This is a genomic window from Pararhodobacter sp. CCB-MM2, from assembly GCF_001691415.1.
GTDB lineage: Bacteria > Pseudomonadota > Alphaproteobacteria > Rhodobacterales > Rhodobacteraceae > Pararhodobacter.
The window spans coordinates 1-55274 of record NZ_LRRR01000017.1; the positions used below are offsets into that span (position 1 = coordinate 1).

The 55274-nt window shown below is 66.4% G+C and carries 53 protein-coding genes and 2 tRNA genes; 31 read left to right on the forward strand and 24 right to left on the reverse strand.

Features of this window, described 5'->3' with window-relative positions:
• Positions 1-300 precede the first annotated feature (300 nt).
• Both BCY78_RS15545 and BCY78_RS15550 read right to left on the reverse strand, forming a co-directional pair.
• A tRNA-Asn gene (locus BCY78_RS15545) sits at positions 301-375 on the reverse strand.
• A gap of 93 nt (positions 376-468) precedes the next feature.
• Positions 469-1380, reverse strand: coding sequence for an MBL fold metallo-hydrolase (locus BCY78_RS15550; RefSeq protein WP_369808704.1), 912 nt, complete (start codon positions 1378-1380; stop codon positions 469-471).
• 44 nt (positions 1381-1424) lie between these two features.
• On the opposite strand from BCY78_RS15550, the gene BCY78_RS15555 reads away from it, so the two are divergent.
• Entirely contained in the window at positions 1425-2756 is a 1332-nt protein-coding gene (locus BCY78_RS15555; RefSeq protein ID WP_068303787.1) for an ATP-binding protein, read from the forward strand.
• A gap of 115 nt (positions 2757-2871) precedes the next feature.
• Here the strand turns inward: BCY78_RS15555 and BCY78_RS15560 are convergent, their stop codons facing one another.
• Both BCY78_RS15560 and dksA read right to left on the reverse strand, forming a co-directional pair.
• Entirely contained in the window at positions 2872-4053 is a 1182-nt protein-coding gene (locus BCY78_RS15560) for an FAD-dependent monooxygenase (RefSeq protein WP_068303789.1), read from the reverse strand.
• Positions 4054-4074: 21 nt separating this feature from the next.
• Positions 4075-4497: an RNA polymerase-binding protein DksA gene (dksA, locus tag BCY78_RS15565; RefSeq protein WP_068303791.1), complete on the reverse strand. Its 423-nt coding sequence runs from the start codon at positions 4495-4497 to the stop codon at positions 4075-4077.
• Positions 4498-4788: 291 nt separating this feature from the next.
• On the opposite strand from dksA, the gene BCY78_RS15570 reads away from it, so the two are divergent.
• Positions 4789-5634, forward strand: coding sequence for a MoxR family ATPase (locus BCY78_RS15570; protein ID WP_068303793.1), 846 nt, complete (start codon positions 4789-4791; stop codon positions 5632-5634).
• Between the two features lie 176 nt (positions 5635-5810).
• On the opposite strand, the gene BCY78_RS15575 is transcribed toward BCY78_RS15570, so the two are convergent.
• The gene (locus BCY78_RS15575; RefSeq protein WP_068303795.1) at positions 5811-6380 is read right to left on the reverse strand and encodes a YdeI family protein; all 570 of its coding nucleotides are present in this window, start codon (positions 6378-6380) and stop codon (positions 5811-5813) included.
• Between the two features lie 154 nt (positions 6381-6534).
• Positions 6535-8055, reverse strand: a complete 1521-nt coding sequence (locus tag BCY78_RS15580) for a replicative DNA helicase (protein WP_083195078.1) — start codon at positions 8053-8055, stop codon at positions 6535-6537.
• Between the two features lie 334 nt (positions 8056-8389).
• Between BCY78_RS15580 and BCY78_RS15585 the strand changes: the two genes are divergently transcribed.
• Positions 8390-9706 carry a hypothetical protein gene (locus BCY78_RS15585; protein WP_068303797.1) on the forward strand — a complete coding sequence of 439 codons (1317 nt, stop codon included), beginning with the start codon at positions 8390-8392 and terminating at the stop codon, positions 9704-9706.
• Positions 9707-9951: 245 nt separating this feature from the next.
• Here BCY78_RS15585 and BCY78_RS15590 read toward each other — a convergent pair whose 3' ends face one another.
• Positions 9952-10626: an orotate phosphoribosyltransferase gene (locus BCY78_RS15590; RefSeq protein ID WP_068303799.1), complete on the reverse strand. Its 675-nt coding sequence runs from the start codon at positions 10624-10626 to the stop codon at positions 9952-9954.
• 133 nt (positions 10627-10759) lie between these two features.
• On the opposite strand from BCY78_RS15590, the gene BCY78_RS15595 reads away from it, so the two are divergent.
• The 3 genes from BCY78_RS15595 to BCY78_RS15605 all read left to right on the forward strand — a co-directional run bounded on the left by BCY78_RS15595 (position 10760) and on the right by BCY78_RS15605 (position 13080).
• Positions 10760-11542: a hypothetical protein gene (locus tag BCY78_RS15595; protein WP_068303801.1), complete on the forward strand. Its 783-nt coding sequence runs from the start codon at positions 10760-10762 to the stop codon at positions 11540-11542.
• A gap of 106 nt (positions 11543-11648) precedes the next feature.
• On the forward strand, positions 11649-11849 hold the full coding sequence (locus BCY78_RS15600; RefSeq protein WP_068303803.1) for a heavy-metal-associated domain-containing protein: 201 nt from the start codon (positions 11649-11651) through the stop codon (positions 11847-11849).
• A 13-nt stretch (positions 11850-11862) separates the two neighbouring features.
• Positions 11863-13080: a DUF2254 domain-containing protein gene (locus tag BCY78_RS15605; protein WP_068303805.1), complete on the forward strand. Its 1218-nt coding sequence runs from the start codon at positions 11863-11865 to the stop codon at positions 13078-13080.
• 25 nt (positions 13081-13105) lie between these two features.
• On the opposite strand, the gene BCY78_RS15610 is transcribed toward BCY78_RS15605, so the two are convergent.
• The 3 genes from BCY78_RS15610 to BCY78_RS15620 all read right to left on the reverse strand — a co-directional run bounded on the left by BCY78_RS15610 (position 13106) and on the right by BCY78_RS15620 (position 15160).
• On the reverse strand, positions 13106-13810 hold the full coding sequence (locus BCY78_RS15610; RefSeq protein WP_158515945.1) for a DUF1194 domain-containing protein: 705 nt from the start codon (positions 13808-13810) through the stop codon (positions 13106-13108).
• Positions 13807-14235, reverse strand: coding sequence for a VOC family protein (locus BCY78_RS15615; RefSeq protein WP_068303807.1), 429 nt, complete (start codon positions 14233-14235; stop codon positions 13807-13809). The genes BCY78_RS15610 and BCY78_RS15615 overlap by 4 nt, the downstream gene beginning before the upstream one ends.
• Before the next feature lie 67 nt (positions 14236-14302).
• Positions 14303-15160: a DUF817 domain-containing protein gene (locus tag BCY78_RS15620; protein WP_068303808.1), complete on the reverse strand. Its 858-nt coding sequence runs from the start codon at positions 15158-15160 to the stop codon at positions 14303-14305.
• A gap of 86 nt (positions 15161-15246) precedes the next feature.
• On the opposite strand from BCY78_RS15620, the gene thyX reads away from it, so the two are divergent.
• From thyX to BCY78_RS15645, 5 genes are all read left to right on the forward strand, one after another.
• Complete coding sequence (gene thyX / locus BCY78_RS15625; RefSeq protein WP_068303810.1) at positions 15247-16152, forward strand: FAD-dependent thymidylate synthase; 906 nt, start codon at positions 15247-15249, stop codon at positions 16150-16152.
• 149 nt (positions 16153-16301) lie between these two features.
• Positions 16302-16979, forward strand: a complete 678-nt coding sequence (locus BCY78_RS15630) for a hypothetical protein (RefSeq protein WP_139103190.1) — start codon at positions 16302-16304, stop codon at positions 16977-16979.
• 386 nt (positions 16980-17365) lie between these two features.
• Complete coding sequence (locus BCY78_RS15635) at positions 17366-17794, forward strand: cupin domain-containing protein (protein WP_068303814.1); 429 nt, start codon at positions 17366-17368, stop codon at positions 17792-17794.
• A 74-nt stretch (positions 17795-17868) separates the two neighbouring features.
• A tRNA-Ser gene (locus BCY78_RS15640) sits at positions 17869-17958 on the forward strand.
• Positions 17959-18659: 701 nt separating this feature from the next.
• On the forward strand, positions 18660-20348 hold the full coding sequence (locus tag BCY78_RS15645; protein ID WP_139103191.1) for a glycosyltransferase family 2 protein: 1689 nt from the start codon (positions 18660-18662) through the stop codon (positions 20346-20348).
• Between the two features lie 114 nt (positions 20349-20462).
• Here BCY78_RS15645 and guaA read toward each other — a convergent pair whose 3' ends face one another.
• Positions 20463-22034, reverse strand: a complete 1572-nt coding sequence (gene guaA / locus BCY78_RS15650; RefSeq protein WP_068303818.1) for a glutamine-hydrolyzing GMP synthase — start codon at positions 22032-22034, stop codon at positions 20463-20465.
• Positions 22035-22277: 243 nt separating this feature from the next.
• Here guaA and BCY78_RS15655 point away from each other — a divergent pair, with 243 nt between their 5' ends.
• Positions 22278-23822, forward strand: a complete 1545-nt coding sequence (locus BCY78_RS15655) for a trimethylamine methyltransferase family protein (protein WP_068303819.1) — start codon at positions 22278-22280, stop codon at positions 23820-23822.
• 101 nt (positions 23823-23923) lie between these two features.
• Here the strand turns inward: BCY78_RS15655 and BCY78_RS15660 are convergent, their stop codons facing one another.
• Both BCY78_RS15660 and BCY78_RS15665 read right to left on the reverse strand, forming a co-directional pair.
• On the reverse strand, positions 23924-25099 hold the full coding sequence (locus BCY78_RS15660) for an aminotransferase (protein ID WP_068303821.1): 1176 nt from the start codon (positions 25097-25099) through the stop codon (positions 23924-23926).
• 63 nt (positions 25100-25162) lie between these two features.
• Positions 25163-25969: a hypothetical protein gene (locus BCY78_RS15665; protein WP_068303823.1), complete on the reverse strand. Its 807-nt coding sequence runs from the start codon at positions 25967-25969 to the stop codon at positions 25163-25165.
• 114 nt (positions 25970-26083) lie between these two features.
• On the opposite strand from BCY78_RS15665, the gene BCY78_RS15670 reads away from it, so the two are divergent.
• The 7 genes from BCY78_RS15670 (at position 26084) to BCY78_RS15700 (ending at position 33759) form a co-directional block, all read left to right on the forward strand.
• Entirely contained in the window at positions 26084-27244 is a 1161-nt protein-coding gene (locus BCY78_RS15670; protein WP_068303825.1) for an RsmB/NOP family class I SAM-dependent RNA methyltransferase, read from the forward strand.
• Between the two features lie 96 nt (positions 27245-27340).
• Entirely contained in the window at positions 27341-29899 is a 2559-nt protein-coding gene (locus BCY78_RS15675; protein WP_068303827.1) for an ATP-binding protein, read from the forward strand.
• Between the two features lie 78 nt (positions 29900-29977).
• A complete protein-coding gene (cobT, locus tag BCY78_RS15680; RefSeq protein WP_068303829.1) occupies positions 29978-30982 on the forward strand; it encodes a nicotinate-nucleotide--dimethylbenzimidazole phosphoribosyltransferase in 1005 nt (334 codons plus the stop codon).
• Between the two features lie 4 nt (positions 30983-30986).
• Positions 30987-31730: an adenosylcobinamide-GDP ribazoletransferase gene (gene cobS / locus BCY78_RS15685; RefSeq protein ID WP_068303831.1), complete on the forward strand. Its 744-nt coding sequence runs from the start codon at positions 30987-30989 to the stop codon at positions 31728-31730.
• Positions 31721-32248 carry an alpha-ribazole phosphatase family protein gene (gene cobC, locus BCY78_RS15690; RefSeq protein ID WP_068303833.1) on the forward strand — a complete coding sequence of 176 codons (528 nt, stop codon included), beginning with the start codon at positions 31721-31723 and terminating at the stop codon, positions 32246-32248. Before cobS ends, cobC begins: the two co-directional genes overlap by 10 nt.
• Complete coding sequence (gene cobU, locus BCY78_RS15695) at positions 32233-32763, forward strand: bifunctional adenosylcobinamide kinase/adenosylcobinamide-phosphate guanylyltransferase (protein WP_068303835.1); 531 nt, start codon at positions 32233-32235, stop codon at positions 32761-32763. The genes cobC and cobU overlap by 16 nt, the downstream gene beginning before the upstream one ends.
• A gap of 72 nt (positions 32764-32835) precedes the next feature.
• Entirely contained in the window at positions 32836-33759 is a 924-nt protein-coding gene (locus BCY78_RS15700) for an alpha/beta hydrolase fold domain-containing protein (RefSeq protein ID WP_068303837.1), read from the forward strand.
• Positions 33760-33811: 52 nt separating this feature from the next.
• Here BCY78_RS15700 and BCY78_RS15705 read toward each other — a convergent pair whose 3' ends face one another.
• The 7 genes from BCY78_RS15705 to BCY78_RS15730 form a co-directional block, all read right to left on the reverse strand.
• On the reverse strand, positions 33812-34378 hold the full coding sequence (locus BCY78_RS15705) for a hypothetical protein (protein ID WP_068303839.1): 567 nt from the start codon (positions 34376-34378) through the stop codon (positions 33812-33814).
• Between the two features lie 142 nt (positions 34379-34520).
• Positions 34521-34682 carry a hypothetical protein gene (locus BCY78_RS25870; protein WP_199523170.1) on the reverse strand — a complete coding sequence of 54 codons (162 nt, stop codon included), beginning with the start codon at positions 34680-34682 and terminating at the stop codon, positions 34521-34523.
• Positions 34679-35794 carry a YeeE/YedE family protein gene (locus BCY78_RS15710; protein ID WP_068303841.1) on the reverse strand — a complete coding sequence of 372 codons (1116 nt, stop codon included), beginning with the start codon at positions 35792-35794 and terminating at the stop codon, positions 34679-34681. The genes BCY78_RS25870 and BCY78_RS15710 overlap by 4 nt, the downstream gene beginning before the upstream one ends.
• On the reverse strand, positions 35794-36732 hold the full coding sequence (locus tag BCY78_RS15715; protein WP_068303843.1) for a sulfurtransferase: 939 nt from the start codon (positions 36730-36732) through the stop codon (positions 35794-35796). Before BCY78_RS15715 ends, BCY78_RS15710 begins: the two co-directional genes overlap by 1 nt.
• A 237-nt stretch (positions 36733-36969) precedes the next feature.
• Entirely contained in the window at positions 36970-37719 is a 750-nt protein-coding gene (gene map / locus BCY78_RS15720) for a type I methionyl aminopeptidase (RefSeq protein WP_068303845.1), read from the reverse strand.
• An 8-nt stretch (positions 37720-37727) separates the two neighbouring features.
• A complete protein-coding gene (locus tag BCY78_RS15725; protein WP_068303847.1) occupies positions 37728-39545 on the reverse strand; it encodes a hypothetical protein in 1818 nt (605 codons plus the stop codon).
• Positions 39523-40182 carry an ABC transporter ATP-binding protein gene (locus BCY78_RS15730; RefSeq protein ID WP_068303849.1) on the reverse strand — a complete coding sequence of 220 codons (660 nt, stop codon included), beginning with the start codon at positions 40180-40182 and terminating at the stop codon, positions 39523-39525. Before BCY78_RS15730 ends, BCY78_RS15725 begins: the two co-directional genes overlap by 23 nt.
• 247 nt (positions 40183-40429) lie before the next feature.
• Here BCY78_RS15730 and BCY78_RS15735 point away from each other — a divergent pair, with 247 nt between their 5' ends.
• From BCY78_RS15735 to rpsI, 4 genes are all read left to right on the forward strand, one after another.
• Complete coding sequence (locus BCY78_RS15735; protein WP_068303851.1) at positions 40430-41257, forward strand: SseB family protein; 828 nt, start codon at positions 40430-40432, stop codon at positions 41255-41257.
• 3 nt (positions 41258-41260) lie between these two features.
• A complete protein-coding gene (locus BCY78_RS15740; RefSeq protein WP_068303852.1) occupies positions 41261-42025 on the forward strand; it encodes a hypothetical protein in 765 nt (254 codons plus the stop codon).
• Between the two features lie 160 nt (positions 42026-42185).
• Positions 42186-42650, forward strand: coding sequence for a 50S ribosomal protein L13 (gene rplM / locus BCY78_RS15745; RefSeq protein ID WP_068303854.1), 465 nt, complete (start codon positions 42186-42188; stop codon positions 42648-42650).
• Positions 42651-42652: 2 nt separating this feature from the next.
• Positions 42653-43162 carry a 30S ribosomal protein S9 gene (rpsI, locus tag BCY78_RS15750; protein ID WP_068303856.1) on the forward strand — a complete coding sequence of 170 codons (510 nt, stop codon included), beginning with the start codon at positions 42653-42655 and terminating at the stop codon, positions 43160-43162.
• A 63-nt stretch (positions 43163-43225) separates the two neighbouring features.
• Here the strand turns inward: rpsI and BCY78_RS15755 are convergent, their stop codons facing one another.
• Positions 43226-44692: a hypothetical protein gene (locus BCY78_RS15755; RefSeq protein ID WP_139103193.1), complete on the reverse strand. Its 1467-nt coding sequence runs from the start codon at positions 44690-44692 to the stop codon at positions 43226-43228.
• A gap of 97 nt (positions 44693-44789) precedes the next feature.
• On the opposite strand from BCY78_RS15755, the gene BCY78_RS15760 reads away from it, so the two are divergent.
• Positions 44790-45416 carry an FMN-binding negative transcriptional regulator gene (locus BCY78_RS15760; RefSeq protein WP_068303860.1) on the forward strand — a complete coding sequence of 209 codons (627 nt, stop codon included), beginning with the start codon at positions 44790-44792 and terminating at the stop codon, positions 45414-45416.
• Between the two features lie 112 nt (positions 45417-45528).
• Positions 45529-46989: an amidophosphoribosyltransferase gene (purF, locus tag BCY78_RS15765; RefSeq protein WP_068303861.1), complete on the forward strand. Its 1461-nt coding sequence runs from the start codon at positions 45529-45531 to the stop codon at positions 46987-46989.
• Between the two features lie 64 nt (positions 46990-47053).
• On the opposite strand, the gene BCY78_RS15770 is transcribed toward purF, so the two are convergent.
• Together BCY78_RS15770 and BCY78_RS15775 are read right to left on the reverse strand one after the other, a co-directional pair.
• Complete coding sequence (locus BCY78_RS15770; protein WP_068303863.1) at positions 47054-47524, reverse strand: hypothetical protein; 471 nt, start codon at positions 47522-47524, stop codon at positions 47054-47056.
• Between the two features lie 107 nt (positions 47525-47631).
• The gene (locus BCY78_RS15775) at positions 47632-48252 is read right to left on the reverse strand and encodes a cation transporter (RefSeq protein ID WP_068303865.1); all 621 of its coding nucleotides are present in this window, start codon (positions 48250-48252) and stop codon (positions 47632-47634) included.
• Positions 48253-48328: 76 nt separating this feature from the next.
• Between BCY78_RS15775 and BCY78_RS15780 the strand changes: the two genes are divergently transcribed.
• The 6 genes from BCY78_RS15780 to BCY78_RS15805 all read left to right on the forward strand — a co-directional run bounded on the left by BCY78_RS15780 (position 48329) and on the right by BCY78_RS15805 (position 54398).
• Positions 48329-48814: a helix-turn-helix domain-containing protein gene (locus tag BCY78_RS15780; protein ID WP_068303866.1), complete on the forward strand. Its 486-nt coding sequence runs from the start codon at positions 48329-48331 to the stop codon at positions 48812-48814.
• 70 nt (positions 48815-48884) lie between these two features.
• Positions 48885-50138, forward strand: coding sequence for a sarcosine oxidase subunit beta family protein (locus BCY78_RS15785; RefSeq protein ID WP_068303868.1), 1254 nt, complete (start codon positions 48885-48887; stop codon positions 50136-50138).
• A gap of 72 nt (positions 50139-50210) precedes the next feature.
• Positions 50211-50480: a sarcosine oxidase subunit delta gene (locus tag BCY78_RS15790; protein ID WP_068303870.1), complete on the forward strand. Its 270-nt coding sequence runs from the start codon at positions 50211-50213 to the stop codon at positions 50478-50480.
• Entirely contained in the window at positions 50477-53398 is a 2922-nt protein-coding gene (locus BCY78_RS15795) for a sarcosine oxidase subunit alpha family protein (protein WP_068303871.1), read from the forward strand. The genes BCY78_RS15790 and BCY78_RS15795 overlap by 4 nt, the downstream gene beginning before the upstream one ends.
• Positions 53391-53912: a sarcosine oxidase subunit gamma gene (locus BCY78_RS15800; protein WP_068303873.1), complete on the forward strand. Its 522-nt coding sequence runs from the start codon at positions 53391-53393 to the stop codon at positions 53910-53912. The genes BCY78_RS15795 and BCY78_RS15800 overlap by 8 nt, the downstream gene beginning before the upstream one ends.
• Positions 53913-54002: 90 nt before the next feature.
• Positions 54003-54398 carry a hypothetical protein gene (locus BCY78_RS15805; RefSeq protein ID WP_068303875.1) on the forward strand — a complete coding sequence of 132 codons (396 nt, stop codon included), beginning with the start codon at positions 54003-54005 and terminating at the stop codon, positions 54396-54398.
• Positions 54399-54421: 23 nt separating this feature from the next.
• Here BCY78_RS15805 and BCY78_RS15810 read toward each other — a convergent pair whose 3' ends face one another.
• Entirely contained in the window at positions 54422-55189 is a 768-nt protein-coding gene (locus tag BCY78_RS15810; protein WP_068303877.1) for a DeoR/GlpR family DNA-binding transcription regulator, read from the reverse strand.
• Positions 55190-55274 lie beyond the last annotated feature (85 nt).

The window sequence follows — 55274 nt, forward strand, 5'->3', positions numbered from 1 at the left end:
TTCAAAAGTCCCATGTGGATCACTCCGGAATCCCCCGCTGCAAGCTGCGTCGCGGGGAGGGTCACATGGGTCAATTCTCAATGGAAACTAAGTGCTCTCCCGGGTCAGTTCTGGGTGGAAATCAACAGCCAGCTCCAAGTGGAGCCGCGTTGCAGAAGGTAAGGGGCAGTCGCCAAGTTGCGGCCTCCAAGGCTGGAGACGAGCGACCCGAATTTCAGGAACTTGTGCTACAGTGCTGTGTGACACTGTATTTGCCAAATTCAGCCTTTGCCTTGTTTTACAAGGACTTAAGCGGTGAATTGGCTCCGGCGGTAGGGATCGAACCTACGACCAATTGATTAACAGTCAACTGCTCTACCGCTGAGCTACGCCGGAACATGGGGGCTGTATAGCGGTGGGTTTCGGGGACGTCCAGAGGGTCCAAGACGATTTTTTCATCCTTTCGTCAAAAAATCTTCGTCTCTGGTTTTACAGTGCAAGAACAGGGGTTTGCGGGCCGGGATTGCCTTGGAAACGCAGCATTCCGCGGGCTTCGAGGTCAATCAGATGCGCCAGCACGTTTCGCGCAGCCGCCGGCAGAAGCGCAGGGGCGACGTCGGTGTAGACCACCTCGGTGATCGCGCCGAGATTTCCGGCGCCGGAGCGCAGGGCGGCGAGAATCGAGGCCTCGCGGCCGAGGCGGTGCGCGCGCAATGCCGCGACGCGGCCAAGGCCGTCGTCGATGGGGGCGCCGTGACCCGGATAATAGCGGCGCGGGCCAAGGGCGGTCAGGCGGTCAAGGCTGGCCATGAAGTCGGTGAGGTCGCCATCGGGCGGCGAGACGAGGCTGGGGGCCCAGCCCATGACATGGTCGCCGGAAAACAGCGCCTCGCCCCAGTCAAAGCTGAGGTGGTTGCCGAAATGGCCCGGTGTGTGGATCGCGGTGAGGGGGCGGCCGCCGGCCTCGATCGCCTGACCATCGGCCAACTGGATATCGGGGCGGAAGTCGGCGTCCACGCCTTCGCCGCCGCCGACATCCTCGGCCAGCGCGGCCATACGGGCAGAGCGCCCCGCGAGGGCATCCCCGAAGGCGACGATAGGGGCGCCGGTGGCGTCGGCCAGCGGGCGGGCGAGGGGGGAGTGGTCCTTATGCGCATGAGTGATGACGATTTGGGCCACGCGCTCTGACGGGGCGAGGGCGGCGAGGATCGCGGCGAGATGCGCGGGGTCGGCGGGGCCGGGGTCGATCACCGTGACCGCGCCGTCGCCCAGAAGGTAGGTGTTCGTGCCGCGCTCGGTCATGGGCGAGGGATTCGGGGCGAGGACCAGCCGAAGGCCGGGTTCCAGAATCAGGGGCTGGCCGGGTTTCGGATCGAAGGCGGCGGTCTGGGGCAGGGTCACGTCTGGGTCTCGCAAAGGGGGCAGGTCGGGGCTAGAGTATCGCCATGCTTGGCCGCCTGCTCAAACCGTTTCTGCCGCGTGGCCTCTATTGGCGGGCCGCGCTCATCGTTTTCGTGCCCGTCTCGACCATCCTTCTGGTCGTCTCAGTCACCTTCATCCAGCGGCATTACGACGGGGTGACGCGGCAGATGACCGCGAATTTCGTGCTGGTGGGGGATTACATCCTCGACCGGATCGATGCTGAGCCGGATGACGTGGCGGCGCGGCGGGAGGCGGTCGCCTTGGCGCAAGGATTCGAGCTGAATGTGCGGGTCGTCGAGGCGGCGCCGCCCTCGGTGGGGGATTCGCAGCTGCCGTTCTATGACCTGTCCGGGCGCCTGGCGCTACGGGAGCTGGAGAGCGCCTTGCCGGAGCTGGCGTCGGTCGGGATCGAGGCCGGGCAGGTCTCGATGTGGCTGCGTGGCCGGCATGGCTTTGTCCAGCTGGGTTTCCCGATGAGTCGGATTTCTGCGCGCAACCCGCATCAGATGCTGGTGCTGACCTTCGTGATCGGCATCGTGATGGGGGTCATCGCCTTCCTGTACCTGAAGAACCAGATGCGGCCGATGGCCCGGTTGGCGCTGGCGGCGGAAGCCTTCGGGCGTGGCCAGACTGTGCCGTTCCGGGTCGGCGGCGCGACCGAGGTGCGGGCGGCAGGCCGGGCGTTTCTGGAGATGCGCGAGCGGATCGAGCGGCATATCGAGCAGCGCACCCTGCTGCTGTCGGGCGTGAGCCATGATCTGCGCACGCCGCTCACCCGGATGCGGCTGGCGCTGTCGATGCTGGAGGACGAGCCCGAGGCGGCGGCGCTTCTGGCCGATGTGGCCGAGATGGAGGCGCTGATCGACCGGTTTCTCGAATTCGCGAGGACGGAGGCGGTGGAGCCGGTCGAGGCGACGGATCTCTCGGCTTTGGTCGCCGGGCGCGTGCAGGAGGCTGGGCGCGGCGGGCGTCCGGTGGTCTTTGTCGGGGGCTGTGACGGCTGCGCGCTGCCGCTGCGGCCGCAGTTGATGGCGCGGGCCGTCGACAATCTGATCGGCAATGCCCTGCGCTATGGCACACGGGCGCAGGTCTGGATCGAGCGAGACGGCCCCTGCGCGGTGGTTTGTGTCGAGGATGACGGGCCGGGCATCCCTGAGGATCAGCACGCCGCGGCGATGCGGCCTTTCGTGCGATTGGACCCGGCGCGCGGGGCGTCGCGGGGCAGTGGAGCGGGCTTGGGGCTGGCGATCGTGGCAGATGCGATGCGCAGCCATGGCGGGCGGCTGGAGCTGTCGCGGGGGCAGAGTGCCGGCTATGGCGGGTTGCTGGCGCGCTTGGTGTTGCCGATGGAATAGGGGGCTCTGCCCCCTCGCCCTGCGGGCTCACCCCGGGATATTTTCAGAACGAAGAGGCGGAAGGAGCGGCGCGAGGCCCATTCACCTTGCTGAAAATACTCAAGCGACGGTCGGATCAGGCCGTGACGTCGTGTTGGTAGATCCAGTCGTAGCGTTTCAATGCCATACTCGGAGCCAACGCATTGCCGGTGCGCAGGACGGCATGCGCAAGCGCGGCCATCGGGCCTTTCAGGTGGTAATTCCGGGCGTTGGCATTGGCTGCGGCGACGACCTTGGTCACATGCGGTGCGCGGCGTTGTTGATAGATGGCCAGCGCGGTTTGGGGATCGTCGGGCGTGCTGGCGAGGCAATCGGCAAGCGTCCAGCAATCCTCGAGCGCCATGTTGGCGCCTTGGGCCATGAAGGGCAGAGTCGGGTGGGCCGCATCGCCGAGAAGGGCGGCGCGGCCTTCGCTATCGTGCCAATGGCGGGCGACCGGGTGGCGGAACAGGCCCCAGAGGTAAAGCTCCTGCACCTGCTCCAGCCAGCCGGGGACAGGTCCGCCGAAGCGGGCGAACGCGGCGCGCAGGGCCTCGGGATCGTCGGGCTGGTTCCAGCCTTCGGCGGCCCAGACCGAGCGTTCCTGCACGGCGACGATGTTGCGCAGTTTGCCGCCGCGTAGCGGATAGCTGACGAGGTGGCGGCCGGGGCCCATGAAGACCTGCGCCACTCGGGGGCCGTCGTCGCCGGGGATCAGCGCGCGCCAGGCGACTTGGCCGGTGAAGAAGGGCTCGGCGGCGCCGTTCAGGACCCGGCGAAGCGGGGAATGCAGGCCGTCCGCGCCGATCAGCAGGGGCGAGTCGTGGCGGGCGCCGGCCTGAGTGGTGACCGAGGGGCCGGGATCGGGGAGGGGGATGTCCTCGACCTTTTGCAGCAGCTGGACGTGGATGCCGGCAGCGCGCATCCGGCGTTCGAGCGCGCGGATCAGGTCAGCGCGGTGGCAGAGCCAGAAGCCGGCACCGTCTTGCGGCATGGCGAGGCGGGTGACGAGGCGACCCGTGCTGTCATGGAGCTGCACGGCCTCGGAGCGGTCACCGGCCTCGGCCGGGTCGATGCCGAGCGCCTGCAGGACGCGCGCCCCGTTGGGGCTGATCTGGAGGCCGGCCCCGACCTCGGTGATTCGGGGCGCTTGTTCGAGGATCGACACCTCGGCCCCGCGCTGGCGCAGGGCGATCGCGGCCCCAAGGCCGGCGACGCCTGCGCCCAGCACCAGCGCCTGGCGCCCGGCGAGGGGCGCGGTCGGGTCTTGTGCAGGCATCGGCGCCGTCGTTCCGTCGGTTCAGTCGTCGCGGTGGACGCGTTCGCTGCGCTCGTGGCGTTCCTGGGCTTCGAGCGTCATGGTGGCGATCGGGCGGGCGTCGAGACGCTTGAGCGAGATCGGTTCGCCGGTCATTTCGCAATAGCCGAATTCACCGTTCTCGATGCGGCGCAGGGCCCCGTCGATCTTGGAGACCAGCTTGCGCTGACGATCCCGGGTACGCAGTTCCAGCGCGCGGTCTGTTTCCTCGCTGGCGCGGTCGGCCATATCGGGAAGGTTGCGCGTGGAATTGGCGAGATCGGCCAGGGTTTCCTTGCTGTCTTCCAGCAATTCTTCTTTCCAGGCCAAGAGCTTGCGACGGAAGTATTCGAGCTGGCGTTCGTTCATGAACGGCTCGTCTTCGGCCGGCTTGTAATTGTCAGGAAGAAAATTTTCCGGTTTCATAGGTGCATCCCCTGTTTGCCCGGAACTTTTGGCAACCGACTCGACGCTTTCGTTCTCTGCGGTCATTCCGAGCCCCCTCCGGAGGGGATTACTCCCTGGCAAGGAAGATGTCACGCCAGAATTGGTCACAATTCCGGGCGCGTGACATCGCTGCCGCAGGGGAGGCCGTGGAGGTTATGCCCGTGCGGGTTGTTTCGGCAAGTTTGCCAAGGCGATGCCGTGGGGGCGTGGCTTGCAGGGCCGGGGCGCGGGGGCTAGGGTCGCGGCGACGACCTGCCGGATGGAGTGGCCATGCGTTTTTCCTCGACCGAGAGCTATATCGCGACCGATGACCTGACGATGGCGGTGAATGCCGCGGTGACGCTGGAGCGCCCGCTTCTGGTCAAAGGCGAGCCGGGCACGGGCAAGACGGAGCTTGCGCGGCAGGTGGCGGCCTCGCTGGGGTTGCCGATGATCGAGTGGAACGTGAAGTCGACGACGCGGGCGCATCAGGGGCTCTACGAGTATGATGCGGTGAGCCGGTTGCGCGACAGCCAGCTGGGCGACGAGCGCGTGCATGACGTGTCGAACTACATCCGCAAGGGCAAGCTGTGGCAGGCCTTCGAGGCCGAGGGGAAGGTCGTCCTCTTGATCGACGAGGTCGACAAGGCGGATATCGAGTTCCCCAACGACCTGCTGCAGGAACTCGACCGCATGGAGTTTCATGTCTACGAGACCGGCGAGACGATCCGGGCCAAGGTGCGGCCGATCGTCATCATCACCTCGAACAACGAGAAGGAGCTGCCGGACGCCTTCCTGCGCCGCTGCTTCTTCCATTTCATCCGCTTCCCGGACCCAGAGGTGCTGGCGCAGATCGTCCGCGTGCACCATCCGGGGATCAAGGAGCAGCTTTTGTCGACAGCGCTGACGCAATTCTTCGAGCTGCGCGAGACGCCGGGGCTGAAGAAGAAGCCCTCGACCTCCGAGATGCTGGACTGGCTGAAGCTTTTGCTGGCTGAGGACCTGGGCCCCGAGGATTTGAAGCGCGACGGGGTGAATGCCCTGCCGAAGCTGCATGGGGCGCTTCTGAAGAACGAACAGGACGTGCATTTGTTCGAGCGGCTGGCCTTCATGGCCCGGCGCAATCAAGGGCGCTGATCGGCAGTTCCGTACGGGGGAGGGGTTTCGCCTTCACCCGGCATGGCTCCGCCAGGCAGGTCTCGGGCGACCGGGCCTCGCTTCGCTCGGCAAGAAGAAGGGGGCTATTCGCCCCCTCGGCCTGCGGCCTCACCCCGAAGGATATTTGAAGAACGAAGATGAATTGGGCCGCTTGGTCAGCCGTCCATGAAGCCCTTGCCGGCGAGGATTTTGGGGGCTGCGGATTGAGCGCGCGTTTGGCGGGTTTCGGTCTTCTTCGCGCCGCTGATGTAGAGCGCCCAGCTGCGTTGGCGACCCGGGGTGAGGGCGTCGAAGGCGGTGTTCAGGTCTTCGTCATCGGCAAGGAGCGCGGCGAGTTCCTCGGGCAGCTCGAGCGCGCGGTCCGGTTCGACCTCGGTGCCGTCTTCCTCCAGCTGCTTCGCTTTCGCGACATGTTTCCGGACCGAGGCTTCCTGAGAAACAACGTCGTCGCTGGACTGGAATCGCATCCTCTTGCCGATCCGGGAATTCTCGCCGGGGAACTCCAGCGTGCCGTCATCGTCGAGCAACGCACCTTTGAAGAAAAGGAGGGTCATCACCTCCTTCATCTTCTGGATCTGGCAAATGTTGCCGCTGGCATGAGTATAGGTCGGCTTGCCCCATTTCAGCGCCTCTCCCAGTCCTGCATCAAGAAGGATGGCGCGCAAGGCTTCCGACTCGTCCCGCCAGCGCGTGGCGTCCTGGAAATAGCGATCGACTTCGTTCATCTTCGTTCCTCAAATATCCCGGGGTGAGCCCGCAGGGCGAGGGGCAGAGCCCCCCTCTTTGCCGAGCGAAGCGAGGCACGCCTTTACGCTTTTCGGTCGCCCGAGACCTGCGTGGCGGAGCCATGCCGGGTGAGGGCGAAACCCCTCGGGCTGATCAGAACCCGTCGCCGCCACCTTCTTGCCACGTCTGCACCAGGTTGCCGAAGCGCGTGAAGCGGCCCTCGAAGGACAGCTCCACCGTGCCGATCGGTCCGTGACGCTGCTTGCCGATGATCACCTCGGCCTTGCCGTGCGTGCGTTCCATTACCTCCTGCCATTTGGCCATCGCCTCGAGGTCGTGATCCGAGGGCTTCTCGCGCTCGCGGTAATACTCCTCGCGGAACACGAACATCACCACATCGGCGTCCTGTTCGATCGAGCCCGATTCCCGAAGGTCCGACAGCTGCGGCCGCTTGTCGTCCCGGCTTTCCACGGCGCGCGACAGCTGCGACAGGGCGATGACCGGGATGTTCAGCTCCTTGGCGATGGCTTTCAGGCCCTGGGTGATCTCGGAGACCTCCTGCACCCGGCTTTCCTTGGAAGAGCCGCGCAGCAGCTGGAGGTAGTCGACCATCAGCACGTCGAGGCCATGCGTCCGCTTGAGGCGGCGCGCCCGGGCAGCGACCTGGCTGATCGGCAGCGCCGGGGTGTCGTCGATGTAAAGCGGGCAGTTCTCCAGCGTCTTCGCGACCTCGACGAAGCGGCGGAATTCCTCTTCGGTCATATCACCGCGGCGGATCTGCTCGGACGGCACCTCGGCGGCCTCTGACAGGATCCGCGCCGCCAGCTGGTCTGCTGACATCTCGAGCGAGAAGAACCCGACCGCACCGCCATTCACCGCGCCTTCCTGCCCGTCGTGGCGGATGCCGCGCTTGTAGGCCTTGGCGATGTTGAAGGCGATGTTCGTCGTCAGCGAGGTCTTCCCCATCGACGGACGACCGGCGAGGATGATCAAGTCGGACGGATGCAGGCCGCCGAGCTTCTTGTCGAGGTCGATCAGCCCGGTGGAGATCCCCGCAAGGCCCCCGTCACGCTGATAGGCGGCGGCGGCGACGTTCACGGCTTCAGTCACGGCGCGCAGGAAGCTTTGAAAGCCCTTCTCCGCCACGCCCTGTTCGCCCAGCTTGTAGAGCGCCTGTTCGGCGGCGACGATCTGCTCCTTGGGCTCGTCCTTCACTTCGACGGTGGCCGCGCGGGCGGCGATGTCGCGGCCGAGCTGGATCAGCTCGCGGCGCACGGCGAGGTCGTAGATCATCTGCGCATAATCGCGCGCGGCATAGGAGGCGATGGCCGCACCGGCGATCCGGGCGAGATAGGCCGCGCCGCCCAGCTCCTTCAGCCCCTCGTCATCCTCCATGAAGGCCTTCAACGTGACCGGCGAGGCAAGGGCGTTCTTCTGGATGCGCGCGGCGGCGATCTCGAAGATGCGCTTGTGGACGGGCTCGAAGAAATGCTCGGCCTTCACCAGCTGCGAGACGCGGTCATAGACGTCGTTGTTGGTCAGGATCGCGCCCAGAAGCTGCTGTTCTGCCTCGATATTATGCGGCAGGATCTCTCCGGGTGCGAGGCCTTCGCCCTCGGCGGGCTTGGCTGCGGCGGTTCCGGGGGCAGAGCGGAGGGTGGCGATCTCGGTCATGAAGGCATCCGGTCGGGGGTCTGTCAGGGTCCGCCGTCCGAGGCCTCGCAACGGGAAGCGGGGCATGGGGGCCGGGCGACGTTCGCGCATGGACCTGACGGACGGGGTTGTCCCGACTTATCGCAAAATGCCGCCCGTCCCGCAATCATCGCGGTGAGATTTCGCTGGGGACGGGTCTGTGGATAACTCTCCTCGCGGCGGCTTCCCGCCGGCCGCCAAGCCGCGAATGCGGACAATTTGCGCGATAAGATGCATCCTGGCGGCATCAAAAATAAACTCTCGTTAACGTTCCCGGCGCAGGCTCGATCTCAGTACCCGTGAGCCGGAGAGTGCCATGTCCTCGTCCCCTGTGTCAGCCGGAACGGCCCTGTCTCTGCTGGTTGCCCGAACGGGTGCGTCCGGGGCCAGTGCCGCTGCGCTGTCACTTGGGGGCGAGGGGCGGCCGACGGCTGAAGCCCTGCGCGATACCCTCCGAAGCTACCACGAGACCCGGCTTGAGCGCGCGGGCGAGGTCGCGCGCGCCGGACAGACCCTTGCCGACAGCCGGCTGGAGGGGCGCAAGCGCGCCCGCGCCGCGTTGAATGAGGCCACGACCAAGGCGCGCATCTCCGACATGGTGAAGGCCCTGAGCCGCTTGCGGGGCATGGGCGGTGCCGCAACGACGGGCGGGACGGGGCTGACGCTCATCGCGTCGGCACAGAGTGGCGATACGCGGGCCTTTGCAGGCGTGACTACGGGCAATGTCGAGGGATTCTACACCGGGGCAGGGAATGACGCGGTCACGCTCAAGGCCTCGAAGATCTCCAGCGTCTACACCGGATGGACGACCGGCCCCGGTGCGACGGCGGTTGGCGGCAGCGATGATGACGCCGTGGCGTTGGAAGCGGGCAGTGTTGATAGCGTCTACACCGGCAGCGGGCATGACGCCGTCACGATCCGTGCCGATGTGGTGAGCAGCATTTACACCGGTGTCGATGGCAAGGGCCGAGCCGCGTTCGCGGATAATGACGCCGTCGCCATCGAGGCCGGCTTTGTGGGCAGTGTCTATACCGGCGACGGCGCCGATGCGGTTGCGATCAAGGCGGACATCGTCAAAAGCATCTACACCGGTTCCGGTGGCGATACGGTTTCGATCCATGCTGGCGCGCTGGGTGGTCTTTATACAGGGGAGGGCGACGATGTCGTGACCATCGATACGGTAACGGGCGTCTCGACCAGCTATAAGCCCGAAGCCGATGCGGATCTGGATGCCGCCGGCCGCATCGCCCAAGTGGCCACGAATATCGAGGATATCCACCTTGGCGCCGGGAACGACGTCCTCAACCTCAAGGTCGCCGATATGATCTCCGTGCGGGGCGGCGCAGGCGACGATCTGATGTATCTCTCGGGCGGAACCGTCGCGCTGCAGTATTCGGCGGGGGACGGTCGGGACACCGTCATGCTGGGGGCGGGGACAACACTGGCAATCCAGCTGGACCACGACACGACATGGTCCTCGGACTGGGACGGTGACGCGCTGGTTCTGACGCTGGGTTCGGGATCGATCCGGATCTACGGCGCGGCACAATCCGCAGGGATCGGCGTGGTCAGCTTCGGCCAGACCGATCCCGAGATGTTATTCTTACCGCCGAGCCTGGATCAGAAAGCCTGACCGCAGCCTCGATCTTGGCCGCAATCACAACCCAGGAATGATCGAAAACGCGCCACCGTCGCCTCTGCGCCGGTTCCCCATCTTCGTTCTGAAAATATCCTCGGGGGTGAGGCCACAGGCCGAGGGGGCAGACAGCCCCTTCTTCCCTTCTGTTTGGCGCCGAGCGAAGCGAGGCGCCCGGTCGCCCGAAACCTGCATGGCGCAGCCATGCCGGGCGAGGGCGAAACCCCTCACCCGTCGCGCCCTCAGGCCGAAGGCGGGGTCCAGTCCTTCGGCGCGCGCAGATAGGCCTCGACCGAATCCAGCGTTTCGGTGTCGAAATCGCCGCGCGCGCGGGCTTCCGCCAGCACGTCCCACCAAGTGCAAAGGTAGTGCAGCGCGACGCCGTGATCGCCAAGGCGCGACACCGTCTCGGGATAGATGTCGTAGTAGAAGATCACCGCCGTATGGCCACAGCTGGCCCCGGTGTCGCGGATCGCATCGACGAAGGACAGCTTGGAGCCACCATCCGTGGTCATGTCCTCGACCAGCAGCACGCGCTCGCCCTCGGTCATCACCCCCTCGATCCGGGCATTGCGCCCGTAGCCCTTCGGCTTCTTGCGCACATAGGTCATCGGCAGCGCCATCCGCTCGGCCATCAGCGCGGCGAAGGGGATACCCGCGGTCTCGCCGCCGGCCACGTTGTCGAAGGCTTCGAACCCGGCCGCGCCCATCACCTTGGCGGCAAGGAAATCCATCAGCGTCGAACGGATGCGCGGGAAGGAGATCAGCTTGCGGCAATCGACATAGGTCGGCGCCTTGTTCCCCGAGGCATGGGTGAAGGGCTCGCGCGCATTGAAGTGCACGGCGCCGATATCCAGCAGCATGCGCGCGGACAGGCGGGCCATCATGGCGGGATCGATATGCGAGGTGGGGATCATCTGGGCACTCCTTTGGCAGATCGGCACGGATCGGGGCAAGCGACGGGCAGAAGAGGGATTGCGCGCGTCCTAACGGCAATTGCCGTCGCTGACAATCGCGCGCGCTGCTAGGCCGGGGGCAATGGAGGACCCTATGTTCAGACCGACCCTGCTTGCCGCCGCCCTGGCGCTCGCCGCCGCCCCCGGCCACGCCCAGAACACCCCGCTCGAGGGGCATTGGATGGCGCTTGGTGACATGCTGGGCCTCGTGCCCGGCAATATCGAAGCGATGGAGATCGCAGGCGACCAGCTCTCGGCGCAGCTCTGGACCCAATGCACGCCGCCGGATTGCGCGGATCCGCAAGCCAGCGCGGAGGGCCAGATCCGGGTCGACGCGACAACCCTGCAGGTCGAGGGGACGGCGCGCTATCCCGCCGATCCCGGCTGGGCCTATCTGCAACTGTCGGGCGGCGCCTGGTCGATCATCGCTCAAGGGCGCCGGCTGATCACCATGCGCGAGGCGACGGTAAACCAGCAATCGGTGCCGTTGATGCGCCTCTGGCTGCAGGTCGCGCCGGAGGTGCCGCAGCAGTTGGCTGATTACCTCGCCGCCGCGCAACGTGACCCGGCTCAGGCGCTTTGTGCGATCGTCTCGCTGCACGGGGCCGAGGGCGAATGGCCCGCCTTCGCCGCCCATCTCTCGGCCCTTGCGGCGCCAATGCACGATCTGGCCCGCGGAACGCCGCAGGCCGATCCCGCCGCCTATGGGCCGGAGGCCGACGCAGCCTTGCAGCAGCTCGCGCATTACGTCCGGTCCGAGGACCTGCCTGAGGGAACAGTCCTGGTTCCCGAGATCTTGTATCCGCTGCCCGAAGCCCTCGCCGCCGAGATCGCCGATTGCAACGCGCGGCTCCATGGCAGCGGGCAGGGCGGGTAACAAGCCTGCGACCGGCTGTCACCCTCCAGCGGGTGGAAGTCTTGACTTGGGGCCCGCGCGCGCTTTCCTGATCTTTCAACAGGCTGCCGGCCCCAAGGAGGTCCCCATGTCCCAAAGCTACACTCTCTCCGTTCCCGACATGAGCTGCGGCCATTGCCGCGCTTCCATCGATCAGGCCCTGCAGCCCCTCGGCGCACAGGCCGCTTTCGACATGGCGCAGCGCCGGGTCACCGTCACCGGCGAGGCCGCGCAGCCGCAGGTGATCGCCGCGCTCGACGCGATCGGCTTCCCGGCCGAGCCGGTCTGATCCCGGCGCCCGCGTGACCCGTTTCCTCGTCCTCCTGCGCCGGCTCGGTCGCGCGCTCTGGCTGCGCGTCGCGCTCTTCGCAGCGCTCGCCTTTCTGGCCGTGATCGTGGCGGCGCTGGCCGCCCCCTTGGTGCCGGAATGGATCGAAGAGCTGATCGACGCGGGCGCGGTCATCCCGGTGCTCGAGATCCTTGCCTCGTCGATGCTGGCGGTCTCGACCTTCTCGTTGGGGACCATGGTGCAATCGCACCGCGCGGCGGCGCAGGCCGCGACGCCACGGGTTCTGGATCTGATGATTCAGGACGGACTGACCCAGAACGTGCTGGGCATCTTCATCGGCGCCTTCGTTTATGCTCTGACAGCGCTGATCCTGCTCCAAGCGGGCTTCACCGGTGGCGCGCCGCTGGTGCTGGGGGTGACCCTTGCTGTGACCGGGGCGGTGGTTCTCGCTTTGGTGCGCTGGATCGCCCATCTGGCGCGGCTGGGCACGGTGCAGGACGCGCTCGACCGGGCCGAGGCGCAGGCAAAGAAGGCGCTGACCGCGCACCGACGCCATCCGGCGCTGGGCGCGTCGGCAATCAGCGATCAGACGGTTGCGGCGGATCATGTGCGGACCTTGACCGCGCCGCGGTCGGGCACGCTGCAGGTGATCGACGTGAAGGGGTTGGCGGAATGCTCTGACGGGCCGGTCTGGGTGCTGCGGCGTCCGGGGCAACAGGTCCTCAAGGGCGCGCCACTTCTGCAGTTGGCTGAGAGTGCGCCGGATGAGGAAGCGTTGCTGCGCTGCTTCGTCATCGGCGACAATCGGACGTTCGAGCAAGACCCGGCCTTTGCCATCACCGTCCTGTCGGAGATCGCATCGCGGGCGCTGTCGCCTGGAGTGAATGATCCGGGCACGGCAATTGCCACGATCTCGCGGCTGGAGCGGCTGCTGTGGGACTGGGCGTTGGCTGACCCTGAAGAGACTTGCCGCTACCCGCAGGTCTTCGTGTATCCCTGGACCGCGCCGGAACTGGTCGAGGCCGCTTTCGCGCCGATCGCCCGCGACGGTGCCGGCATGCTGGAGGTGGCGACGCAGCTGATCGACACGCTGGATGCCTTGGGGCAGGGCGCCGATCCGTCTCTGGCCGAGGCCGCGCGGGCGATGTCGCCACGTGCGCGCGCCCATGCCGAGGCTGCGCTGACGCTGGAGGATGACGTGGCCCGCCTGCCCAAGAGCAAGACGGCGTAGGGCGGGATTTCATCCCGCCGTTGCGCTACAGCGCGCCCAGAAGCAGCGGTCGGAACTCGCGGATCAGCTTCAGCCGCATGGCGCGGGCGAAATCTTCGAAGCCCTGCGCCTCGATGACAAAGGCGCCGGGCCCCTGGATCACGTTCTCGCGCATCCATCCCTGCAGCCCGTCAACGGCGCCGTCGAAATCCAGCGGCATGGACCCGGCGATCGACAGGGCGTTCACCGTCACATCCTCGAAGCGAATGGTGTCCGGGCCGTCATTGTTCTGACCGTCACCCGCAAGGTCGATCGTCTGCCGGTCACACGCGGGCGCGCGGTCCAGAAGCCGCCCACCGGCGGCCAAAGCGGCCCCCACACCGGTACGCCCACCCCAGGTCCGCAGCGGATCGCCGGTCGGACGGGGGAAGGCCTGCAAACGGTCCGCAAATTCGGCAATGTCGGAGTCGTTTTCCAGCAGGCGCCAATCGACGGCAATGGCCTGCTCGCGCCGCCCGGCCCAGACATAGGCCGACAGTGCCACCGGGGACCCCGACAGGATCGCCGCCCGGGTTTCAGGATCGCGCAGCGCCTGCGCGGTCCCCTCCATCATCAACCGGTATTCACGCGCATCGACCGAGGCCGAGACATCGAACCCCAGCGTCAGCGCGAGCCGGCAGTTGCCGGCGCAAGCGGCCCCCGCCCAGCCCGACGCGATCAGCGCCAGCAGGGCAGAGGTCCGCCGGATCACCAGTGACCCGTGTTCGGCATCGAGGCCCAGGGTTCGGCCGGGGGCAGATCGTCGCCGGCCTGCAGCAGCTCGATCGAGATATTGTCGGGCGAGCGCACGAAAGCCATATGCCCGTCCCGCGGCGGGCGGTTGATGGTTACGCCATTGTCCATCAGGTGCTGGCAAAGCGCGTAGATATCGTCGGTGCGGTAAGCCAGATGGCCGAAATGGCGGCTGTCCGAGGGCAGCCCCTCGTCGCCGTCCCAGTTGTACGTCAGTTCGACCGGGCATTCCGGCTGGCCCGGCGGGGCCATGAAGACCAGCGTGAAGCGGCCCTTGTCATTCTCGTAGCGGCGCGTCTCTTCCAGCCCCAGCAGGCGGTAGAAGGCCAGCGAGGCCTCGAGGTCCTTCACGCGGACCATGGTGTGCAGATATGTCAGGCCCATGCCATCCTCTTCGCTTGTCGTGAGGGCCAAGATAACGCGCTTGGCCGCTCAGGCCAGCCGCAATCCGTCAGATCTCGCGCGAGCCCGGTCGCACGGGCTGCGGGGACAGGTGATCGCGCAGCACCAAGGTCACGGTGACGAAGCTCACATAGAGCAGCAGATACCACGACCCCAGCTTGCCCAGCGACACGAGGTCGAGGCTGCCTTGGCCGGCATAGACCCAGGTCCTTGTGAAGGTGCCGACATTCTCGGCGATCCACAGGAAGATCGCGGAGAGGAAGGCCGCGACGGGCAGGGGCATCCAATAGGGATGCGCGCCCGGATAGAACCAGATCCGCGTGCGCCAGAACAGCAGCACGGTCGCCGCGAACAGGGCCCAGCGGATGTCGGGCAGGAAATGGTGGGTGAAGAAATTGGCGTAGATCGCACCGGCCAGCAGCAGCGTCACCCAGAAGGGCGGGTAGGGCGCAAAGATCATGTGGAAGCCCCGGATCACCCGCGCCATGAACGAGCCCACGCAGCCATACATGAAGCCGCTGAACAGGGGCACGCCGCCGATCTCGAAGAACCCGGCCTCGGGGTAATCCCAGGACCCCTGCGCCAGCTTGAAGACCTCCATCACCGTGCCCGTCAGGTGGAACAGCGCGATCACCCGCGCCTCGGCCCAATCCTCGAGCCCCAGCCAGAGGAACAGCGCCTGAATGGCGATGGCGAAGAGGAACAAAGCGTCATAGCGGGCGAGCCACCAGTCCGGCTGCCAAATGGCCCGCGTGACGATAAGCGCCAGCAGGAACAGGATGCCGAACAGCGCAGCCCAGCCCTGCTTCAGCACGAACATGACGAAGGCCCCACCATGATGCCCCAGTCGGCTGCGAGCCCAGTGGCCAAGACGCCGCTCCAGCGACGAGATCTCTCGGTCAACCATGGTCAAGGCCCATATTCTGGGTGTGGTGGGCGGTCGGACTGCTATAGATGGACAAAACGAATCCCGCGATCGGAAAGGGTACAGACATGGCGTTGAGCGAAGAACAGCAGGCCGAGATCACCGCAGCCCGCGGTAACGCGCAACTCACATTGCGGACAGTGGCGCCGGGGATGGAGAAGCATCTCTACACCGCCCATCCGGTGCTGGACCACGGCTTCGTGCGCGCCATCGACTACATGGGTGACGACGCCGCCATCGTGCAGGCCGCCCGCGTCAGCTACGGCGCCGGCACCAAGCATGTGTCCAACGACGAGGGGCTGATCCGCTACCTCATGCGCCACTGGCACTCGACCCCCTTCGAGATGTGCGAGCTGAAGCTGCATGTGAAGCTGCCGGTCTTCGTCGCCCGCCAGTGGATCCGCCACCGCACCGCCAACGTCAACGAATACTCGGCGCGCTATTCGATCCTCGACCGCGAGTTCTACATCCCCGAGCCTGCCCAACTGGCCGCGCAATCGACGGTCAACAATCAGGGCCGCGGCGCGGTGCTGGAAGGGGCCGAGGCCGCAAGGGTGCTGGCGCTGCTGAAATCCGACGCCTCGCAGATGTACGACCATTACGAGGAGATGCTGTCACAGGACGGCCAGCAGGGCCTCGCGCGGGAATTGGCGCGGATGAACCTGCCGATGAATGTCTACACCCAATGGTATTGGAAGACGGATCTGCACAACCTCTTCCATTTCCTCCGCCTGCGCGCCGACGCCCATGCGCAATACGAGATCCGCGTCTATGCCGAGGCCATCGCCGCCATGGTCGCCGATTGGGTCCCCTTGGCCTTCGCGGCTTTCGAGGATTATCGGATGGGCGGCACGACATTGTCGTCGAAGGCAATTGACGCCTTGAAGCGGATGTTGAAGGGGGAAGAGGTGACCCGCGAGAGCGCCGGGATGAGTGTCGGCGAGTGGCGGGAGTTTAAGGCGGTGTGGGAATAGAGATGCCTGCTGGATTCTGAAAATTGCCAAGCCGAAGGAAAACTAGGGGATTCTTGGCTGATAACCCCGTTTGTTGCTTGTGCGGCGGAAGCGTTCCTGCGGAGACCGTTGAGCATTCTCCGCCAAGATCTCTATTCGTACGGAGATTAGTGCCCGGTGCGTTCCGCTTTCCAGCATGTGCGAGGTGTGACGAAACCAGTAAGCACTGGGATATGGTTGCCGCTGCGAGCACCTTGATCATGGGGCAGCCCGTTGGTTCCCATGTGGAGGAAGAATATCTCTTTGAACTTCTTCGCGGGTTGGCAAACAATGTTCCTGATTTCATTGAGGATATCAGCGGCGATGCTGAAGAAGCGTCGCTACTGAAGAATGGCTTTCTACAGCCTGTTTTCAAGGTCAAGATTGACCGGCGTATCTACACACGATGGTTGTTCCCATTTTGCGCAAAACTTGGGTTGGCGTTCTGGTATCGTGAGAATAAGGCAGTGTTCCCTCAGGTCGGCGCAATGGCCGTCGCTTGGTTCACAAATCAACAGATTGCAGATGGCGCTGTTGATGAAGAATTTTTATCACATTTTCCCAGCGCAGACTTCCCTCGCCAAGGGAAACTCAAGCATGACAAGCAATTCTATTATCGATTTGCTCGTTCAAAAGACGAGAAGCTTGCCGCATTTCTTTTTGTGTTCCACATGAGTAGCGCCGCTTGGGTAATCATGTCATCTGAGCGTGAGGGGATCGATCGATATAGGGGGCGCATGTGCGTTTATAGAACAAGCGCAGAAGAAGGGATTTTCAGTAGCAGTATGCCGATAGATTTTCATGTATAGCTTATTGTCTGTTCTCCAGTTTATTTTCTTACATTAGTTCCTAATCTAAATTCGGCGATCTTTATTTCTTGATCATTTTGTTTTTTCTCTAGTGCTTTCGAAGCAAAAGAGGTCCCCTTGGCCCTGAACGCCGTGATCAGCGATTGCGACGGCCATCCGCATTACGAATGATGCATTTGCCGCGAGACCTACAGCGCCCACCCGGCCAGATCGGACGCAGCCCTCCAAAGCATCGCCGCCACTCTGTGTCACCCCTCCCGACATCGCCAACGCGCCCTCCGGGGGAGGTCGGGAGCGGCCCGGCGGACCGCCGGGCGGGCGGTTGGTGAGGGGAGAGCCTCAATCCCGGCCTTGATCCTCCTGGCTCCCTCTCGCATCCTCCCCCCATGACCCCCGACGCCCTCATCGCCGCCCTCGATCTCCAGCCGCATCCCGAAGGGGGCCATTACCGCGAGACCTGGCGGGCGCCGGCCGAACCCGGCCAAAGGCCCTCCGGCACGGCGATCCTGTTCCTCTTGAAGGCCGGGGAGCGCTCGCATTGGCACCGTGTCGATTCGACCGAGATCTGGCTCTGGCATGCCGGCAGCCCGCTGATCCTCTCGACCAGCGAAACTGACCACGGCCCCGCCACCGACCGCCTCCTCGGCCCCGCGATCCCGGACCAGCAGCCGCAGCTCATCGTGCCGCCGCATCACTGGCAGGCCGCGCGCTCGACGGGGGACTATACCCTTGTTTCCTGCACCGTTTCGCCCGGTTTCGACTTCGCCGGCTTCACCCTCGCGCCCCCGGATTTCGACATCCCGCGAGAGAGTTGAATTTTCTGCACGATCCCCCCTTGCACCCATCCGACGCATTCGCTAAATCCGCCCCACGTTGACCACCGAAGCGCGGAGAGGTGCCGGAGCGGTCGAACGGGGCGGTCTCGAAAACCGTTGTGGGTGAGAGCCCACCCAGGGTTCGAATCCCTGTCTCTCCGCCATCAACTCCCTGAATTTCAGCAGCGCCGATGTCCCGTCTTGCCAGTGCCAAGCCGGTTCTTGGACGTCGACGGGTCTTGCGTCGCTGATCCTTGCTGGCGAGCGGTGGTTCTGTCACGACACGACACCGATCTGCGGGATTCACAGGCCACGGCACCGGGGGCGACGATTGGCCTGGGATGTCCGGCGTTGACCGCGTCTTTCACGATCTATCCGTGCCGACACAGGCGTCACCATGGCGGGGTGAGCCAGTCGCGCATCGACGACGACCGGTCCTCGGAGATGACACAGCCCTCCGCGATTGTGATTGGGGGCGGGCCAAGCCAGCGGGGCCCGGGCCGTATGGTCAGCGGCGCCGGTGAATTCCTTCCCGAAGGCCGGGTCCAGTCTACGAAGAGCGGGTAGGCCTGCCCGCGTACGATCAGCCGTTTCTCAAGTCAGGTGACGCCGCTCGACCGTCCACGTGTCGTCGGTGGCGCATGATTCTCCTGTGGTTCGGTAGTCCGTCAGACCTGGACAAGACCGTCGATCCAAGCAGTGTATCGACCGGGACCGAGCCGTCGCCCTGAGGGCATGGCCTGTCGGCAGCGATCAGGCTACAGTCGGCGCGAATTCGCGACGATCCCGGACCCATGATGTTCCTCTCGGCCTTTATGACGCCCATTGGCGATGCTGGCTTTCCAGATTGCAGGGCGCCCAAACGATGAGTGCCGACGCCATATTGGAGCGTCTGGGGAAGGGACTGCGCGATGCGCCCTGCTTCGGGCCGGACGGTGATCTCGTACTGATGAACTTGGTGCTGCGCGACGGGTATGCCGGCGCAGGCAAGGCATCCTGCGCTGTTTCACTTGCACCTGCGGGCCAAGGATTCGCGCTGGATTTCGATAGTGCGATCAACGCTTTCCCTGAAGCCCACTATCACCAGATCGGGCTGCGCACGGCGCGTGTGAGGGTCACGCTGGCGGCAGGCGACGCGACGTTGGACCTGCGCCGGGTACAGCCGGACGGACAGAGCGAAAGACTCGGCACGGCGGACGGGCAGGGGGGCTGCAGCCTCGGACTGACGGTGGATCTGCAGGAGGGTAGCGGCAGGCTCGTGGTTCTGTTGCACCTCAGCCCGGACGCGCAGCTTCTCGAGGCCTGTTGGGAGACCCCGTTCCACGGCCCTGCGACGCCGCTGGGGATCTCGATCACGACCTACAACAAGCCCGAATACCTCGCCGAGACGCTGGCAGGGCTGCGTGCCAGCCCACCGGCGAAGGCCGGGCTCTTCGACCTTCTTGTCGTGAACAACGGAGATCCCGTCGCGGCGCCTGGCGCGACCGAGGTGATGCGCGACAATATCGGCGGCACCGGCGGCTTCCTGACGGCTTTCGCGCATTTCCGCGCCGCCGGGCATCGTCACTTTGTCATCATGGACGATGATATCGTGCTGGGACCGGACCTGCCGCAGCGCCTCTACGCGCTGCATTGCCTCTCGGAGGGCCAACATATCGGCACCTTGGCCGAGATCCTGAACACACCTGCGCGCAGGATCAAGGAACAGGGCGCCGATGTCGACCGGGATCGCGTGCTGGGCCTCAATCTGCACAATGAGGACCTGTTGCTTGACGGCGCGGACAGGGGCCAGCTCTATGCGCCTCGGCTGGTGGATTACAGCGGCTGGTGGACGCTGATGGTCGACATCGATGCCGCCGGGCCCCTGCCGCCGGAATCCCTGTTCATCAAGCGTGACGACATCTCCTTCGGGTTGGAGAGCGGGGCCGCGGGATGCCCCACCCTGGTCCCGCCGCATCTTCACCTTGCCCATTCCGAGGTCGGCAACCCGATCTACCTGTATTTCGACATCCGCAATGACCTGATCATGCGGGCACAGTCGGATTTGCCGCTGGAGATCTCGTCCGGCTCGCTTCGTCAGATCGCGCAGAATGCCCTCGTCCGGCTGCAGATCGACCGGCAGATCATGGGGATCCGGGCGATGCGGGACTTCATGAAAGGACCGGAGCATATCGCGGCGCTGAAGCCTGCGGAGGTGCTGAAAGAGCTGCGGTCCCTCGTCTCGAAGGGCGAGGTCATCGACGAGGGCATGACGCGCTATCCGGTCGGCTCGCTTCCCTTCCGACCCAGCTCGGCGCGGGATTTCCTGCGGCTGGAAAGCTGGGCCCGAGCGGATGGCCCCGATCCGATCATCGACGATCCGCAGCATTACCTCGGCACCCGCCGCCGCTATCTGGAGGAAATCCCGGGCACTGGCCGCGTGGTCCTGCGTCAGCGGACATGGAAAGGGTTCGGGCTGTATCTGGTGTCGTTGTTGCTGATCGCCATGCTGCAACTCCGGCTGAATGGCCTGCGGCGGGCCTACCGGGCCAGCCGGGACCGGGGACAGGCCTGACAGCACCGTGCCGGCGAGGTCGTGCCCCTGACATGAAAACACCCGCGACGCTTTGGCAAAGTCGGTGCCAAAGGCGTCACGGGCGCCCGTCTCGACCCGCTGGGGTCGGTAAGGTCATTCCATCTCGATCGTTCCGGGCGGCTTCGAGGTGCAGTCGTAGAACACGCGGTTGACCCCGTGCACCTCGTTGATGATCCGCGTCGAGGTCTCGCCGAGGAACTCATGGGTGAAGGGATAGTAATCCGCCGTCATGCCGTCGACCGAGGTCACGGCCCGCAGCGCCAGCGCGTAATCATAGGTCCGGCCGTCGCCCATCACACCCACGGTGCGCACGGGCAGGATCGCGGCAAAGGCCTGCCAGATCTCGTCGTAGAGACCGTGCTTGCGGATCTGGTCGATGTAGATCGCATCGGCCTTGCGCAGGATGTCCAGCTTCTCGCGGGTGATCTCGCCGGGGCAGCGGATCGCCAGACCCGGCCCGGGGAAGGGGTGGCGGCCGATGAACGAGGCGGGCAGGCCCAGCTCGTGACCCAGCGCGCGGACCTCGTCCTTGAACAGCTCGCGCAGCGGCTCGACCAGTTTGAGGCCCATCTTCTCCGGCAGGCCACCCACGTTGTGGTGCGACTTGATGGTGACCGAGGGGCCGCCCGAGAAGCTCACGGATTCAATGACATCCGGGTACAGAGTACCCTGCGCGAGGAACTCGGCACCCTCGATCTGGTCGGCGTATTTCTGGAACACGTCGATGAACAGCTTGCCGATCGTCTTGCGCTTGACCTCGGGGTCCGAGACGCCTTCCAGCGCGCCGAGGAACAGGTCGCTCTCATCGGCATGGATCAGGTTGAGGTTGTAGTTCTCGCGGAACATCTTCACCACCTGCTCGGCCTCGTTGAGGCGGAGAAGGCCGTGGTCCACGAACACACAGGTCAGCTGATCGCCGATCGCCTCGTGCAGCAGGATGCCGGTGACGGAGCTGTCGACGCCCCCCGAGAGGGCACAGATCACCTTCTTGTCGCCGACCTGCGCGCGGATCTTGGCGATCATCTCCTCGCGGTAGGCGCCCATCGTCCAGTCGCCCGAGAAACCGGCGAGCTTGATGAAGTTCTCATAGAGCGTCGCGCCGTTCGGCGTGTGGTGCACTTCCGGGTGGAACTGCACGGCGTAGAAACGACGCGACAGGTCCGCGGTCATCGCGAAGGGCGCGCCCGAGGAGGTGCCGTAGACTTCGAAGCCCGGGGCCAGCTCGGCGACATGGTCGCCATGGCTCATCCAGACCTGCTCACGGCCCGAGGGATCCATGAACCAGCCGTTGAACAGGTCGGTCTTCAGATCCGTCGGCTTCACATAGGCGCGGCCGAATTCAGCGGTGTGGCTCTGGCCCGCTTCGACGCGGCCGCCCAGATCCTGCATCATGACCTGCTGGCCATAGCAGATGCCGAGGATGGGCACGCCCATGTCATAGGCGGCTTTCGGCGGACGCGGCGAGCCCTCGCGGGTCACGCTGTCCGGCCCGCCCGAGAAGATGATCGCCTTGGGGGCGAAGTCCTTCAGGAAAGCGTCGGTGACGTTCTGATACGGGTGGATTTCACAGTAGACATTCAGCTCGCGCAGACGACGCGCGATCAGCTGCGTCACCTGGGACCCGAAGTCGATGATGAGAAGGCGGTCGTGGCTAAGCTGTGTCATGCCGTCGCGTAGCGCGCGTCCGGCAGAATCACAAGAGGCTACGCGCGCAGGCCTGTCCTGCAATGGTCGAAGGGCAGGTGGGCGGTGTGACGTGGCGGCGCGAAAGGGCCCTGCGGGGCCGCTTGAGGGCAGCTTCGCGGGGGAATGTCGCCTTTGTGCCGCAAAGGACGTTTCCGACGCATCGACTTTGGGCCCCTCATCCTATCAGCATGAGCCAAGACCGATTTGCCGGGAGCATATGTCATGAGCGAAGTCAGGACCGAGCGTCGTGCGCGAGGAGGCGGCGGTGCCGCGCGCCGGGCGGAACGCACGGCGGTGTCGATGGACACCGCGAAGTTCATCCAGCGCAACATTCCCAACTTCGAGATCCTCAATGACGAGGCCCTCGAGATCATCGAGTACAACGCCGAGACGGTGCTCGAAGAAATCGGCGTCAATTTCGTCGAGAACCCGGCCGCCCTGCAGCGCTGGCGCGATGCCGGGGCTGATGTCACCGGCGAGCGCGTGCGCATTCCCCGGGGTCTGGCGCGCGAGCTGTGCAAGACCGCGCCGTCGCACTTCACCCAGCACGCCCGCAACCCCGCGCGCAACGTCGAGATCGGCGGCAAGAACCTGGTGCTGGCACCGGTCTATGGCCCGCCCTTCGTGCGCGACAACGAGGGCGGTCGCCGCTACGCGACCATGGAAGACTTCCGCAACTTCGTGAAGCTGGGCTACATGTCCAAGTGGCTGCACCACTCGGGCGGCACGGTCTGTGAGCCGACCGATATCGCGGTGAACAAGCGTCACCTCGACATGCTGCAGGCCCATATGGTCCTTTCCGACAAGCCCTATATGGGGTCGGTGACGGAGCCGGTGCGCGCCGAGGATTCGGTGAAGATGTCGAAGATCCTGTTCGGTGACGATTTCGTCGAACAGAACACGGTGATGACCTCGCTCATCAACATCAACTCGCCGCTGACCTTCGACAACGTCATGATGGGCGCGCTTGAGGTCTATGCCAAGCATAACCAGGCCGCGATCATCTCGCCCTTCATCGTCGGCGGCGCCATGGCGCCGGTGACGGTCGCGGGCACCCTGACCCAGGTTCTGGCCGAGGTTCTGGCAGGCGTGGCCTACAGCCAGCTGATCCGCAAGGGCGCGCCGGTGATCTTCGGGGCGTTCGTGACCTCGATCGACATGAACTCGGGCGCCCCGACTTTCGGTACGCCGGAAGCCGCGCATATCACCTATGGCGCGGGCCAGCTCGCCCGCCGCATGGGTCTGCCCTACCGGTCGGGCGGCTCGTTCTGCGGCTCGAAACTGCCGGACGCGCAATCGGCCTACGAGACCGCGAACACGCTGAACATGGCGCTGCTGGCGGGCGTGAACTTCATGCTGCACTCCTGCGGCTGGCTCGAGGGTGGCCTCGTGTCGAGCTACGAGAAATTCGTGCTCGACGCCGACCAGCTCGGCACGCTGCACCATATCGCCAAGGGCGTCTCGATGGATGAGAACGGTCAGGCGATGGACGCGCTGCGCGAAGTCGGCCCGGGGGGGCACTTCCTCGGCTGCCAGCACACGCAGGACAACTTCAAGACGGCGTTCTGGCGCTCGGACGTGCTGGATTACAAGCCGTTCGAAACCTGGGAAGACGAAGGCGCGCGCGATTCCGCAACGCTGGCCAATGTCCGCGTGAAGAAGCTGCTGGGCGATTTCCAGGCCCCGGCGCTGGATCCCGGCATTGCCGAGGCGCTGCAGGCCTATGTCGACCAGCGCAAGGCCTCCGAGCCCGACGCCTTCGGTTAAGCGCAACGCCCGTAGGGTGGGGTTTCACCCCACCTTTCGCGACCCAAGAAAAACGGCCCGTGGCTTGCGCCCGGGCCGTTCTTCATTCCCGCCAAGCCGCCTCAGCGCACCGATTTCAGCCGCGTCATCAGCTCGCCGATCTGCGCCACATCGGCATTGGCATAGGCGATGCGCATCTCGCGCTGGCCCGCCGCATCGCCCTCGGGGCGGAACATCGTGCCGGGCAGCATCAGCACACCGACCTCGGCCAGCAGCCGCTTCGCCACCTCGGGCGAGGCCTCGGGGAAGGGGTGGCGGGCATAGGCGAAATAGGCGCCGCAGCCCAGCAGCTCCCAGCCCTCGACCGCGCCGAACCCATTCAGCATCGCCGCGCGCCGCTTCAGGATCTCGGCTCGCTCACCGGCCAGCCAGTCCTCCAGATTCTCCAACCCCCAAAGCGCCGCCATCTGGCCGGGCCCGGAGACGCAGATCGTCACCGTGTCGAGGAACTTCTCGATCTCGGCCAGCCGCGCGGGCGAGGCCGCGATGGCGCCCACCCGGTGCCCGGTCAGCCGGTAGGCCTTCGAGAACGAATAAAGATGGATGAAGCTCTCATCCCAATCCGGGTTCTGGAACAGCCCATGCGGCGCACCGTCCTGGGTGTGGAAATCGCGATAGGTCTCGTCGACGATGAGCGCGATCTTGTGGCGGGTGCAGAGCTCGGCGAAGGCCGCCAGCAGCTCGGGCGTGTATTCCACCCCGCCGGGATTGTTCGGCGTGACCAGCGTGATCGCCTTGGTGCGCGGCGTGATCAATGCCTCGGCCTGTTCCAGATCCGGCTGCAGCCCGGCGCCCGTGGGCAGAGGCACGGCCTTTACGCCGGTCATCGACAGCCACATGACATGGTTGAAATACCACGGCGTCGGCAGGATCACCTCGTCGCCCGGACCGGCCAGCGTGGCGATGACGGCGCAGAAGGCCTGATTGCAGCCCGAGGTCAGCGCGACCTGTTTCGGCGCAACCGTCCCCTGATACAGCGCGGCAATGCGCGCGGCGAGGCGTTCCCGAAGCGGGCCGTTGCCAAGGACGGGCGAGTAAAGATGGATATCCGGGTCCTGCTCGACCGCGCGGGCCATGGCGGCGCGCATGGGCGCGGGGGGCGGGTCGACAGGCGCGGCCTGCGAGAGGTTCATCAACGAGACGCCCTCGGGCAGGGTGGTCTCGGTCAGCCAACGGCGCGCTTCCATGACGGGGGGCGCGAAGGTGGCGGCAAAGGCGGGGTTCAGAAGTAGGGTCATGTCGGGCTCGCGTTGGTCGCGGCCAGACTGCCGCAAGGCCGGGACGCCCGCAAGCGGTCAGGCTCAGGGCCGCAGCGCCCGCAGCCCGCCCAACAGACCCAGAGTGCCCAGTACCATGCCCAACCAGAGCGGCCCGCCCTCCAGCACCACAGCCGCCAGCCCCCAGAGCCCGAGCACCGCGCAGCCGATCCCCGCCGGGCGCGCCAGCATCGCTCGGTTTCGGGCCATCCATCCCATCATGAACAGCGTCAACGGGATCGCGCCCAGCACATTGCTGGCAGCCCGGTTGCCTATCCATCCCGCCGCCGGCTCCGCGACAAGCGGACCGAGCATCAGCACCACGGCCGCAACCGCACTCAACACGATCAGCACGGCCCAGAGGAGCCGCTCCAAAGCGCCGGGCGACGGGGCAGGGCGCAGGTCTTTCGATTTCACCATCTCCAGCGTGGCGCCGATCGACAGGGCGGTGAACACGACCCCCAGAACCCAGGGCAGGCCCCCCGGCGTCCCCCAATCGCGATGGGCATTCATCAGCAGCAACATCGGCGCAAGGCCCGTCGCCACGATCCCCAATCCGAAGCGCACCCGCGCGGGCGAAGGGCGGCGCATCACCGTGATCAGCACGACCCCCGCTGCCAACCCCGCCGCGCCTGCCAGCCGCATCACCAGCGCCGGCGCCTCGATCCCGAGGGAGCCGGGCAGGGCCACACCCCAGACCAGCGCCCCCAGAAAGCCCGCCGCCGCGGCCATCGCCATCACCCGGCGCGTCCGGCGGGACTGCCCGGCCATGGGGGCGGCGAACATCCTCAACAAGACAAAGGACAGGGCCAGCCAAAGGGCAACGGCAAGGAGCAGAAGAATGAGCGCCACGAAAGGATCCACCGGGAAATGTCGGCGCACGCTAGGCGGCACTGCCGGCCGGCGCAAGGCTTGCGAAAACGGGCGCAACGTCGCATCAGGGGCCCAGCCCAAGGAACAGATGCCATGACCCCTGCCGCCCGCGACGCCGCTGCCATCCTCTTGCTCGACCAATGGCTCTCGGGCCAACCCGTCGAGGCCGCGCTCACGCAATGGGGCCGCGCCAGTCGTTTCGCAGGCTCTGGCGACCGCGAGGCCGTCCGCGATCTGGTGTTCCAGGCCGTTCGTCAACGCCGCTCGGCCGCCGCGCTCGGTGGCAGCGAGACTGGCCGCGGCCTTATGCTGGGCCTTGCGCGCAAGGCGGGCACCAAGCCTGCGTGGACCGGCGAAGGCCATGCCCCCGCCGCCCTGACGCTTGAGGAAGCCGCCCTCTTCGACACGGACGCGCCCGCTTTGCCCGAGGCCGTGGCCCTCGACTGTCCGGACTGGTTGTTGCCCCGTTTTCACGCCGCCCTTCAGGATCGCGCGGCGCCGGTGCTGACGCTGATGCAGGACCGCGCGCCGATCTTCCTGCGGGTCAACACTGCGCGCGCGACACCGGCAAAGGTGATGGCCGAGCTGGCCAAGGACGGCATCGAGGCCCGCCCGCATCCGCTGGCCGCCACGGCGCTGGAGGTCGTGGCCAACCCCCGCCGCCTGCGCAACAGCGCCGCGCTGGCCGAGGGGCGGATCGAGATGCAGGATGCCGCCAGCCAAGCCATCGCGCTCGACTTCGTGCAGGCCGCGCCCAAGGGGCCGGTGCTGGATTATTGCGCGGGCGGTGGCGGCAAGTCGCTGGCCTTGGCCGCCGAGGGGCTGAGCGTCAGCGCCCATGACATCGACCCGCGCCGCATGTCCGATCTGCCCGCCCGTGCCAAGCGTGCGGGCGCTTGGGTCACCGTGCTGGACGGCGCGCCGAAGGGCCTATGGTCCGCGATCCTCGCCGATGCGCCCTGTTCCGGCTCAGGCAGCTGGCGCCGCGCGCCCGAGGCGAAATGGGCCTTCACCGAAGCGCGTCTGACCGAGCTGAACGCGATCCAGGATCAGATCCTGTCGCATTGCGCCGCGCTGACGGCGCCGGGCGGGGTGCTGGGCTACGCGACCTGCTCCCTCCTGCCCGAGGAGAACGGCCAGCGAATCGAGGCCTTCCTTGTCGCGCATCCCGGCTTCCGGCTGCTGTCCGAGCGCAGCCTGACGCCGCTCGACGGCGGTGACGGCTTCTATCTGGCCCTTCTGCAACGCGATTGAGAGCCCGGCGCGAAGCGCAGGCTTGCGGGAACAACCTGGGGTGGTATGGTTAAGTCGTTAACATCGGTTTAACTTGTTCACCAGTACACCGGGATCATGACCCTTCAGGCCCGCCAGAACACGCTCGACGATCTGCCTGACACCCTGTCCGGCGAGGCTGTCCGGCGCGGCACCTTGGTCGATACCTCCAGCGCCGAACGCCCGATGGCGGATATCCCGATGCCCGGTGCGCCCGCGACTCGTGAACACGGCGGGGGCGGCCTCAACCTTCTGGAGCCGTTGCGGAAACTCGCGCCGGGTGGGCGTTGGATGGCGTTCGGCAGCGTCGTCATGGCCGCGCTGGCGGTCGGCCTGTCGATGAACGATTTCTCGGCCGCCGGGCTGGTCGCCGCCACTTCGGCCGCGACCTTGGGCCTGTTGGCCGCGGGCTCGGCGCTCGCCGCTGCTGCCGCCGCCCGCCAGCTCGTCGCCGTCAGCGAGGCCTTGGCGCTGTCGATCGCCGAGGACCCGGACCCCGTCTCGGTCACCTATGCCGACGGCAGCCCCTGCGCTGCCAACGCCGCCGCCGCCGACGAGGCCGATCCCGCCGCGCGGCTGGCCAATTGGGTGGTGGACAGCGGGCATCTTGTGCAGACGCTGCTGATCGAGGTGCTGCGCCGCGGCTCGGCCACGCGGGAGTTCTGGCGTCAGGACAGGGGGTTGCGGGTCTCTGTTCACGGGGCAGGGGGCGACGCGGACCTGCGGATCTGGCACTTCTCGACGCTGATGCGCGGCGGCGGTCGGGGGCTCGACGCGCTCGGCATGCCGGTGCTGACCCGCGATGGCGAGATCGTGCGCCTCAACGCTTTGGCACGCGACCAGCTGGCGCAGGCCAAGGGCGCCGAACAGACGATCCTCTCCACCGTGCAGCGTGCCCTGCGCGACGGGATGGTCCCGCCGATTCCGGTCACGCTGCCCGATGGCCAATCGGTCGAGGCCCTGCCGGTCCATGCCCGTGACGGCTTGGTCGATGTCATTCTGCTGCCCGCGCGCACGACGGCGCAGGAACCTGTCGTTGCGCCGCCCAGCTCGGTGTTCGAGGAAATCCCGGTCGCTCTGGTGCAGATCTCGCCCGAGGGTCAGGTCGAGGAAACCAACCGCTCCGCCCGCGCGCTTCTGGGTCTTGCCGTCGGCGAGCCGCGGCATTTCTGGGAAGTGGTCGAGGGGCTGGGCCGCCCGGTCTCGGACTGGCTGGACGATGCGCGCGCCGGTCGGGCTTTGGGCCGGCCCGAGGTCTTGCGCGCGGTGCTAACCGGGCAGGAAACCTTCGTGCAGATCATCCTGCGCCGGGCCCATGGTGCGGGGGCCGAAGGCTCGTTGGTGGCCATCGTCTCGGACGCGACCGAGCTGAAGTCGCTGGAAGCCCGCTTCGTGCAAAGCCAGAAGATGCAGGCGATCGGCCAGCTGGCCGGCGGGATCGCGCATGATTTCAACAACCTGCTGACCGCTATTTCCGGCCATTGCGACCTGCTGCTGCTGAACCGCGACCGTTTCGATCCTGACTACAGCGACCTGTTGCAGATCCACCAGAACGCCAACCGCGCCGCCGCCTTGGTGCGTCAGCTGCTGGCCTTCTCGCGCAAGCAGACCCTCAAGCCCGAGGTCCTCTCGGTCGAAAGCCTGCTGGAGGAACTGACCCATCTGCTCACGCGCCTCGTTGGCGAACGCATCACACTGGCGCTGTCGCACGACCCCGAGGTACGCAACATCCGCGCCGACCGTCGGCAGCTGGAACAGGTGCTGATGAACCTCGTTGTGAATGCCCGCGACGCCATGCCGATGGGCGGCACGATCCGGATCGAGACCGAAGCGCGGCACCTGACGGACGGCCATGAACATGGTCGCGCGCGCCTGCCGGCCGGGGATTACGCGCTGATCCGCGTCGTCGATCAGGGGATCGGCATCCCGCGCGATATCATCGACAAGATCTTCGAACCCTTCTTCACCACCAAGAAGGTGGGCGAGGGCACCGGGCTGGGCCTCTCCACCGCTTACGGCATCGTCAAGCAGATGGGCGGCTACATCTTCGCCGACTCGGTCGAGGGGGCGGGGACCACCTTCACCCTCTATTTCGCAGCCGAAACCGCTGAACCCGAAGTCCGCCTTGATCCGCCGCGCAAGACCTTGCCGCCGATGCCCGCGCCCGAGCCCGAGGTGACGGAGGACGCGGTCCTTGTCGAGCCTGCGGCCCCGGCGACGCCCGCCGCCACGCCGGAGCCGGGCCCCCAAGGTGCCTCGGTCCTGCTGGTCGAGGACGAAGCCCCGGTGCGCGCCTTCGCCGCCCGCGCGCTGCGTCTTCAGGGCTATCAGGTGTTCGAGGCACAGGATGGCGAGCAGGCGCTCGATTTCCTGAAGGATTCTGAGATCGGCATCGACCTCTTCGTAACCGACGTCATCATGCCCGGCGTTGATGGCCCGAATTGGGTCGCCGAGGCGCTGATCGACCGGCCCGGCACGCCGGTGGTCTTTGTCTCGGGCTATACCGAGGACACGCTCAGCGCCGCGATGCGCCGCATCCCGCATTCGGTATTCTTGGGCAAACCCTTCTCTCTCAAGGATCTGAGCGAGACGATCGCGCGGCAACTGGACCAGACCGGGGTCGCCCACCGGCGTTGAGCCGTCGCCCCCGGTGCTTGCAACGCGGGTCCGGCCTGTTAGGAAGGAAGCGATTTCGTCCAGCCTGGAACCACGCCCGTGACCGATACGCTCGCCGCTCAGATCCGCCATACCATCGACACCAAGACCAAGCCCCTCGGCGCGCTGGGGCGTATCGAGACGCTGGCCGAGCAGATCGCGCTCTTGCAAGGGACCGTGGCCCCGGTGATGACCGAGTGCACGCTGACGATCATGGCCGGCGACCACGGCATCGCCCATTCCGGCGTCTCGGCCTTCCCGCAGGTGGTGACGGGCCAGATGGTGTTGAATTTCCTCGCCGATGGGGCTGCCGCCAACGTCTTCGCCAAGGTCAACAACGTCGCGCTGCAGGTCGTCGATACGGGCGTCGCGGGTGACAGGATCGACCATCCGAAGCTGATCGACCGCCGCATCGCGCCCGGCACCGCGAACTTCCTTGAGGGTCCGGCGATGACGGCCGAGCAGGCGCAACAAGCGCTGGACAATGGCGCCGCGCTGGCCTCGGCGGCCAAGGGGCAGGCGCTGGCCTTTGGCGAGATGGGCATCGCCAACACCGCCACCGCCGCCGCGCTGGCGCATAAGCTGACCGGCCTGCCGCTGGCGGATCTGGTCGGGCGGGGCACGGGCCTCGACGACGCCGGCTTGAACCACAAGATGACCATCCTGACCCAAGCTGTTGCGCGCACGGGTGATCTGACGCCGGCGCAGGCGATGGTGGAATACGGCGGGTTCGAGATTGTCACCATGGCCGGGGCGATGCTGCAGACCGCGCGGGAAAACCGCGTGGGGATCGTTGATGGCTTCATCGCCACCTCGGCCGCGCTTCTGGCGTCGAAGCTGGAGCCCGAGAGCCGCCGTGCCATGGTCTTCGCGCATAAGTCGCACGAATCCGGTCACCGCGCGGTGCTGGGTTACATGGAGGCGGACCCGCTTTTGGAGCTGGACATGCGTCTGGGTGAAGGCACCGGGGCGCTGCTGGCCTGGCCGCTGCTCAAGGCCGCCTGCGCGATGATGACCGACATGGCCAGCTTCGAATCCGCCGGCGTGACCAACCGCGACGACTGAGCGGATGAAGGTCAACACCCTCCGGGGCGCCCGCGCGGCACTGGCCTTCCTGACCCGGATCCCGGCCGGCCCGCTGGAGGCCGAGGATTTCGCCCGCGCGCCCGGCTGGTTCGCCTTGATCGGTCTGTTGATCGGCACGCTCTGCGCCGGGGTCTGGGTGCTGGCCGCCTGGGCTTGGACGCCCGTTCTAGCCGCTTTGGCCGCCGTCACGCTGGGCCTGTTCCTGACGGGCGGGCTGCATGAGGACGGTTTGGCCGACACGTTCGACGGCCTCGGCTCGGGCCGCCCGACCGAGCGCGCGCTGGAGATCATGCGCGACAGCCGGATTGGCAGCTTCGGCGCCATCGCCCTCGGCATCGCCTTGGCGGCACGGGTGGCGGGGCTTGCGGCGTTGGGTGGCTTGGCGCCCGTGGCGCTGATCGCCGGGCAGGGGCTCAGCCGCGCGGGCATGGCAGTGATGCTGCGCAAGGGGCCGTATCTGCGCCCCTCAGGTGCGGGGACCGGGATGACCGGCCCGATGGGCGCGGAACGCTGGGCGCTGATCGCGGCGATGGCCTTGGCCGGGGCGCTGACGCTCTGGGCGGCGGGCTGGGCGTTGATCGGCGGGCTGATCGGCCTCGTCGTGGCGCAATGGGCGGTGCGCGGCTGGGCGATGCGACGCCTTCACGGGATCACCGGTGACATCCTCGGGGCGTCACAGATTGCGGGCGACCTCGGGTTCCTGTTAGGGGTGCTGGCATGTCTTTGATCCTCCTGCGCCACACCCGCCCCGATGTCGACGAGGGCATCTGCTACGGTCGCACCGACCTGTCGCTGTGCGATGATTTCGACGCCGAGGTCGAGAGGATCGACGCGGAACTCCCTGACTTCACGACGATCATCGCCTCGCCACTGTCGCGCTGCCTTCGACTGGCGCGGGCCTTGGGCGAGCGGCGCGAGATCGAGGTGACGGTCGACACCCGGGTCATCGAGATGAATTTCGGTCGCTGGGAACGCATGCCGTGGGAGATCATCCCGCGCGATCAGCTGGACGCCTGGCGCGACAATTTCCTCGGCGCGGCCCCGCACGGCGGCGAGTCGGTCAAGCAATTGGCGACGCGCGTGCAGGCGGCTTTGGCCGAGGTCGCGCGCGGGCCGGTGCCGGCGCTGGTGGTGACGCATGCGGGCGTGATCAAGGCCGCGCTCTCGGCGGTGGGCGAGGCCGATGCCTGGAACGCCAAGACCGAGTTCGGGCATTGGCGGAGGATCACATGGCCCGCGCTGTGACGCTGGTCCTCGGCGGCGCGCGCTCGGGCAAGAGCGGGCTGGCCGAGCGCGTCACCCTCGCCGCCGGGGCGCGGCCCGTCTACATCGCCACGGCGCAGGCTTGGGATGACGAGATGCGCGAGCGGATCGCCTTGCACCGCGCGCAACGCGACGGTCTGGGCTGGGAAACACGCGAGGCACCGTTGGATCTGGTCGGGTGTCTGGCGGCTGTTCCCGTCGACCAGCCGGTGCTGATCGATTGTCTGACCTTGTGGCTGACCAATCACTTGCTGGCCGAACATGATCTGGACGCTAAAGCGCAGGCGCTGCTGGACGCCCTCAGGGACCGGCAAGGCGTGACGGTTCTCGTCGCCAACGAGGTGGGTCTTGGGATCGTGCCGGACAATGCCTTGGCCCGCCGGTTCCGGGATGCGGCGGGGCGGCTCAACCAACAGGTTGCGGCTGTTGCGGACACGGTGGCCTTCACCGCGGCGGGGCTGCCGATGGTTCTGAAGGGGCAATTGCCCCCGCTGTGACGTCGCGCGCCCCTTGACGGCGAGGGGCCCGGTCGTGATCCATGCCTCAGGACGCAGGCGAAAGGACCGGCCATGAGCGACGAGACCATCGAGACGATCACCGATTACGGCTGGCTGCCGTCTGAGATCCGCGATTTCATTGCCCGCACCGAGGCCGCCTATCCGCCCGATGCGGTGAATTTCTCGGTCGCCCAGCAGCGCGAGTTCTACAACAAGCTCTGCGCCGATTTCGATGGCCCGCATCCTGAAGGGCTGACCGCCGAAGACGAGACCATCGCCGGCGTCCCGTGCCGCCGCTATACGCCGACCGCGCCGAAAGGGGGCGTCACCGGGATTTATTTCCACGGCGGCGGCTTCGTCGTCGGGGGCCTTGAGAGCCACGACGCCATCGTCGCGGAACTGGCCGAACAGGCGCAGCTGACGATGATCGCCGTCGACTACCGGCTGGTGCCGGAACATCGCCACCCGGCGGCCTATGACGATTGCCTCGCCGTGGTCGATGCGGTGCCGGGGCCGAAGGTGCTGGCAGGCGACAGTGCCGGGGGGACGCTCGCGGCTTCGGTCAGCGCGCATCGGCCGGGGCTGGCCGGGCAGGTGCTGATCTATCCGGGGCTGGGCGGGCATGACATGCCCTCGTTCACGCGCCACGCCAAGGCACCGATGCTCAGCGCCGAGGAAGTGCTGTATTATGAGACGGTGCGCTACTCGGATGGCGTGCCGGTGGGCGACGTGACCGCGCGTCCGCTCGATGCCGAGGACTACGACGCGCTGCCGCCGACCGCGATCTTCACGGCCGAGGCGGATCCGTTGGCCTCGGGCGGGGTGGAATATGCCGCGCGTCTGGCCGAGGCCGGGATCGAGGTCTCGCTGACCGAAGAGCCGGGGCTGGTGCATGGCTACCTTCGCGCGCGACACATGTCGCCCGGCGCCAAGGACAGCTTCGACCGCATCGCGCAGGCCTTGGCGGATTTCGCTGCGGCAGCCATAGACGGCTAAGGAAAAGGGGCCCCGCGGGGCCCCTTTTGCATCATCGGAATCGGCGCAGCGATCAGTAGCGGATCACGGCCTCGAAGGTCTCGGGCAGCTGAACCTCGGGGTTCAGGATGTCGACCAGCTGGAAGGTATACGAGGCCGAGGTGCCATCTTCCGAGATCTCGCCATTGGTCGAGACGATCTCGGCGCCGGCAAGGCGGATGGTGAAGCTGTGGCCCTCCAGCATCGGGCGCATCATCTGCGCCATCTGCGGGTCGTTGCGCATCTCTTCGGTGTCGGCGCCCATCTGGCCGACCGGGAACACGACGCGCACGGTGCCATCGCCCAGATCGGTCGCGGTCGGGGTGGGTTCGCCCGGCTCGCCCTCGAAGACCTCGGCGAAGCTGCCCGAGGTCATCACGTCGCAGCGGGCCTCGGTATCGGTGGTGGTCAGCGTGCCGCCTTCATCGGCCGGGCAGAAGGCTTCGCCGCCGCCCATCATGTCCAGCATCTGGCGCTGCACGATCATGTGGCCGTTGACGGTGGCCTGATCGGCGCCTTCGATGGTGGCGGTCATGTCGACATCAATACAGCCCGACAGGGCGAGGGCGCCGGCGAGGGCTGCCGCGTGAATCATGCGCATGGAAATCTCCCTTAGCGAAACAACTTGGGCGCAGCCTAGCCGCGCGGGCCGGACGGTGCCAGTGGCATTAGGTCGCCTGAGGGAGGCCCGGCGTTCAATTGCCGGTCAACGAAAAAGGGCCCCGCGACGGGGGCCCTTTCGATTAGCCGGCGGTGCAATGGCCGCCTGTGGGCGCCGCCCCCGATCCCAGCGCCACCGGGGCGGGGAAGTCGAACGGGTCGGGCAATCCGGTGGCGGCGCTGTCCCAGACCAGCAGGCCAGCGACGGCCACGAGGGCGATCAGCGAAACGAGGGGGCGGCTCATGCGGTCACCGCCTTCCGGGCCGGGATCAGCACCAGCGGGCGCAGTTTCAGCCCCAGCATCGAGCCCACAAAGGCCGCCACGAACCAAGCCCAGCCATGCAGCGAGCCGGTGGAGATGCCGCTGAAGAAGGCCCCGACGTTGCACCCCAGCGCCACGCGGCTGGAATAGCCCAGCACGAGGCCCGCGATCAGCACCAGCACCCAGCCCTGCAGCGCCAGCGGGGCCACCGGGGCGCCCGGCGCCTTGCGGCCGCGCATCACGAGGAAGGCGCCAAGGATCAGGCCGATGTCGGTGAGCGAGGTGTTGTCGGTGAGGATCGGCGCGTTGAGCTGCGCGGCGTTGGTTGTCGTGGCCCAATAGGCGGTGGTCGACAGGTCAGCGCCCATCGCGGTGGCGACTTTCGCGCCCCACAGGCCCAGACCGTAGACGATGCCCCAAGGCTGGCCCGCGACGACGAGGTTGCCGATGGCCAGCACGGCCAGCAGGGCGGCAGCGGCGATCAGGCGCGGCGCGGGGATGCGCTTGCCCTTGGCCGAGGTGACGGCGACCACGGCCGCGAAGACCGCCAGCGCGCCCAGCGTCAGCCAGAGGCCGGGAATGCCGCCGCCTGCCAGCGATTGCGCCGAGATCAGCGGGGCCTGACCCAGACCGGCCCAGAAATCCGCGTTCAGCGTGCCGAGGAAGGCGCCGCCGACAAAGCCCACCAGCGCAACGAGGCCGATGAGGTTGCCAGAGCCCGCGTTGACCAAGGTGCCCGAGCCACAGCCCATGACCGCCTGCATCGCCGCGCCGAAGACGAAGGCGCCGAGGATCATGCCGATGCCGATGGGCGCATGGGCAGGGGCCAGTTCCAGCGGGTTCGCGGCCAGAAGCGGGAAGGCGACGGCGGCGGTCAGCGCAATGGCGAGGATCTGCGCGATCAGGCCACGACCGTCACGCTCGACGATCATCATCCGCCAGGGGCCGGCGAAGCCGAAGCGCAGGCCCTCCAGCACCAGCCCGAAGCCGATGCCGATGGCCAGCAGCAGCCCCGACCGCGGGCCGGCAGCAACCGCCACCGCGCCCACGGCGAGAAGGGCGAGGACGCCCAGTCCAAGTCGACGCAGCAGCATCAGAACAGCTCCGAGACCCAGTTGGTGGTCGAACGCCACAGGTATTGCAGGCGGTTCGGCGCATGGTCGAGCGGGTGCTCGCCATCGGCATATTCCGCCATGCTCTCTGCATAGAGGCGCACGTCCTCATAGCCGCCGAGTTCGCTCAGCGCGAACCAGTTGATCGCGGCCCAATGGCCGGTGTTGCAGAAGCTGACGGTGGTGGTGCCCCCGGTGAAGCCATCCTCGGCGGCGATGCGGCGGATGTCCTCGGCGCCGACCATGCGGGTGCCGTCGAAGAAATCGGAATACTCGAGGTTGTCGGCGCCCTGAATGGTGCCGGGGCTGGCGACCGACCAGGTCAGGCCTTCGAAGAAGCCCTCGGGGCGGGCGTCCAGCAGCGTGGCGCTGCCGGTTTCGGCCATCTCCAGCACCTCGTCGGTGGTGGCGCGCCAGTCGTCATGCCACTCGCCCTGATAGTCGGAGGGGAAGAACGAGGCCTCTTCGGTCGAGACCGGCAGACCGGCTTCCTGCCAGGCGGTCAGACCGCCGTTCAGCAGCGCCAGATCCTCGATCCCCATCGAGCGCAGGGTCCAGTAGACGCGCGCGGCGGCCCCCATGTCGGTGGCATCGCGGCCGGCATGGACGACGACGGTCGGCGTATCGGTGTCGATGCCCAGCTCCTGCACGACGGTCGTCAGGTGGCCAAGGTCGCGCAGCGCGCCAGGGTTCGGCATGTCCGAGCGCCACGAGGCATAGGGCGACCAGCCGGAACCGGGGATATGGCCCTCGGTGTATTCGCCGGTGATCTGCACGACGCGGATATCCTCGCCGTATTCTTCCAGCAGCGCGTTCAGCTGCGCGGGTTCCAGCAGCGGCGACCAGCCCTCCGGCGTGGCGATGGCCGAGAGGGGCGACAGCGTGGTGACCAGCGCGGCGGTGAGAGCGAGACGTTTCATCGCGTGACTCCGTGAATTCCGTGTTTGAGCGGGATGTGGCAGGCCGGGCAGGGCGCGGCAAGGGGCGAACCCCGCGCGTGTGGGGGCAGGGGCGGAACGCTGTTTTCGGTGCGGGCAGGGCAGCGGAACGCCGGTCCTGCCGTCCCGCAGGCAGGGGGACGGCATCGGCACCGGGGGCAAAGGGGCAGAGGATATGTCTTATTTCGCCCGTTCAACGTTCCCGGGCGCAGGGGGCGGTCAGCCGGGCAAGGTCAGGATGATCGGCTTGCCCTTGGTGGCGACGATCGTGTGCTCGTACTGCACGGCCGGGGCGGGCGGTTCTGCCAGAAGGGTCCAGCCGTCGTCGGCCTCCTCGGCCCAGAGGGCACCGAGTGAAAGGAAGGGCTCGACCGTCAGCACCAGCCCGTCCTGAATGCGCCGCCGTTCTGAGCGGACGGGCCAGGTCGGGATCTCGCCGGGTTCCTCGTGCAGGGAATGGCCGATGCCGTGGCTGGCGAGGTTGCGCACCAAGGTATAGCCGCGCTGGTCGGCGAAGCGGCCGATGGCCTGCCCGATGCCCCCCAGCGGCTTGCCGGCACCGACCTGCGCGATGCCGATCTGCATGGCCTTCTTGCCGTCCTTACACAGCCGGTCCAGCTGCGGACGGACCGGCCCCACACGGAAGGTCGCGCCGGTGTCCGAGAAATACCCGCCCTTCGAGGCCGAGACGTCGATGTTCACCAGATCGCCCGCACGGATCACCCGGTCGCCGGGGATGCCATGGGCGATGACCTCGTTGACCGAGATGCAGGTCGCGCCGGGGAAGCCGTATTCGCCTTCCGGGGCCGAGACCGCTTCGGCCTCGTCAAGGCATTGGCGGCCGATCGCGTCCAGCTCGGCGGTGGTCATGCCGGGCTCGATGGCGGCGCCCATGCGCTGCAACGTGTTGGCGACGATGCGGCCAATCACGCGCATGCCGTCCAGCTCGTGTTCCTGAGTGATGGTCATCGTTCGTCTTATCCGGTGATCTGTTCGCGCAGGATCGAGGCGGTCATCGAGATCAGCAGGTAGATCCCCGCGAAGATCAGGAAGGCCAGCGCCGTATCCTCGATGGCGCGGGGATAGGTGGGCTCGTCCGGGGCCACGGGGCTGACGCCCAAGGAAAGGTAGCGCACCTGCCGGTTGGCCTCGATCCGGGCGGATTCGAGCTGCTGCATGGCCTGCGCCAGCAACATCTGCCGCGTCGCCACATCGCTTTCGGCCATCACCTGCTCTCGTTGCAGGCGGGCGATGGAGGGCGCGTTGTCGCCGCCCTGCGTCAGGCTGGCCCGCAAATCGGCGATCTGGCGCTCCAATGTCGACACGCGGCGTTCGGCCTGTTCCAGACGGGCCGGATTGGGCCGCGGGTTCGCGCGCAGGTCGCCCAGCGACAGCCGCTCCTGATTGAGCTGGGTGTCGAGATTGGTGATCTGCTGCGTCAGCAGCGTGACCTCCACCTCGGACGAGAGCATCTGGAAGCGTTCCTGCAGCTCCAGCACCCGCAACTGCGCCTCGTTCATGCGCTGTTCGGCCGTATCGACCGAGGCTTGGGCATCGCTCAACTGGTTCTCACGCAGGCGCTGGGTCAGGTTGTCGACCTGTTCCTCGGCATAGCTGATCAGCGCACGGGCATAGCGTTCCGAAGTTTCGGGATCGGCCGCGATGACCTCCATGCGGATGATGCCCTCGGTCGGATCGAAGCTGACCTGCACCATGTCGTTGTAGAGGCGGTAGGCGGCTTCATCCGTGGCGTCGGCGGGCAGGCGGCGGATCGGGTCGATCTCTTCGCGCTGGAAATAGGCTTTGAAGCCTTCCTCGGCATCGAGCCGTCGCATCGCGTCGCGCGATTGCAGATAGCTTTGGACGGTGATCGAATCCTGATTGGAACCCATGGCCGAGCCGCTGAACAGCCCCGACAAGGCACCGGCAGCACTGCCGCCCGAGTTGCTGTCGGCCTGCTGGATCACGAATTCCGAATTGGTCGCGTAAAGGGGGGTGGCGACGAAGAAGAAATACCACGCGGCGATCAAGGTTGGCAGGGTGACGAAGACCCCCAGCCGCGCCATCAGCAGCAGCATCCGGCGGCGACGGCGCTTGCGGATGTCCTTCTGGATGCGCGAGACCTCGGCCTTGCGTTGCTTCAGCGCGGGGTTCGCCTCGGGCATCGCGGGGGGCGGGGCTTCGCGGTAGGCCTTGGGCAGTTGTGGCTGTTCGGTCGTGGTCAGCGCGCGGCTTTTGGAGCCCTCTTCCTTGACGATGTCCAGAAGGGTCGAACGCTCGAACGGGTCGATGCCCTGCTTGCGCAGCATCCGCACGGCTTCCAGACCGGAGCTGGCCTTGATGCCGTTGCGCTGAGCGACCCGCATGGCCATGCGCAGCTGGCGACCGGTCAGTTCCTCGTCGGATTGCGTCTCGCCGGTGACGGCGGGGGCGGTCTGCGGGGCCGGGGCCGGCACGGAACTGGCGGGCGTGCGTGCGGTTTGGCTCTCGGGGGCGCTGCGGGCGGGGCGAGGCGCCGGGGCCTCGGCTGCCGGACGCGGCGCGCGTTGTTGTGGCGCGTCGGTCTCTTCGTCGAACAGGGCGTCGCGCGGAGCGGCGGCGCTGCGGTTTGTGGCCTGCGCCGAGGGGCGGGCGCTTTCCGGGCGCGCGGCGGCGGGCGTTTGCGCCGTCTCGGGCGTGCTGGCTCCGGCGCCGGTGGACGCGTTGCGTTGCGGGGCCACGCTGGTGCGCAGGCCGCCGGTCGTCTCCTCGCCCAGCCGCAGCCGGAAGCGCCTAGCTTTGGGTGTCGTAGTCATAGAGGGCTTTTGCTTCTTCCAGCGTGTCAAAGAAAGACAATTTTCCGTCGCGCAACACGGCGGCCGATTGGCAGTACTTCTCCAAGGTCTCGGCCTGGTGCGACACGATCAGCACCGTCGCATTCTCCAGCCGTTCCTTCAGGATCGCGCCCGCGCGCTTGTTGAATTTCACATCCGTCGTCGCGGGCATCCCCTCGTCAACGAGGTAGAGGTCGAACTCAATGGCCAGCATCAGCGCGAAGGCAAAGCGCGAGCGCATGCCCTGGCTATAGGTACCGACCGCCATGTCGAAGTAATCGCCGATGTCGCACAGCCAGCGGCAAAACGCCTCCACCTCGTCGGGATCGAGCTGGTAGAGCCGGGCGATATAGCGCGCGTTCTCGGTGGCGGTATGGCGGTGGTTGATGCCGCCCATGAAGCCCAGCGGGAAGGACACGCGGCAATCGCGGGTGATGCGGCCGTCGTCAGGTTTCTCCAACCCGGCCATCATGTTGATGATCGTCGTCTTGCCGGTGCCGTTCGGGGCCAGAATGCCGACAGAATGGCCCAACTCCACGCGGAACGATGCCTCGTGCAGGATGACCTTGCGACTTTTGCCGGTCCAGAAGGACTTGCTGACGTTGTAGAACTCCAGCATCGATGCGCCTCGATTGCCCGCCCCGTTTTCGGTCCACCGACGGCGGCACACGGGTTCTGCGGGCTGTTCTTGCGGCCCAACGGGGCCGGGATCCGGTCCCGAGTATGCCGCAAAGCCCCGGCCCACGGTAGTGAAAACTGCGTGTAGAAATGGTTGACGGGACCGCAACAGAGGGGCCACGCCCTTTACATCCGCGACCGGAGCGCCGACATCCGGGGGCAGGAAACTCTGCCCGGAAGCGCCACCCATGACCGAAACGACCCCCACCAGCGATCTGGATGCCGCGATGATCCGCCTTGCCGCCGCGCCCGAGGACAGCCGCGCCGAGGTCGACGCGCGTCTGGCCTTCCACGCGGAACTCAGCCGGGCCGAACTGTTCGTGCTGCTGGAAACCGAGGTCGTCGGCGACGCGATGCAACCCCGGGTCTTCGATCTGTCAGACATGCGCGCCGTGCTGGCCTTCGACAGCGAGTTGCGGCTGGCCGGTTTCGCCGGCGAGGCCGCGCCCTATGCCGCACTGCCCGGCCGTGTGATGGTCAACATGCTGGCGGCCTCGGGCGAGGGGCTGGCGCTTCTGGTCAATGCCGATGCCGAACACGCGCAGCTGATGAGCGCCGAGGCGTTGGAATGGCTGGCCGCGACGCTGGCCGCCCCCGCACCGACCGAGGGGCAGGCAGTGCCCGAGGGTTTCGCGCCCATCGACCTGCCCGACAGCGTGCGCCAGCCACTGGTCACCGCATTGGAGCGCCGGCTGTCCGGCATGCCGGGGCTGGAGACGGCGGTGCTGGCCGGGGTGCAATGGCAGGGCGGGGCGCGCGGCCACGTCTTGGCGCTGGCGGGCCTGCCCGACACCGCGCAGCCGGCGATTGCCCGCGCCGTGTCCGAGGCGCTGGCGCTCTCGGGGCTGGAAGGCGGGGCGCTGGATGTGATCTTCCCGCCCGAGCGGGCGATGAAGGCGATTGCCGCCGTCGGTTTCGCCTTGTCCCCCGCGCCCTTCGCCATGCCCGAGGATCAGGTGGTCTCGCCCGGCTCGAATCCGGGCATGGACCCGGCGCGCCCGCCCAAGCTGCGCTGAGCCATGTTCCGCTGGATCGGCCAACGCCTCGGTGCGTTCCTCGAACGCGACCACCCGGCGCAGCAGCCCTTGGTGGCACAGGATCATGCCGCGCTGACGGCGGCGATCCGCGTCGGCGACGTGCTGCTGGTCGAGGGGCGGGCGAAGGTCTCGTCGGCGATCAAGTACCTGACGCAGAGCACATGGTCGCATGCCGCGCTGTGTGTGAAGGATCTCAGCGCCGGAGACGGGCAGGTGGATCTGGTCGAGGTCACCATCGAGGACGGTGCGCATCGCGTGCCGTTGTCGAAATACAGCGGCTTCAACACCCGTCTGTGCCGCGCCGCCGGCCTGTCCGAGGACGAGCGCACCGCCGTGGCCCAGTTCATGAGCGACAATATCGGTCTGCGCTATGACACCCGGAACATCATCGACCTTGCGCGCTATCTGCTGCCGACCCCGCCGGTGCCGACCCGCTGGCGGCGCAAGCTGCTGACGCTCGGTTCAGGGGATCCGACGCGGGCGATCTGTTCCTCGCTGGTCGCGCAGGCCTTCGAGAGCGTGCACTACCCGATCCTGCCCGAGATCGAGATGCTGCGCGAGCCGACCGGGCGGCCCCTCGGCACGGTCTGGCGTCAGCGCCATGCCTCGCTGATCGTACCGCGGGATTTCGACCTCTCGCCCTATTTCGCTGTGGTCAAACCGACCCTGCACCGGGGCTTCGATCATCACCGGATCCCGTGGGAGTCGCCTGCGGCGGTCGAAAACACCGCAAAAAGTGTGGGGTAAAATAATACCCAAATCGCAAGACATTGTTTTATAATGATTTATCCGGCGATGCGGGTGAAAAAGGGCTCTTGACCTGTCGCGGCATATCGCTAGAACACGGCCATCCCGCGCCGGGGTTCGCTTCGGTTGCGACTCCCCTTCTCATTTTCAGGGCTGGACCATGAAAACCTACACCGCGAAACCGGCGGAGATCGAGAAGAAGTGGATCCTGATCGACGCTGAGGGCGTCGTTCTGGGCCGCCTCGCCACGATCGTCGCCAACATCCTGCGTGGCAAGAACAAGCCGACCTTCACGCCGCACATGGACATGGGCGACAACGTGATCATCATCAACGCCGACAAGGTGCAGATGACCGGCAACAAGCGCGCCGACAAGAAATACTACTGGCACACCGGCCACCCGGGCGGCATCAAGTTCCGCACCGCGGAGCAAGTGCTGGAAGGCGCCCACCCCGAGCGCGTCGTGATCAAGGCCGTCGAGCGCATGATCTCGCGTAACCGTCTGGGCCGTCAGCAGATGACGAACCTGCGCGTCTACGCCGGCACCGAGCATCCGCATGAAGCTCAGCAGCCGACCGTCCTCGACGTCAAGTCGCTCAACCCGAAAAACACCCGGAGCGCCTGATCATGGCCGATGAGATCAAATCCCTCGACGCGCTGAAAGACGCCGTCGCCGGCGCCGCCTCGGCCTCGACCGCTGCCGCGGAAGGCACCGAAGCCGCCGCCTCCCGCGAACCCAAGCGTGACGCCCTCGGCCGCGCCTATGCCACCGGCAAGCGTAAGGACGCGGTTGCTCGCGTCTGGATCAAGCCGGGCTCGGGCAAGGTCACCGTCAACGGCAAGGAAATCAACGCGTATTTCGCGCGTCCGGTGCTGCAGATGATCCTGCGCCAGCCGTTCCAGATCGCCAACGTGGAAGGTCAGTTCGACGTCTACGCCACCGTCGTCGGTGGTGGTCTGTCGGGCCAGGCCGGTGCCGTGAAGCACGGTATCTCGAAGGCTCTGCAGCTGTACGATCCGTCGCTGCGTGGCGCTCTGAAAGCCGCTGGCTTCCTGACCCGCGACGCCCGTACGGTCGAGCGTAAGAAATACGGTAAGCGCAAGGCTCGCCGCAGCTTCCAGTTCTCGAAGCGCTGATCTTCGGAACTTTGGTTCTCGGAAAACGCGGTCCCTCGGGGCCGCGTTTTTCATGGGCGTGACTTACTCGTGCCAATAGGCCCAAGGCGGTCGCCGCAATTGCGCCAGCGCGAAGGGCAGCTCATAGGCGCCGTTCGCCTCGGCACTCCGGGCGCAGGTGGCTTCCACCTCGGGCTGCGGTCCGGCCGTGTAAAGCGCCAGTTGGTAATGCGGCGCCCAGACCAGCGTGCAGAGGGGCGTGAACCCCTGTTCCTCGACATAGCTCCACAGCGCCGCGTGGCGGTCCGGCCGGTCGACGATCCCCTCGGCATCCGCCAGAAACCCGACGAGCGCCGGGTTGTATTGCCGCAGCACCTCGGGCCCCAATCCCTCACGGGCGACAAGCGCGCTGGCCAGCCCGATCGTGTCCAGCGCCCGCCGATCCGCATGGAAGGCCGGCGCACCGGCATCCTGAAGCGCGAAGGCCTCGATCTCGCTGTCGGCAATCGCCCGGCCGAGCGCAACATGCGCGGTCAACAGCCGCGGATAATAATTGGCGATGCCGAGGTGGTCGCCGAGGCTCCAGCTGTGCCAGCCGAAGGCCAGCACATAGGCCGTCAGTCCGAGTGTCGCCGTTCCCGGCTTCGTCGCATGGGACAGGGCCCAGCCCAGATACAGCGCCATCGGCAGGGCGATCTGAAACGGGAACCGCTGCAGGTAGTTCATCAGCAGGTCCGAGCCGGCGTAGGAATAGCCGACCGCGCCGAAATACGCGATCAACAGCAACCCCGTGCGCCGGTTGCCCCAGAGCGCCACGGCCAAGCCGGGCAGGGCATAGGGCAGGATCCGCAGCGCCTGTGCCCCTGAGAAGCCATCGCCGGCCTTGACGTAATAGGTGTTGGGCAGGGCCGAGCCGAACCACCACAGGTGAAACCCGAAATATACCCCCGCCAACAACCCAAGCGCGAGGCTATGCCGCACGACCCGCGCCCAATCGGCGCGGGCCATGACCAATGCCAGCGGATGCAGGGCGAAAAGCAACCACGCTTCGGGCCGGGTCAGTACCAGCACGGCGACCATGCCGAGGGCCAGCCGCCAATCCCGCCGCTCCTGCGCGATGAACCACAGGGCCAGTGCGCCGCCATAAAGTAGTGTCTCCAGCCCCGAAAAGGCATGCGCCACCGTCGCCGGCACTGCCATCAGCAGCGCCAGCACGAAGCGCATCAGCGCCCTGTCCCCGGCCAGCCGCAGGAAGGCCCAACAGAGCAGGCCCAGCAGCGCGAGCGAGATCAGCTTGAACGTCAGCACCATGTCCCAACCCAGCCCCGCGGGCAGGATCGAGGCGAGGGCGTAGATCGGGTTGGTATAGGCCTGCGCCAGATCGAAACCGTCGGGGTTATAGGCCCAGATCCCGTGCCGGATCAGCGTCAGCCCGTAGCGCCAGGTGATGAAGGCATCGTCCACGGTAAAGCGCGCGAAGATCCACAGGTTGGCCGCGACCACCAGCAACAGAAGGGCGGTGATCGTCGTCAACATGCGGGGAGGGGTCACGGCGCTTCTCCTGTCTTTGCGGCACGATAGGGGCGGCTCCTCTTGTGGACAAGCGTAGGCTCTGCCTATCGTGCGCCCAGCCGTTGGAGAGCCCGCCATGTACAACCCCGCCCATTTCACCGAGGCCGATCAGGCACAGATCGAGGCGTTGATGCACGACAACCCGCTGGCGGCCCTGGTGGCGATGACGGGCGGGGGGCTCGATGCCAACCACCTGCCGCTCTTGCGCGATGGCGAGGGGTTTCTGGGCCATGTCGCACTGGCCAATCCGATGCACGAACAGGTGGCGGATGGCGCGCCGGTGCTCGCGATCTTCCGGGCCGGGCAGGGCTATGTCAGCCCGAACTGGTATCCGTCCAAGGCCGAGACGCATAAGGCGGTCCCCACCTGGAACTATCAGGTGGTGCATGTGCATGGCCGGATCACCTGGTCGCATGCCGAGAAGGACAAGCGCCGCGCCGTGGCCCTGCTGACCGCGCGGCATGAGAAGGCCGTGAACGGCGCGCAGGCGTGGAAGATGGGCGACGCGCCCGCCGATTTCCTCGACGATCTTCTGGGCAAGATCGTCGCCTTCCTGATCGAGGTCGACCGGATCGAGGGCAAGTCCAAACTCAACCAGAATCGCTCGGCCGCCGATGTCGCGGGCGTGGCCGAGGGGTTGGCGGGGCAGGGCAACGCGGCGCTCTCGGCGGCGATGCGGCGTGACGGGGCGCCCAAGGGCTGAGCAGCCTGTCACGGATCCATCGCATTCTGCGCATCGCGACCGGCTTGCCCCTTGCCCCGAGGCGGCCGACCTTCTAAAGGGTGCGCATCGCACAGCTTACGGGGGCCCGACCATGGAGCCTTGGCTCAGCCATCCTTTCGACGACGACAAGTTGAAGGAGGAGTGCGGCATTTTCGGCGCGGTGAACGTGCAGGATGCTGCCAACTTCGTGGCCTTGGGACTGCACGCGCTGCAGCACCGCGGGCAGGAAGCCGGAGGCATCATCACCTTCGATGCCGACCGCGGGTTCCAGTCCGCCCATCGCTTCGGCCTTGTCCGGGACAACTTCACCTCCGCCAAGCTGATGGAGACCCTGCCGGGGTCCATCGGCATCGGCCATGTCCGTTATTCGACCGCCGGCTCCAAGGGCGCGACCGCGATCCGCGACGTGCAGCCCTTCTTCGGCGAATTCTCGATGGGCGGCGCGGCGATTGCGCATAACGGCAACATCACCAATGCCGAGGCGATCCGGCGCGAGCTGATCGAGCGCGGCTCGATCTTCCAGTCCTCGTCGGATTCGGAATGCATCATCCACCTGATGGCGCGCTCGATCCAGAAGACCCATGCCGAACGCCTGAAGGACGCGCTGCGCCGCTGCGAAGGCGCGTTCTCGGTCATCGCCATGACCCGCACCAAGCTGATCGGCGTGCGCGACAAGCTGGGCGTCCGCCCGCTGGTGCTCGGTCGGATCGGGGATGGCTGGGCGCTGGCCTCGGAAACCTGCGCGCTGGACATCATCGGCGCCGAGTTCATCCGCGAGATCGAGCCCGGCGAAATGGTGGTGATCGACAAGAAGGGCGTCGTCTCGTCGCGTCCGTTCGAGCGCACCTCGCCGCGCTTCTGTATCTTCGAGCAGGTCTATTTCTCGCGCCCCGATTCGATCATCGGTGGCCGCTCGGTCTATGAGACCCGCCGCCAGATCGGGGTGGAACTGGCACGCGAAGCGCCCGTCGAGGCCGATCTCGTCTGCCCGGTGCCGGATTCGGGCACCCCGGCAGCCATTGGCTACAGCCAGGAATCGGGCATCCCCTTCGCCATGGGGATCGTGCGCAACCAGTACATGGGCCGCACCTTCATCGAGCCCTCCGAGCAGATCCGCAACATGGGCGTGCGCCTGAAGCTGAACGTGAACCGCGCTCTGATCGCCGGCAAGCGGGTGGTGCTGGTCGACGACTCGGTGGTGCGCGGGACGACCTCGCAGAAGATCAAGGAAATGATCCTCGAAGCGGGCGCCAAGGAGGTGCATTTCCGCATCGCCTCGCCGCCCACGACCTGGCCGTGCTTCTACGGTGTCGACACGCCTGAACGCTCGAAACTGCTGGCCGCCCGGATGACCGAGGACGAGATGCGCGATTTCATCGGCGTTGACAGCCTCAAGTTCGTCTCGCTGGATGGCCTGTACCGCGCCGCCGGTGAGGTCGAGGGCCGCAACAACAGCTGCCCGCAGTTCTGCGACGCGTGTTTCTCGGGCGAATATCCGGTCGCGCCGTCCGACATGATCGAGCGCGGCTTCGAACTGAAGGCTGCCGAGTAAGCCATTGGCTCAAAGCAAGAAGGCCCGGCAGCGATGCCGGGCCTTCTTGTGTTATGTCGAGCCGTCAGCCGCGGATTTCCTGACAGAAGGCGGTCGCGAAGGGCTCGGAGCGGCGGTTAAAGCGAGAGACGTAGCAGGCGAGCGCCTGGTTGCCCGAGCGCGTCCCGAAGATAGTGGCCTGAATCTGCTGGTCACCGATGTAGTACCGCGCTTCCTCTGGCATGGGCAGCGGGCGTCCGTCTGGCAGGGTGACGACCGCGACCCGCTCACCTTGGCGGCGATACCAGGCTACGACGGCTTCGCGCGGTTCGTAGTCCGGCGAGCAGATCCGGACACCATAGCCGCGCCAGCCATCATATTCGCCCAGCGACCGCGCAATGGTCGACACGGTTTCCGCGCAATAGGCGTTGCGCAGGGCGTGTTCCAGCTCAGCTTCGGGAATGGTCGGGAAGCGCGCGGGCGTCTGGGCGCTAGCGGCGAGGGGGAGGGCGAGAAGGGCGGAGATTGCTACGGCAAGATGCTTGATCCGGGGCATGAAACCTCTGGCTTGAGATGGGGTCCCACGGCGGAGACGGGTCCTCAGGTTGATTGTCAAAGCAATCGGTTGCAAGTCCATGGATTCCGTACCTTTCTCGCGACGTCCTAATGCGCATGCCCGCGGTGATGCGCCCGCTCTTCCCCCGCCTTGCGCAAGATCTGCACCGAGGACGACAGGAACAGCCCGGCCATGGCCACCGCGACGATAAGGTCCGGCCAGCCCGAGTTGAACCAGGCCACTGCCACGGCCGCGGCTATCACCGCCACATTGCCGATGGCGTCGTTGCGCGAGCACAGCCAGACAGACCGGACGTTCGAATCGCCGTCCTTCCAGCGCATCAGGATCAACACCGAGGCCACGTTGGCCGCCAGTGCGGCAAAGCCCACCGCGCCCATCACTTCGGCCCGCGGCACCTCCGGTCCCAGCATGTCCCAGACAGCAAAGCCGAACACCGCCAGCCCCATCAGGGCCAGTGAGATCCCTTTCAACTGCGCAGCCCGCGCGCGCGTGGTGATCGGTTGTCCGATCACCGCCAGCGACAGCGCATAGGTCGCGGCATCGGCGGCAAAGTCCAGCGCGTCCGCCTGCAGCGCGCGGCTGCCCGACAGCGCCCCCGCCGTCATCTCGACGAGGAACAACCCGCCGTTCAGCAAGATTACCGCGATCAATGCGCGGCGATAGGCGGGCGAGGCGCCGTCGAAATCGTGGTCGTGGTCATGGGGCATCTTTCGCCCTCCGCTTGTTTTGTCTTGCCACCGGTCCTACGTCCTACAGCGACTGTAGAAGCAAGAGGTATTTTCGATGCGCGATCTGACCATAGGTGAGGCGGCGCGCCAGAGCGGCGTGAAGGTCAATACCATCCGCTTCTACGAAGATCGCGGACTGCTGCCCGAGGCTCCGCGCACCGACTCGGGCCGCCGCCTCTATGATCGGGATGCCGTCGCACGCCTGTCCTTCATTCGGCACGCGCGTGATCTGGGCTTCCCGTTGGAGGACGTGCAGACCTTGCTGGAATTGCAGGGCCAGCCGGGTGCCTCCTGTGCGCCTGCCGATTCGCTGGCCCGGCAACATCTCAAAGCTGTCGAGGCGCGGATCGCCGCCCTGCAGGCCCTGCAAGCCGAACTGCAGCGCATGGTGGGCGGCTGCCACGGCGATGATATTGCTCATTGTCGCGTCATCGAAAGCCTTGCCGATCACGCCATGTGCGATCACGATCATGGTCGGATGGGCGATGTCGGACCCGGGGCTGCGGTCAGTGTCGCTGGCAGTGGATCCGTGTCGGATTGAGACTTGCCATTGGATTACGTTCAGGGTTGTCTAGAAACTCGGACGACGTGGTCCGGCTGAGGGAACTGGAATGACTTATTCGGGCTTTCGTGTCTTCACGCAGGGGCTGACCGGCAACAAGGGCTGGACCAAGGCCTGGCGGCAACCCGATCCCAAGACGGAATACGACATCGTCATCATCGGCGGTGGCGGACATGGCCTGTCGACGGCGTACTACTTGGCCAAGAACCACGGGCTGAAGAACATCGCCGTGCTGGAGAAGGGTTATCTCGGTGGCGGCAATGTCGGCCGGAACACGACCATCGTCCGCGCGAACTATTTTCTGCAAGGGAATTCCGAGTTCTACAGCCATTCCTTGAAGCTGTGGGAAGGCCTCGAATCCGAGCTGAATTATAATGTCATGCATTCGCAGCGGGGGCTGATCAACCTGTTCCACTCGGACGGTCAGCGCGATGCCTTCGCCCGGCGCGGCAATGCGATGCTGGCGCAGGGCGACGATGCCGAGCTTCTCGACCGCGAGGGCGTGCGCAAGATCCTGCCCTATCTCGATTACGACCAGGCGCGCTTCCCGATCTATGGCGGCCTCTACCACCGCCGCGGCGGTTCGGCCCGCCATGATGCCGTGGCCTGGGGCTTTGCCCGCGGCGCCGACCGGCGCGGGGTGGATCTGATCCAGAATTGCGAAGTGACCGGCATCGACGTCGCGAATGGCAAGGTGACCGGCGTGCAGACCACGCGCGGGCCCATCCGCGCGAAGAAGGTTGCGATGGTCGCCGCCGGTCGCTCCAGTCAGGTCGCCGCGATGGCCGGCATGCGCCTGCCCATCGAGAGCCATATCCTGCAGGCCTTCGTGACCGAGGGGCTGAAGCCGGTAATCGACCATGTGATCAGCTTCGGCATGGGCCATTTCTACATCAGCCAGTCGGACAAGGGCGGCCTCGTCTTCGGCGGCGATCTGGATTTCTACGCCTCCTACGCCGCGCGCGGCAACCTGCCGATGGTCGAGCATGTGATGGAGGCCGGCATGACCCTGATGCCGATGATCGGCCGGGCCAAAGTGCTGCGGTCCTGGGGCGGGATCATGGATATGTCGCCCGATGGATCGCCCATCATCGACAAGACCCATATCGACGGGCTCTTCGTCAATTGTGGCTGGAATTACGGGGGGTTCAAGGCCGTTCCTGCCTCGGGCTGGTGCCTCGCGCACCTCATGGCCACCGGCGAGCCGCACCCCGTCGCCGCGAAGTTCCGCCTCGACCGTTTCCGCACCGGGCGGAACATCATGGACGAGGAAGGCACCGGTTCGCAGCACAACCTGCACTGATGTCAGACATTTGCTCCGGCGCCTGCCGGGGCCGCGACCGAAGTTCTTGGGCCTGGCCCGTTGGAGTGAGAGATGCGCATCCCCTGTCCCTGTTGCGGTGACCGCGACCGGCGAGAATACACCTACTACGGCGCCGCCGATTTCCTGGACCGCCCGGCAGAAGATGCCGGTCTCGAGGCTTGGGACAACTACCTGCACCTGCGCGACAACCCTGCCGGGGTCACGCGCGATTTGTGGTATCACGACCCGTGCCAAAGCTGGGTCGAGGTCGAGCGCAACACCGTCACGCATGAGGTCCTCTCGACCCGTTTCGTGAGCGCGAAAGCGGGGGCCAGCGCATGACCCAGTCGCACCGCATTCCCGGCAAGGGCCTGATGATCGATCGCACGCGGCCCGTGCGCTTCACCTTCGACGGCAAGGGCTATGAGGGCTTTGCCGGCGACTCTGTCGCCTCGGCGCTTCTGGCCAATGGCGAGCGGCTGATCGGCCGGTCCTTCAAGTATCACCGCCCGCGCGGGGTGATGGCGGCGGGGTCCGAGGATCCCAACTCTCTCATCGAAGTGCATGAAAACGGGCAACAAACGCCCAACGTGCGCGGCACGATGCAGGAGATCTTCGAGGGGCTCGACGCGCGCAGTCAGAACCATGTCGGGCCGCTGAATTTCGACCTGATGGCGGTCAACGACCTGCTCGCGCCCTTCTTCTCGGCGGGCTTTTACTACAAGACCTTCATGTGGCCGCGCGCTTTCTGGGAGAAGCTCTACGAGCCCGCGATCCGTCGCGCGGCGGGTCTGGGCCGCCTCTCTGGCAAGCATGACATGGGGCTCTACGAGAAGGCCTTCGCCTTCTGCGATCTCCTCGTGATCGGTGCGGGGCCGGCGGGCCTGATGGCGGCGCTGACTGCTGCGCGCGCGGGCGCCGAGGTGATCCTCGCCGACGAGGACCGGCGCATGGGCGGCCGTCTGCTGGCCGATCAGCCCGAGGTCGACGGGCAGAACGGCGCCGATTGGGCAGCGTCGGTGGTGGCAGAACTCGCCGCGATGCCGAATGTCACGCTGATGACCCGCACCACGGTGACCGGCGTCTATGACGACGGCACGTTCGGCGCGCTGGAGCGGGTGAGCCTGCACCGCGCCCCGGGCGAGGCGCCGCGCGAGTGTTTCTGGCGCATCCATGCCAAGCGCGCCTTGCTGACGGCGGGCGCGCTGGAGCGGCCGATCGCGCATCCCGACAACGACCGGCCTGGCGTCATGCTGGCCTCGGGCCTTGTCGGGCAGATGGGCAAGTTCGGTGTGAACCCAGGCAAGGTCGTCATCTTCTCGAACAACGATTCCGGTCTGCACACGGCCCGCAGCCTCACCGCACAAGGGATTGAAATCGCCGCCTATGTCGATCCGCGTCCGCTGCCGGTGACGGAAGAATTCCCGGTCTATGCCGAGGCTGAAGTCGTCGGCACGCGCGGGCGGCTGGGGCTGAAGGATGTTTCGATCCGGCACAAGGGCGGCACCTCGGTGATCGCGGCGCGGACTCTCGCGCTCTCGGGCGGCTGGAACCCGACGATGCATCTGGCTTGCCATCTCAACGGACGGCCGGAATGGTCGCCCGAGCTGGCGGCTTTCGTGGCAAAGCCCGGCATGGTGCCGGGGATGAGCGTCAGTGGCTCGGCCGCAGGGTTCATGTCCACCCGCGCGGCGCTGCTGGACGGCCACCAGAAGGCAGCAGCGGCCTTGATCGAACTGGGCCTCTCGGTGCCCGAGATTTCGGTGCCGGAGTCCGAGGATCGGCCTTGGGCGATCTCGCCCCTGTGGGCTGTCGATGCGGGCGGTCGGGCGTGGCTCGACTTCGCCAATGACGTGACCACCAAGGACGTCAAACTGGCGGCACAGGAAGGCTATTCCAGCGTCGAGCATATGAAGCGCTACACGACGCAGGGCATGGCGCCGGATCAGGGGAAAACGTCAAACGTTTCCGCGCTGGCGGTGCTGGCTGAGGCGACCGGGAAGGGGATTCCCGCAACCGGGACGACCACTTACCGCCCGCCCTTTATCCCCGTCTCTATCGCCTCGATGGGCGCGGGCGGCCGTGGCGAGGGCTTCGCGCCGCAGCGTCTGCTGACGTCGGACGCCAAGACCCGCGCGATGAAGGCGCCGATGATCGAGGCCGGGCTCTGGTACCGCCCGAGCTATTTCCCGCGTGCGGGCGAGACGGATTGGCGAACGGCGGCGGACCGCGAGGTGCTGACGGTGCGCGAGCATGTCGGTGTCTGCGATGTCTCGACTTTGGGCAAGATCGACGTGCAAGGCGCTGATGCGGCTCGGTTCCTCGATTTCGTCTATACCAACACCATGTCCACGCTGAAGCCGGGCCGCGTGCGCTATGGCCTCATGCTGCGCGAGGATGGCATGGTCATGGACGATGGCACCTGTGCGCGCGTGGCCGAGGACCATTTCGTTGTTACCACCACGACCTCGGGCGCTGGGCAGGTCATGCGGCATATGGATTTCGTCCATCAGGCCTTCTGCGCCGATTGGGATGTCCGGATGATCTCGGTCACCGAGGCTTGGGCGCAATTCGCCATCGCCGGTCCCAAGGCCAAGGCCGTGCTGGCCACTTTGGGCGAGATGCCATCGCTGCCCTTCATGGGCTGTGCGGATGTCACCATCGGCGGGGTGAAGGGGCGGCTGTTCCGGATCTCGTTCTCGGGTGAGGAGGGCTATGAGGTTGCCGTGCCGACCCGCTTTGGCACCGCGCTTTTCGACCATCTCGTCGCCACTGCCGAGGGGATGGAGGGCTGCGCCTATGGCATGGAGGCCCTGAACGCGCTGCGCGTCGAGAAGGGCTTCATCACCCATGCCGAGATCCATGGCCGGGTGACCGCCGACGATGTGGGCCTGGGCAAGATGGTCAGCGCCAAGAAGGATTGCATCGGCAAGGCGGCCTCGCAGCGGCCCGGTCTGTTCGAGGACCGCGAGCAGCTGGTGGGCCTGATGCCGGTCAATCAGGGCGAGACGCTCTCCGCCGGCGCACATCTGTATAACGAGAAGGACCCGGCGCAGCGGGAGTTCAATCAGGGCTATGTCACCTCGGTCGCACCTTCGCCGACGATGGGCTGCTGGCTGGGTCTGGGCTTCCTGAAGAACGGGCGCGCGCGCTATGGCGAGGTGATCCGACTCGACGACGGGTTGCGCGGCCGCAAGGTGCTGGTGGAAGTCTGCAACCCGGTGTTCTTCGATCCTGAGGGAGGGCGGATGCGTGATTGATCTGATTGCCAAACCGGCCGTGAGCGGCCTTCCGGTCAGCCATGGTGGCTGCACGCTGTCGGCCTTCGACGCGGGGCCGGTCACCTCGATCGCGCCCTATCCGGGGCGCGACCTGTCCGCCGTGCTGCCGTTCCCGGCGCCGGGAACGGTCTCCGACTACCAGAGCGGTCGCCTGATCTGGGCGGGGCGCGACATGGCCTTCCTGACGGGTGTGGCCGCGCCGGATCTGTCCGGGCTGGCGGCGGTGACCGATCAGAGCGACGGCTGGGTCTGGGCCTTGCTGGAGGGCGCGTCGGTCGAGGCGGTTCTCGCGCGGCTCTGCCCGCTGGATCTGCGCCTGCGCAGCTTTGCGGTCGGATCCTCGGCACGGTCGATGTTGCAGCATCTGCCGATCCTTCTGGTCCGCACGGGGCCGGAGAGCTTCCAGATCGCCAGCTTCCGCTCAATGGCCGGGACACTGGTGCATGAGCTGGAGATCGCCATTAAAGGCGTCGCGGCGCGAGCCTCGCTCTGATCCATCAAGGCGGGTTGGGTAGACAACAGGCCCCGGTGCTGCCAGCATCGGGGCCTTACCTTTGAGACCGCATTTTGACGGAGATATTCGATGAAGACATTGCTTCGGGCCCTTTTGGCCGCGATGGTGCTTGCCTTGAGCCTGCCGTTGCTTTCCCCGACCCAAGCCAAGGCCGAGACCTTCCGCTACGAGCAGATCGACCCTCAGCTGCAGGCGCTCTTGCGGCGCATGGCGCGGCTACGGGCGCAGGGCGTGATCGAGACGGTGACGCTGGGCGTCTCGACCTCGGACTGCCCGGCCGATTGCAATGACAGCGTGCGTGGCGGCATGTGCTATTGCGGGCGCAACGATGAAGGGGGATGCGACGACGGGCGGGATGAGACCACGCTAGGGGGCCGTCCCGCCTGCCGCGTGCGCCCGGAGACCGCCGAGCTGCGGGGCGAGGGGATCGAACGGCAGGTGCTGCAGATCCAGCGCATGCCCTGAGGGGAGGATCGTCGCGGGGGCTGTCAGCTGCCCGCGGCGACCACCATGTTCACTTGCCAATCGGTGCAGCGCGCGCGCAGGGGCGCGGGCAGGGGCCGGTTGGTGAACACCGTGTCCAAGACGGAGAGCGAGTCGATCCGCGCGGGCGCCGTCCGGCTCAGCTTCGAATGGTCGGTCACCAGCCACGCCTTGCGCGCCTGTGCGATCAGCGCGCGGCTCACGCCGACTTCCTGCATGTCATAATCCAGCATGTCCCCCTCGGCATCCAGCGCCGAGCAGCCGATCACCGCGATATCCACCTTGAATTGCCGGATCGCCGCCTCGGTCAGTGGCCCGGTCAGCCCGCCGTCCGAGCGCCTCAGCGTGCCGCCCGTCAGGATCACCTGACATTGCGGATTGTCGGCGAGGATATTGGCCACGTTCATGTTGTTGGTGACCACCATCAGCCCGGCATGGCGGCGCAGCTCGCGCGCGACGGCCTCGGTCGTGGTGCCGATGGCGAGGAAGATCGAGGCCCCCTCGGGAATTGCTTCGGCGCAGGCGTGGGCGATGGCGCGCTTGTCGTCGGCGTTGAGGGCCGCGCGCTCTTGGTAGCCGATATTCACCGTGCCCGAGCGCAGGATCGCCCCGCCGTGTACCCGCTCCAGCTTGCCGGCATCGTCCAGCTCGGCAAGGTCGCGGCGGATGGTCTGGGCGGTCACCCCGAAGCGCGTCGCGAGCCCGTCGACCGTCACGCGCCCTTCGGTGCGGGCGATTTCCAGGATCTCGGGCAGGCGGAAGCCCTGGGCCATGATTCGTATCCTTTTGCTCGATTGTTGCGCCCGATACTCCATCTTTCAAGCGAAGGGCGGAAAAACGCGCATTCGCGCGGGTATT

Bases quoted from the DNA above. Each gene is read 5' to 3' on its own strand.
- BCY78_RS25870 (WP_199523170.1), bottom strand. From the start codon at position 34,682: ATGAGCCGCCCCCTCGTTTCGCTGATCGCCCTCGTGGCCGTCGCTGGC.
- guaA (WP_068303818.1), bottom strand. From the start codon at position 22,034: ATGACACAGCTTAGCCACGACCGCCTTCTCATCATCGACTTCGGGTCC.
- purF (WP_068303861.1), top strand. From the start codon at position 45,529: ATGGAGCCTTGGCTCAGCCATCCTTTCGACGACGACAAGTTGAAGGAG.
- map (WP_068303845.1), bottom strand. From the start codon at position 37,719: ATGACCATCACTCAGGAACACGAGCTGGACGGCATGCGCGTGATTGGC.
- BCY78_RS15615 (WP_068303807.1), bottom strand. From the start codon at position 14,235: ATGGGCCTGACATATCTGCACACCATGGTCCGCGTGAAGGACCTCGAG.
- dksA (WP_068303791.1), bottom strand. From the start codon at position 4,497: ATGAAACCGGAAAATTTTCTTCCTGACAATTACAAGCCGGCCGAAGAC.
- BCY78_RS15590 (WP_068303799.1), bottom strand. From the start codon at position 10,626: ATGATCCCCACCTCGCATATCGATCCCGCCATGATGGCCCGCCTGTCC.
- BCY78_RS15790 (WP_068303870.1), top strand. From the start codon at position 50,211: ATGCGCATCCCCTGTCCCTGTTGCGGTGACCGCGACCGGCGAGAATAC.
- BCY78_RS15715 (WP_068303843.1), bottom strand. From the start codon at position 36,732: ATGAAACGTCTCGCTCTCACCGCCGCGCTGGTCACCACGCTGTCGCCC.
- BCY78_RS15660 (WP_068303821.1), bottom strand. From the start codon at position 25,099: ATGACCCTACTTCTGAACCCCGCCTTTGCCGCCACCTTCGCGCCCCCC.
- cobS (WP_068303831.1), top strand. From the start codon at position 30,987: ATGAAGGTCAACACCCTCCGGGGCGCCCGCGCGGCACTGGCCTTCCTG.
- cobU (WP_068303835.1), top strand. From the start codon at position 32,233: ATGGCCCGCGCTGTGACGCTGGTCCTCGGCGGCGCGCGCTCGGGCAAG.
- BCY78_RS15775 (WP_068303865.1), bottom strand. From the start codon at position 48,252: ATGCCCCATGACCACGACCACGATTTCGACGGCGCCTCGCCCGCCTAT.
- BCY78_RS15780 (WP_068303866.1), top strand. From the start codon at position 48,329: ATGCGCGATCTGACCATAGGTGAGGCGGCGCGCCAGAGCGGCGTGAAG.
- BCY78_RS15740 (WP_068303852.1), top strand. From the start codon at position 41,261: ATGTTCCGCTGGATCGGCCAACGCCTCGGTGCGTTCCTCGAACGCGAC.
- BCY78_RS15760 (WP_068303860.1), top strand. From the start codon at position 44,790: ATGTACAACCCCGCCCATTTCACCGAGGCCGATCAGGCACAGATCGAG.
- BCY78_RS15770 (WP_068303863.1), bottom strand. From the start codon at position 47,524: ATGCCCCGGATCAAGCATCTTGCCGTAGCAATCTCCGCCCTTCTCGCC.
- BCY78_RS15575 (WP_068303795.1), bottom strand. From the start codon at position 6,380: ATGAACGAAGTCGATCGCTATTTCCAGGACGCCACGCGCTGGCGGGAC.
- BCY78_RS15670 (WP_068303825.1), top strand. From the start codon at position 26,084: ATGACCCCTGCCGCCCGCGACGCCGCTGCCATCCTCTTGCTCGACCAA.
- BCY78_RS15655 (WP_068303819.1), top strand. From the start codon at position 22,278: ATGAGCGAAGTCAGGACCGAGCGTCGTGCGCGAGGAGGCGGCGGTGCC.
- BCY78_RS15595 (WP_068303801.1), top strand. From the start codon at position 10,760: ATGTTCAGACCGACCCTGCTTGCCGCCGCCCTGGCGCTCGCCGCCGCC.
- BCY78_RS15805 (WP_068303875.1), top strand. From the start codon at position 54,003: ATGAAGACATTGCTTCGGGCCCTTTTGGCCGCGATGGTGCTTGCCTTG.
- BCY78_RS15620 (WP_068303808.1), bottom strand. From the start codon at position 15,160: ATGGTTGACCGAGAGATCTCGTCGCTGGAGCGGCGTCTTGGCCACTGG.
- BCY78_RS15705 (WP_068303839.1), bottom strand. From the start codon at position 34,378: ATGCGCATGATTCACGCGGCAGCCCTCGCCGGCGCCCTCGCCCTGTCG.
- BCY78_RS15600 (WP_068303803.1), top strand. From the start codon at position 11,649: ATGTCCCAAAGCTACACTCTCTCCGTTCCCGACATGAGCTGCGGCCAT.
- BCY78_RS15795 (WP_068303871.1), top strand. From the start codon at position 50,477: ATGACCCAGTCGCACCGCATTCCCGGCAAGGGCCTGATGATCGATCGC.
- BCY78_RS15710 (WP_068303841.1), bottom strand. From the start codon at position 35,794: ATGCTGCTGCGTCGACTTGGACTGGGCGTCCTCGCCCTTCTCGCCGTG.
- BCY78_RS15570 (WP_068303793.1), top strand. From the start codon at position 4,789: ATGCGTTTTTCCTCGACCGAGAGCTATATCGCGACCGATGACCTGACG.
- BCY78_RS15580 (WP_083195078.1), bottom strand. From the start codon at position 8,055: ATGACCGAGATCGCCACCCTCCGCTCTGCCCCCGGAACCGCCGCAGCC.
- BCY78_RS15725 (WP_068303847.1), bottom strand. From the start codon at position 39,545: ATGACTACGACACCCAAAGCTAGGCGCTTCCGGCTGCGGCTGGGCGAG.
- BCY78_RS15735 (WP_068303851.1), top strand. From the start codon at position 40,430: ATGACCGAAACGACCCCCACCAGCGATCTGGATGCCGCGATGATCCGC.
- thyX (WP_068303810.1), top strand. From the start codon at position 15,247: ATGGCGTTGAGCGAAGAACAGCAGGCCGAGATCACCGCAGCCCGCGGT.
- BCY78_RS15675 (WP_068303827.1), top strand. From the start codon at position 27,341: ATGACCCTTCAGGCCCGCCAGAACACGCTCGACGATCTGCCTGACACC.
- BCY78_RS15810 (WP_068303877.1), bottom strand. From the start codon at position 55,189: ATGGCCCAGGGCTTCCGCCTGCCCGAGATCCTGGAAATCGCCCGCACC.
- BCY78_RS15785 (WP_068303868.1), top strand. From the start codon at position 48,885: ATGACTTATTCGGGCTTTCGTGTCTTCACGCAGGGGCTGACCGGCAAC.
- cobC (WP_068303833.1), top strand. From the start codon at position 31,721: ATGTCTTTGATCCTCCTGCGCCACACCCGCCCCGATGTCGACGAGGGC.
- BCY78_RS15700 (WP_068303837.1), top strand. From the start codon at position 32,836: ATGAGCGACGAGACCATCGAGACGATCACCGATTACGGCTGGCTGCCG.
- rpsI (WP_068303856.1), top strand. From the start codon at position 42,653: ATGGCCGATGAGATCAAATCCCTCGACGCGCTGAAAGACGCCGTCGCC.
- BCY78_RS15645 (WP_139103191.1), top strand. From the start codon at position 18,660: ATGAGTGCCGACGCCATATTGGAGCGTCTGGGGAAGGGACTGCGCGAT.
- BCY78_RS15560 (WP_068303789.1), bottom strand. From the start codon at position 4,053: ATGCCTGCACAAGACCCGACCGCGCCCCTCGCCGGGCGCCAGGCGCTG.
- BCY78_RS15730 (WP_068303849.1), bottom strand. From the start codon at position 40,182: ATGCTGGAGTTCTACAACGTCAGCAAGTCCTTCTGGACCGGCAAAAGT.
- BCY78_RS15635 (WP_068303814.1), top strand. From the start codon at position 17,366: ATGACCCCCGACGCCCTCATCGCCGCCCTCGATCTCCAGCCGCATCCC.
- BCY78_RS15555 (WP_068303787.1), top strand. From the start codon at position 1,425: ATGCTTGGCCGCCTGCTCAAACCGTTTCTGCCGCGTGGCCTCTATTGG.
- BCY78_RS15585 (WP_068303797.1), top strand. From the start codon at position 8,390: ATGTCCTCGTCCCCTGTGTCAGCCGGAACGGCCCTGTCTCTGCTGGTT.
- rplM (WP_068303854.1), top strand. From the start codon at position 42,186: ATGAAAACCTACACCGCGAAACCGGCGGAGATCGAGAAGAAGTGGATC.